Annotated in this window: 54 protein-coding genes (2 of these 54 cut by a window edge); 35 read left to right on the top strand and 19 right to left on the bottom strand. The window is 40.1% G+C overall.

Translation table 11 applies throughout. The annotated features are described in order from the left end of the window. A protein-coding gene (locus tag ACXIUD_RS05565; protein WP_458051633.1) for a molybdopterin cofactor-binding domain-containing protein crosses the window boundary here: on the top strand, window positions 1-861 show its end. The gene continues 1,302 nt to the left of window position 1, outside the view; the window shows 861 of its 2,163 coding nt (coding positions 1,303-2,163); its start codon lies off the left edge, out of view; its stop codon occupies window positions 859-861. A gap of 186 nt (window positions 862-1,047) precedes the next feature. Here ACXIUD_RS05565 and ACXIUD_RS05560 read toward each other — a convergent pair whose 3' ends face one another. Further along, on the bottom strand, window positions 1,048-1,707 hold the full coding sequence (locus tag ACXIUD_RS05560; protein ID WP_458051632.1) for a metal-dependent transcriptional regulator: 660 nt from the start codon (window positions 1,705-1,707) through the stop codon (window positions 1,048-1,050). A gap of 431 nt (window positions 1,708-2,138) precedes the next feature. Here ACXIUD_RS05560 and ACXIUD_RS05555 point away from each other — a divergent pair, with 431 nt between their 5' ends. Then, entirely contained in the window at window positions 2,139-2,621 is a 483-nt protein-coding gene (locus tag ACXIUD_RS05555; RefSeq protein WP_458051631.1) for a hypothetical protein, read from the top strand. Here ACXIUD_RS05555 and ACXIUD_RS05550 read toward each other — a convergent pair. After that, a complete protein-coding gene (locus ACXIUD_RS05550; RefSeq protein WP_458051630.1) occupies window positions 2,614-3,546 on the bottom strand; it encodes a hypothetical protein in 933 nt (310 codons plus the stop codon). The two genes, ACXIUD_RS05555 and ACXIUD_RS05550, sit on opposite strands and share 8 nt — an antisense overlap. A 224-nt stretch (window positions 3,547-3,770) precedes the next feature. Here ACXIUD_RS05550 and ACXIUD_RS05545 point away from each other — a divergent pair, with 224 nt between their 5' ends. Beyond that, complete coding sequence (locus tag ACXIUD_RS05545) at window positions 3,771-4,586, top strand: 2,3,4,5-tetrahydropyridine-2,6-dicarboxylate N-succinyltransferase (protein ID WP_458051629.1); 816 nt, start codon at window positions 3,771-3,773, stop codon at window positions 4,584-4,586. A 10-nt stretch (window positions 4,587-4,596) separates the two neighbouring features. Further along, window positions 4,597-5,205, top strand: coding sequence for a tetratricopeptide repeat protein (locus ACXIUD_RS05540; protein ID WP_458051628.1), 609 nt, complete (start codon window positions 4,597-4,599; stop codon window positions 5,203-5,205). Window positions 5,206-5,224: 19 nt separating this feature from the next. Here ACXIUD_RS05540 and ACXIUD_RS05535 read toward each other — a convergent pair whose 3' ends face one another. From ACXIUD_RS05535 to pxpA, 6 genes are all read right to left on the bottom strand, one after another. Continuing rightward, the gene (locus ACXIUD_RS05535; RefSeq protein ID WP_458051627.1) at window positions 5,225-6,559 is read right to left on the bottom strand and encodes a flavin-containing monooxygenase; all 1,335 of its coding nucleotides are present in this window, start codon (window positions 6,557-6,559) and stop codon (window positions 5,225-5,227) included. Continuing rightward, entirely contained in the window at window positions 6,552-7,250 is a 699-nt protein-coding gene (locus ACXIUD_RS05530; RefSeq protein WP_458051626.1) for an SIR2 family NAD-dependent protein deacylase, read from the bottom strand. Before ACXIUD_RS05530 ends, ACXIUD_RS05535 begins: the two co-directional genes overlap by 8 nt. A 294-nt stretch (window positions 7,251-7,544) precedes the next feature. Beyond that, window positions 7,545-9,065, bottom strand: coding sequence for a DUF4301 family protein (locus tag ACXIUD_RS05525; RefSeq protein ID WP_458051625.1), 1,521 nt, complete (start codon window positions 9,063-9,065; stop codon window positions 7,545-7,547). A 114-nt stretch (window positions 9,066-9,179) separates the two neighbouring features. Continuing rightward, window positions 9,180-10,064: a 5-oxoprolinase subunit C family protein gene (locus tag ACXIUD_RS05520; RefSeq protein WP_458051624.1), complete on the bottom strand. Its 885-nt coding sequence runs from the start codon at window positions 10,062-10,064 to the stop codon at window positions 9,180-9,182. Next, a complete protein-coding gene (locus ACXIUD_RS05515) occupies window positions 10,045-10,797 on the bottom strand; it encodes a 5-oxoprolinase subunit B family protein (protein WP_458051623.1) in 753 nt (250 codons plus the stop codon). Before ACXIUD_RS05515 ends, ACXIUD_RS05520 begins: the two co-directional genes overlap by 20 nt. Further along, a complete protein-coding gene (gene pxpA / locus ACXIUD_RS05510; RefSeq protein WP_458051622.1) occupies window positions 10,733-11,443 on the bottom strand; it encodes a 5-oxoprolinase subunit PxpA in 711 nt (236 codons plus the stop codon). The genes ACXIUD_RS05515 and pxpA overlap by 65 nt, the downstream gene beginning before the upstream one ends. Window positions 11,444-11,494: 51 nt before the next feature. Here pxpA and ACXIUD_RS05505 point away from each other — a divergent pair, with 51 nt between their 5' ends. The 5 genes from ACXIUD_RS05505 to ACXIUD_RS05485 all read left to right on the top strand — a co-directional run bounded on the left by ACXIUD_RS05505 (window position 11,495) and on the right by ACXIUD_RS05485 (window position 15,400). Beyond that, window positions 11,495-12,010: an acyl-CoA thioesterase gene (locus tag ACXIUD_RS05505; RefSeq protein ID WP_458051621.1), complete on the top strand. Its 516-nt coding sequence runs from the start codon at window positions 11,495-11,497 to the stop codon at window positions 12,008-12,010. Window positions 12,011-12,373: 363 nt separating this feature from the next. Continuing rightward, window positions 12,374-12,958, top strand: a complete 585-nt coding sequence (locus ACXIUD_RS05500) for a DUF3244 domain-containing protein (protein ID WP_458051620.1) — start codon at window positions 12,374-12,376, stop codon at window positions 12,956-12,958. A gap of 281 nt (window positions 12,959-13,239) precedes the next feature. Continuing rightward, window positions 13,240-14,070 (top strand): 1-acyl-sn-glycerol-3-phosphate acyltransferase, encoded by an 831-nt coding sequence (locus ACXIUD_RS05495; protein WP_458051619.1) that lies wholly within the window; start codon window positions 13,240-13,242, stop codon window positions 14,068-14,070. A gap of 3 nt (window positions 14,071-14,073) precedes the next feature. Further along, on the top strand, window positions 14,074-15,030 hold the full coding sequence (locus ACXIUD_RS05490; protein ID WP_458051618.1) for a GNAT family N-acetyltransferase: 957 nt from the start codon (window positions 14,074-14,076) through the stop codon (window positions 15,028-15,030). A 4-nt stretch (window positions 15,031-15,034) separates the two neighbouring features. Further along, complete coding sequence (locus ACXIUD_RS05485; RefSeq protein WP_458051617.1) at window positions 15,035-15,400, top strand: CoA-binding protein; 366 nt, start codon at window positions 15,035-15,037, stop codon at window positions 15,398-15,400. Here ACXIUD_RS05485 and ACXIUD_RS05480 read toward each other — a convergent pair. The 3 genes from ACXIUD_RS05480 to ACXIUD_RS05470 form a co-directional block, all read right to left on the bottom strand. Continuing rightward, entirely contained in the window at window positions 15,391-16,266 is an 876-nt protein-coding gene (locus tag ACXIUD_RS05480) for a Brp/Blh family beta-carotene 15,15'-dioxygenase (protein WP_458051616.1), read from the bottom strand. The genes ACXIUD_RS05485 and ACXIUD_RS05480 overlap by 10 nt on opposite strands. Next, entirely contained in the window at window positions 16,253-17,395 is a 1,143-nt protein-coding gene (locus ACXIUD_RS05475) for a lycopene cyclase family protein (protein WP_458051615.1), read from the bottom strand. The genes ACXIUD_RS05480 and ACXIUD_RS05475 overlap by 14 nt, the downstream gene beginning before the upstream one ends. Window positions 17,396-17,510: 115 nt before the next feature. Then, complete coding sequence (locus ACXIUD_RS05470) at window positions 17,511-18,260, bottom strand: bacteriorhodopsin (RefSeq protein ID WP_458051614.1); 750 nt, start codon at window positions 18,258-18,260, stop codon at window positions 17,511-17,513. Window positions 18,261-18,640: 380 nt separating this feature from the next. On the opposite strand from ACXIUD_RS05470, the gene gyrB reads away from it, so the two are divergent. Next, window positions 18,641-20,599 carry a DNA topoisomerase (ATP-hydrolyzing) subunit B gene (gene gyrB, locus ACXIUD_RS05465; RefSeq protein ID WP_458051613.1) on the top strand — a complete coding sequence of 653 codons (1,959 nt, stop codon included), beginning with the start codon at window positions 18,641-18,643 and terminating at the stop codon, window positions 20,597-20,599. 99 nt (window positions 20,600-20,698) lie between these two features. Further along, complete coding sequence (gene ppk1, locus ACXIUD_RS05460) at window positions 20,699-22,843, top strand: polyphosphate kinase 1 (protein ID WP_458051612.1); 2,145 nt, start codon at window positions 20,699-20,701, stop codon at window positions 22,841-22,843. 80 nt (window positions 22,844-22,923) lie between these two features. Here ppk1 and ACXIUD_RS05455 read toward each other — a convergent pair whose 3' ends face one another. The 3 genes from ACXIUD_RS05455 to ACXIUD_RS05445 form a co-directional block, all read right to left on the bottom strand. Further along, window positions 22,924-23,829: a Ppx/GppA phosphatase family protein gene (locus ACXIUD_RS05455; protein ID WP_458051611.1), complete on the bottom strand. Its 906-nt coding sequence runs from the start codon at window positions 23,827-23,829 to the stop codon at window positions 22,924-22,926. An 89-nt stretch (window positions 23,830-23,918) separates the two neighbouring features. Continuing rightward, complete coding sequence (locus ACXIUD_RS05450; RefSeq protein ID WP_458051610.1) at window positions 23,919-24,896, bottom strand: TerC family protein; 978 nt, start codon at window positions 24,894-24,896, stop codon at window positions 23,919-23,921. A 64-nt stretch (window positions 24,897-24,960) separates the two neighbouring features. Then, on the bottom strand, window positions 24,961-25,242 hold the full coding sequence (locus ACXIUD_RS05445; RefSeq protein WP_458051609.1) for a YidH family protein: 282 nt from the start codon (window positions 25,240-25,242) through the stop codon (window positions 24,961-24,963). Between the two features lie 94 nt (window positions 25,243-25,336). Here ACXIUD_RS05445 and ACXIUD_RS05440 point away from each other — a divergent pair, with 94 nt between their 5' ends. Beyond that, the gene (locus ACXIUD_RS05440; protein ID WP_458051608.1) at window positions 25,337-25,819 is read left to right on the top strand and encodes a deoxycytidylate deaminase; all 483 of its coding nucleotides are present in this window, start codon (window positions 25,337-25,339) and stop codon (window positions 25,817-25,819) included. On the opposite strand, the gene murB is transcribed toward ACXIUD_RS05440, so the two are convergent. Then, window positions 25,816-26,832 (bottom strand): UDP-N-acetylmuramate dehydrogenase, encoded by a 1,017-nt coding sequence (gene murB / locus ACXIUD_RS05435; protein WP_458051607.1) that lies wholly within the window; start codon window positions 26,830-26,832, stop codon window positions 25,816-25,818. The genes ACXIUD_RS05440 and murB overlap by 4 nt on opposite strands. 68 nt (window positions 26,833-26,900) lie before the next feature. On the opposite strand from murB, the gene ACXIUD_RS05430 reads away from it, so the two are divergent. Continuing rightward, window positions 26,901-27,842, top strand: a complete 942-nt coding sequence (locus tag ACXIUD_RS05430; protein WP_458051606.1) for a succinylglutamate desuccinylase/aspartoacylase family protein — start codon at window positions 26,901-26,903, stop codon at window positions 27,840-27,842. A 7-nt stretch (window positions 27,843-27,849) separates the two neighbouring features. Here the strand turns inward: ACXIUD_RS05430 and ACXIUD_RS05425 are convergent, their stop codons facing one another. From ACXIUD_RS05425 to tamL, 3 genes are all read right to left on the bottom strand, one after another. Further along, complete coding sequence (locus ACXIUD_RS05425) at window positions 27,850-28,434, bottom strand: hypothetical protein (protein ID WP_458051605.1); 585 nt, start codon at window positions 28,432-28,434, stop codon at window positions 27,850-27,852. A gap of 150 nt (window positions 28,435-28,584) precedes the next feature. Then, window positions 28,585-30,318 carry a phospho-sugar mutase gene (locus ACXIUD_RS05420; protein WP_458051604.1) on the bottom strand — a complete coding sequence of 578 codons (1,734 nt, stop codon included), beginning with the start codon at window positions 30,316-30,318 and terminating at the stop codon, window positions 28,585-28,587. A 97-nt stretch (window positions 30,319-30,415) separates the two neighbouring features. After that, entirely contained in the window at window positions 30,416-32,797 is a 2,382-nt protein-coding gene (gene tamL, locus ACXIUD_RS05415) for a translocation and assembly module lipoprotein TamL (RefSeq protein WP_458051603.1), read from the bottom strand. A gap of 47 nt (window positions 32,798-32,844) precedes the next feature. On the opposite strand from tamL, the gene ACXIUD_RS05410 reads away from it, so the two are divergent. The 6 genes from ACXIUD_RS05410 to ACXIUD_RS05385 all read left to right on the top strand — a co-directional run bounded on the left by ACXIUD_RS05410 (window position 32,845) and on the right by ACXIUD_RS05385 (window position 41,022). After that, on the top strand, window positions 32,845-33,603 hold the full coding sequence (locus ACXIUD_RS05410; RefSeq protein ID WP_458051602.1) for a TrmH family RNA methyltransferase: 759 nt from the start codon (window positions 32,845-32,847) through the stop codon (window positions 33,601-33,603). Between the two features lie 13 nt (window positions 33,604-33,616). Then, window positions 33,617-34,597 carry a bile acid:sodium symporter family protein gene (locus ACXIUD_RS05405; RefSeq protein ID WP_458051601.1) on the top strand — a complete coding sequence of 327 codons (981 nt, stop codon included), beginning with the start codon at window positions 33,617-33,619 and terminating at the stop codon, window positions 34,595-34,597. Between the two features lie 463 nt (window positions 34,598-35,060). Continuing rightward, window positions 35,061-35,495, top strand: coding sequence for a hypothetical protein (locus ACXIUD_RS05400; RefSeq protein WP_458051600.1), 435 nt, complete (start codon window positions 35,061-35,063; stop codon window positions 35,493-35,495). A 392-nt stretch (window positions 35,496-35,887) separates the two neighbouring features. Beyond that, window positions 35,888-38,866 carry a SusC/RagA family TonB-linked outer membrane protein gene (locus tag ACXIUD_RS05395; RefSeq protein WP_458051599.1) on the top strand — a complete coding sequence of 993 codons (2,979 nt, stop codon included), beginning with the start codon at window positions 35,888-35,890 and terminating at the stop codon, window positions 38,864-38,866. Window positions 38,867-38,904: 38 nt separating this feature from the next. Further along, window positions 38,905-40,236 carry a RagB/SusD family nutrient uptake outer membrane protein gene (locus tag ACXIUD_RS05390; protein WP_458051598.1) on the top strand — a complete coding sequence of 444 codons (1,332 nt, stop codon included), beginning with the start codon at window positions 38,905-38,907 and terminating at the stop codon, window positions 40,234-40,236. 81 nt (window positions 40,237-40,317) lie between these two features. Next, window positions 40,318-41,022: a class I SAM-dependent methyltransferase gene (locus tag ACXIUD_RS05385; RefSeq protein ID WP_458051597.1), complete on the top strand. Its 705-nt coding sequence runs from the start codon at window positions 40,318-40,320 to the stop codon at window positions 41,020-41,022. An 80-nt stretch (window positions 41,023-41,102) separates the two neighbouring features. On the opposite strand, the gene ACXIUD_RS05380 is transcribed toward ACXIUD_RS05385, so the two are convergent. Continuing rightward, complete coding sequence (locus tag ACXIUD_RS05380; protein ID WP_458051596.1) at window positions 41,103-42,671, bottom strand: S8 family peptidase; 1,569 nt, start codon at window positions 42,669-42,671, stop codon at window positions 41,103-41,105. A gap of 289 nt (window positions 42,672-42,960) precedes the next feature. Here ACXIUD_RS05380 and ACXIUD_RS05375 point away from each other — a divergent pair, with 289 nt between their 5' ends. The 16 genes from ACXIUD_RS05375 to vgrG all read left to right on the top strand — a co-directional run. Beyond that, the gene (locus ACXIUD_RS05375) at window positions 42,961-43,608 is read left to right on the top strand and encodes an ROK family protein (RefSeq protein ID WP_458051595.1); all 648 of its coding nucleotides are present in this window, start codon (window positions 42,961-42,963) and stop codon (window positions 43,606-43,608) included. Next, window positions 43,599-44,156 (top strand): outer membrane beta-barrel protein, encoded by a 558-nt coding sequence (locus ACXIUD_RS05370; RefSeq protein ID WP_458051594.1) that lies wholly within the window; start codon window positions 43,599-43,601, stop codon window positions 44,154-44,156. Before ACXIUD_RS05375 ends, ACXIUD_RS05370 begins: the two co-directional genes overlap by 10 nt. A gap of 57 nt (window positions 44,157-44,213) precedes the next feature. Beyond that, a complete protein-coding gene (locus ACXIUD_RS05365) occupies window positions 44,214-44,666 on the top strand; it encodes a thioredoxin family protein (RefSeq protein ID WP_458051593.1) in 453 nt (150 codons plus the stop codon). A gap of 24 nt (window positions 44,667-44,690) precedes the next feature. Continuing rightward, window positions 44,691-46,073 carry a tRNA uridine-5-carboxymethylaminomethyl(34) synthesis GTPase MnmE gene (mnmE, locus tag ACXIUD_RS05360; protein ID WP_458051592.1) on the top strand — a complete coding sequence of 461 codons (1,383 nt, stop codon included), beginning with the start codon at window positions 44,691-44,693 and terminating at the stop codon, window positions 46,071-46,073. 947 nt (window positions 46,074-47,020) lie between these two features. After that, window positions 47,021-47,839: a KilA-N domain-containing protein gene (locus ACXIUD_RS05355; RefSeq protein WP_458051591.1), complete on the top strand. Its 819-nt coding sequence runs from the start codon at window positions 47,021-47,023 to the stop codon at window positions 47,837-47,839. Window positions 47,840-48,515: 676 nt separating this feature from the next. After that, entirely contained in the window at window positions 48,516-49,814 is a 1,299-nt protein-coding gene (locus ACXIUD_RS05350; RefSeq protein WP_458051590.1) for a DASH family cryptochrome, read from the top strand. Window positions 49,815-50,093: 279 nt separating this feature from the next. Next, complete coding sequence (locus ACXIUD_RS05345) at window positions 50,094-50,651, top strand: hypothetical protein (RefSeq protein WP_458051589.1); 558 nt, start codon at window positions 50,094-50,096, stop codon at window positions 50,649-50,651. 455 nt (window positions 50,652-51,106) lie between these two features. After that, window positions 51,107-52,351, top strand: a complete 1,245-nt coding sequence (locus ACXIUD_RS05340; RefSeq protein WP_458051588.1) for an ATP-binding protein — start codon at window positions 51,107-51,109, stop codon at window positions 52,349-52,351. A gap of 11 nt (window positions 52,352-52,362) precedes the next feature. Then, window positions 52,363-52,935, top strand: a complete 573-nt coding sequence (locus tag ACXIUD_RS05335) for a DUF4255 domain-containing protein (protein ID WP_458051587.1) — start codon at window positions 52,363-52,365, stop codon at window positions 52,933-52,935. A gap of 3 nt (window positions 52,936-52,938) precedes the next feature. Then, the gene (locus ACXIUD_RS05330) at window positions 52,939-53,766 is read left to right on the top strand and encodes a hypothetical protein (protein WP_458051586.1); all 828 of its coding nucleotides are present in this window, start codon (window positions 52,939-52,941) and stop codon (window positions 53,764-53,766) included. Between the two features lie 12 nt (window positions 53,767-53,778). Then, window positions 53,779-55,752 (top strand): phage tail sheath family protein, encoded by a 1,974-nt coding sequence (locus ACXIUD_RS05325; protein WP_458051585.1) that lies wholly within the window; start codon window positions 53,779-53,781, stop codon window positions 55,750-55,752. 28 nt (window positions 55,753-55,780) lie between these two features. Beyond that, the gene (locus tag ACXIUD_RS05320) at window positions 55,781-56,209 is read left to right on the top strand and encodes a phage tail protein (protein WP_458051584.1); all 429 of its coding nucleotides are present in this window, start codon (window positions 55,781-55,783) and stop codon (window positions 56,207-56,209) included. A 3-nt stretch (window positions 56,210-56,212) separates the two neighbouring features. Beyond that, window positions 56,213-56,656: a phage tail protein gene (locus ACXIUD_RS05315; protein WP_458051583.1), complete on the top strand. Its 444-nt coding sequence runs from the start codon at window positions 56,213-56,215 to the stop codon at window positions 56,654-56,656. A 3-nt stretch (window positions 56,657-56,659) separates the two neighbouring features. After that, on the top strand, window positions 56,660-56,812 hold the full coding sequence (locus tag ACXIUD_RS05310) for a DUF5908 family protein (RefSeq protein ID WP_458051582.1): 153 nt from the start codon (window positions 56,660-56,662) through the stop codon (window positions 56,810-56,812). Further along, a complete protein-coding gene (locus tag ACXIUD_RS05305) occupies window positions 56,809-57,504 on the top strand; it encodes a CIS tube protein (RefSeq protein ID WP_458051581.1) in 696 nt (231 codons plus the stop codon). The genes ACXIUD_RS05310 and ACXIUD_RS05305 overlap by 4 nt, the downstream gene beginning before the upstream one ends. Continuing rightward, window positions 57,501-57,671, top strand: partial view of a type VI secretion system tip protein VgrG gene (vgrG, locus tag ACXIUD_RS05300; RefSeq protein WP_458051580.1) — the beginning only. The gene runs 1,572 nt beyond the window's last position; 171 of the gene's 1,743 nt are visible here — the first part of the coding sequence; its start codon is at window positions 57,501-57,503; the stop codon falls past the right edge of the window. The genes ACXIUD_RS05305 and vgrG overlap by 4 nt, the downstream gene beginning before the upstream one ends.

Raw genomic sequence — 57,671 nt, 5'->3', positions numbered from 1 at the left:
CCGGCTGTTCGCTATCGTTTTTCTGCTGCCTTGGATGAAGCCGGCAATATGATAGGATATAAATTGCGAGGTGCCGGGATGAATGCAGGGAATACTACGCGAGAAAATAACTTCCCCTCGGGTGCAGTGCCTAATCTTCTAATAGAAAATGTCAATCACCGTTCTACAGTAACCACCAATGCTTGGAGAGCGCCGATCACCAATTTCTTGGCTTATGCAGAGCAGTCCTTTTTGGATGAAGTTGCGCTTGCTGCGAAAAAAGATCCTGTTGCTTTCCGACTGGAATTGTTGAAAAAAGCAAAGAATGAACCGGTAGGTCAGTTAGGTTACGATGTTGACCGTATGATCGGTGTAGTAGAAGGCGCGGCTGAAAGAGCTAATTGGGGTAAGAATGCTAACGTAAAACAAGGGTTCAGTGTATATTTCTCCCACCGTTCTTATGTAGCACAAGTGGCAGATATTGAAATGGAAAATGATCAACCAGTATTAAAGCGCATTACTGCTGTAACAGATTGTGGGGTAGTCGTGCATCCAACAGGTGCCGATCATCAGGTGAGAGGTGGTATTGTGGATGGGATGGGCCATGCCATGTTTGGTAACTTAACCTTTGAAAACGGAATGCCTAAACAGCGAAACTTTGACAGTTATCGATTGATCCGTATGAAGGAGGTTCCTGAGGTACATGTGCATTACCTTGCCACACCATTTGAACCAACAGGTTTGGGAGAACCTGCACTTCCGCCAACAGGAGGGGCCATCGCCAATGCAATTTATGCAGCAACAGGTCAGCGCTTACGTGCACAACCATTTATTGAACAGAAGGAATATTCTAGCTTAAATTTACAAATCAAGCGAGCATAAGAAATTAACGAAGCCTAAACCAAACAGCCGCCCCATGTAGAGGTGGCTGTTTTTTTTAATTATTGGCTGTATGGGAGTAGGAGAACTTTTCCAAAGTTTTCCTTCATCTCCATCCGATTTTGGATATACGTATCACCCAAGTAAATCACTTGATCCACTCTAGAACTTTGGAAAAGTTTACCACACTTAAGTCATGATCATAATATTGACCGCCATGTCTTTGGACATGAAAATTGTTTTTTTGTTATCCACCAATATTTCCACCGAACCATCAAACTCCACTTTTTCCAGAATCTTGATGCGTGCCCCGATGTACACACCAATTTTATCCAGGTAACGTAAAAATGCAGGACTGTTATCTTTTACGGCTACAACTTGTCCACTACTATCTATATCCATTTCAGCAATTGCCAATCTTGGCCTTACTTTGACATCTCCAAATTCATCGGGGATAGGATCACCGTGTGGGTCAAATTTTGGAAAACCCAAATATTCATCTAGCCTCCGAACCATCAAAGGGGATTGGATGTGCTCTAACTCGTTGGCAACTTCCACCACTTCATCCCATGAGAAGCGGAGTTTTTCTACCAAGAATACTTCCCACAAGCGCTGCTTACGAATGGTCATCAAGGCAGCTTTTTTTCCATCCTCAGTCAGACTGACTCCATAGTATTTTCTGTATTCAATCATCTGTTTGTCGGATAGCTTTCGGAGCATATCGGTTACAGAGGCAGGCTTGGTTTTGGTGGTTGCTGCAATATCGTTAGTGGCCACACTTCGGTTGCCAGCTTCAGATACTTCATAGATCGCCTTCAGGTATTTTTCTTCTGAGTAGGTAAGTGTCATGCGTAATTTTTTACCAAATATAAGGATTTAGATTAATCTAAAAAATACAAGAGGGTAGACTAAAACGGCTGTGGATAAGTTCTCATTACCTGTGTTTAGGGTTTTAGGGTGGACTAAAAAATGATTTCAAAGAACCTAAAATAATTTGCAATTAATTGAAAAACAGCATTATGAAAATATTGATTGTTGCAAATAAGCTAGGAAATTCAATTTTTACAGGAGTTTCCATGGAGAAAAATTGGGTTTCCAAATAGGCCAAAAAGTGGATAATAATCCACAGCTATGTGGATAAGCTGTCTAGCTGTGAATAAGGTCTACTTAGCCCCAGGTATCACAGTTTCCCTGAGGAATTAGCTGTGGAAACAAATAAATCTGACAGACCGTAGGATTTAATTTTCCAGACATGTATTTTCGAATAAACTAAAACCTCTATGAAAAAAATCTTCATGCTTGTTCTCATCAGCTTTGCATTGCAGGCTCCAACACAGGCTCAATTTGCCAATGATCAAATCAGTTTCGGACAGGGTAATTTCTTTCTTAACGGCACCTATATTAGCTTTAAGGATGCTCGGAATTACATGAGTGTAAATGAAGAAGCAAGTCTGTACATGAAGAAGGCAAGAGCCAACAGAACTTGGTCCAATGTACTGTCTTATCCAGGATACTTTGTATTGGGTTGGGGTATTGGTGGATTATTGGGAGGTGTACCATTCAGTGATACAGCTGCCTATTTAGGCGTAGGGGCTGCATTGATTGGAGGAAGTGTTTTGTGTGATTTAGGCTTTAACAAAAATGCCAACCTGGCAGTGACTATTTGGAATACCTCCATGCCTAGGGGGCATAGGCCCACAGATGTGCAGCTACATGCAGGGTTCACCTCTACAGGTATTGGGTTAAAGTTGGCCTTTAATTGATTTTGGGTGACTCAAAACTGGCAATCAATTCCAAAAATCTAGCCTCTGAATGAGCCCAAAGTGCTTCGGGAATATGGGCTTTTGAATAAAAATCTGTTTGAAATATGCCTCCAATAAGCTGGGGAATGCCTGTATGATCCATAAAATCCAGGCATATGCCCGCTTGATAGGGCTGAATCAATGCTTCCCAAACAGGATTCTTAGGAAGTAACATGGGCTTTTTCAATGCCAAACACTCATAGATTTTACTTGGAATTTTAGGGACTATGCTTGGAATCAGATGATAGGGGAGCAATATCATATCCGCTTCTTCATAGTGTTTCAGTAAACTTGTATAAGGAATGGGCTCTTGACTGATGGTCAATTCAATTGATTCCATTCCATAGATACTATCTATTAACTCTTGTTCAAAATACTTCAGTGGGCAGTGGCCCGAAATGATCAATTGAGCATTTGAATGATGTTTAAGAAATGCTTTGAACCAATTTATTCCGTCTATGGTGCCGTACACTGCAGTCAATGTACCTGTGATAAGAAATCGAATGGGTTTATTTTTTGGAATGTGGATGTGACTTTTCGTTATTTCTTCGCCTGAAAAAGTGTTTGGAAGCACGGTTGCAGGTTTGAAACGGGGGAGTTCTTCCAAGTAACATTCCTCAGCTAGGCTATAGTGATCAATCCATGGTCTGGAAAAGCTTTCAATACTTTGAATCAGCAATTGTTGAACGTATTTTTTTAAAGAACTTCGATTGGGTAGGTTCCAATGGACATTTTTAGCATAGTTTTCCTGTACATCGTATACTAGTTTGTACTTATATAAAATTTTGCCCAATACAGCTGCTGGAAGTAATTCCCAGGTGGTAACGATCAGTATCTGTGCAGGATGCTTTGATAGGGTGGATAAAAACCGGAAGATGGCCCGCAATCGATTCCATAAGTTTATCGGTGAATTTAGGATAGGGCTGAACTTTATATTTTCCTCGGAAGTTTCATTTTTTGAAGAAAAGCCTATGATGTTTATACAGTATTTGCTTTTTTCACGCAGTGAAAGCGCCATCTTGTGATATGAGCGAGCATCCTTAACAGGTTTCAGAACAGAAGCGATGGCAATTTGAATCAAGGAAATAAAATTTGGATACCCACAAAAATATGGAATTACAAAACATAATTGAAAAAGCCTGGGAAAACAGGGAGTTATTAAAGGAAAAAGATGTTGAAATCGCCATCAAGACGGTCATTAGTGATTTGGATGCAGGTAAGTTGAGATGTGCAGAACCATTGGAAGATGGAAGTTGGAAGGTCAACGACTGGGTGAAGAAGGCTGTAATTCTTTATTTCCCTATCCAAAAGATGCATACCATCGAAGTGGGACCTTTTGAGTTTCATGATAAAATGGCCCTTAAAACCAACTATGCTAAGCAAGGTGTCCGCGTAGTTCCTCATGCAGTGGCACGATATGGGGCATATTTGGCCTCTGGTGTGGTCATGATGCCTTCATATGTAAATATCGGGGCATTCGTAGACAGTGGCACGATGGTTGATACTTGGGCTACTGTTGGCTCTTGTGCACAGATCGGTAAAAATGTTCATTTAAGTGGCGGAGTAGGAATTGGAGGAGTTTTAGAACCTGTTCAAGCGGCTCCCGTTATAGTGGAAGATGGAGCCTTTATCGGTTCAAGAGCTATCATCGTTGAAGGGGTGAGAATTGGCAAGGAAGCTGTTATTGGTGCAGGTGTTACCTTGACAGCTAGTTCAAAAATAATTGATGTGACAGGTGCTGAACCTGTGGAGTATAAAGGATACGTTCCTGATCGCTCGGTGGTGATTCCTGGTTCATTGACCAAAAAGTTCCCTGCTGGGGAATTTCAGGTTCCTTGCGCTTTGATTATCGGGCAACGAAAAGCATCTACTGATTTAAAAACCTCTTTAAACGATGCATTGAGAGAAAATAATGTAGCCGTTTAAAATTAAGAAAATGAAAAGAGTTTGGAGTACACATTGGCTAATATTGGGAATCTTGTTGGTATTTGCAGCTTGTTCTTCAGATAGCCAATCTGAAAAAGGAGATATCTTGTTTAAAAGAGGAGATTATGAAGCTGCTACCGTGGCCTATACTTCCTTCTTAGAGACTAAACCAAAAAATGTTAAGGCCCTTTACAACCGTGGTAGAGCCTATGAAGAATTGGGAAATTTTGAGTTAGCGGAAAAAGATTTCTTAGAAGCGTTAAATCTAGACAAACGCAATACACAAGTGATGCTAAGTTTATCCAATCTGTATCAAAAGCAAAAAAATCATACCAATGCTTTATTATATGCAGATTATGCCGTAGAAACCCCTGGAGCACCTGCTATGGCCTATTTCATGAAAGGTAGAGCACTACATCAGCTAGGAAATACGGATGAAGCGTATAAGGATTATTCCACAGCAATAAAAATGGATAAAGATTTTGCGGAAGCTTTCTTTTATCGTGGCATGTTGAAATTAGCTACTGACAAGAAAAAAGCTGGTTGTGATGATCTAGCCTTAGCCGCTAAGCTTAACTTTCCTGAAGCAACGACAGCAATCGAGAAGTTCTGTAAGTAAGCGCTATAGTTATTGAGATTTACCTACCCCTTGGAACAGCCGTTTCAAGGGGTTTCTTTTGCACATAACTGGCAGGCAAGTGTGCCAATAATTCTTTCTTAAATCGATGTGCATCAACTGTGATGGTGTGTCTTGGAGTATTGATTTGTTTGTAATGTGGGTTTTCTACTTCTTTTTGGCACAATTCGGCAGTGTTGACAGGTCTTTTCCATACACCCGCAATTTCTCGAGCCATGATTTTGGACTGGAGCTCTGCGCCTGGCCAAATACAGCCTAAGGGCTGGAACATGCCAACAAAATACAAATTGTCCATGGTAGGATGGAGCATTTTGAGGTACAAGGGAACGGGGCCTGAACTGTAGTCAATTAAACTTCGGTCAAAAAATGGATGTGATAGGTAATAACCCGTGCAGGCAATAATGGTATCGTATGTTTCCTCCCGTCCATCTTCGAAAATCACCTTTTTACCATCCAAACGCTTGATATCTAATCGGGGATGCACTTTTCCATGACGGATTTTGTACAGAAGTTCATCGTTGATCGTTGGATGCGTTTCTCCAAATTTCGTTTCTACAGGTCGTAATCCATAAAGTTTGTTATCTCCAACCAAGGTTTTCAATAGGACATCGAAAAAGAAAGTCCGGATGGGGGTAGGAATCCAATTACTGTTTTGTCCGATGATATCGGAAGGTTTGCCGAAGAAAAATTTTGGAATAATTCGATAGCCTCTCCTCCAGCTGATGGCAGTAAAGGCACTAACACGACTGGTTTCCACAGCTACGTCACACGCAGAATTACCACCACCAATGACCAATACTCGTTTGTCAGCAAATGGAGTAGCTTTTTTGAAGGAGTGGGAGTGTAAGAATTCACCTGTAAACTCTCCCGGATAAGATGGCCAACGGGGATTCCAATGATGTCCGTTACAGACTACCAAATGAGTAAATTCTTCTTGATATTCTTTGCCTCCTTTTTCCACTGTTAAGAGCCAATGACCATTTTCCAAACGTGCACAATTTAAAACCATGGTTTCAAATTGAATATGCGGATACAAGTCAAAATGCCTAGCATAAGCCTGAAAATAGCGTCTCAATTCATCATGAGAAGGATAATCAGAGGTATTTGGGTCAAAATCGTCAAAGGTAAAATCTTCGTATTGAGAAAGAGTTTTGGAACTGATGATATGGGTGGTTTCGAAGACGGAAGAGTGGCTTTCATTTTCAGAATAAATCCAATTTCCCCCTACATCTAAATTACGATCAAAGGCTTGAACATCAATTCCTTGGTCTTTGATGTTTTTGATGGCGGTTATCCCGGAAGGGCCCGCTCCAATCACGGCAACGCGTTTATGCATACAATCGGATGATTTCTTCAGACATGATTTTGGTACCTATACTTGCTTTTTCAGGAATTTTCTTCAAATGCAGGTAATTGCGTGTACTTGGGAGGTTGGGGTCTATCAAGTATTTGGGAATGTTTGTTTTGGCATACTCTATGAGCCCTGCAGCTGGATACACTGCCAGAGAAGTACCGATCACAGCGAAAATATCCGCTTCTTCTACCAATTCAGCTGCCGGCTCTATCATGGGAACCATTTCCCCAAACCATACGATGAAAGGACGAAGTTGGCTTCCTTTTTCACAGGTATCTCCTTTCTTGATTTCCCAGCCATCTATTTCATAGACGAGGGAAGGATCTGCGGTACTTTGAGATTTGAAGAGTTCCCCATGTAAATGCAGGACTTGGGTAGAACTGGCCTTTTCATGCAGATTATCCACGTTTTGGGTGATGATGTGCACATCGAAGAATTCCTCTAATCTAGCCAATTCTATATGTGCATCATTCGGCTGGCAGCTGGCCGCTTGTTTTCTCCGCTGATTGTAGAAGTCTAAGACAAGTTCCTGGTTTTTCCGCCATCCTTCGGGGGAAGCTACTTCCATGACATCATGACCTTCCCAAAGTCCACCAGAATCCCGAAAGGTGCTGATGCCACTTTCTGCAGATATACCTGCCCCCGTTAAAACCACCAATTTCTTTTTTCCCATAATTGTAATTCATCTTAAAAACAGCTAGGTTTTTTATCCCATTTGTATGTAAGCCATTCGGGTTGAAACCTGTCAGGTTTTAGGTAGACTTATTTGCTTTTTTCACCCCTCATTCCCTCGCATACCTGACAGGTTTGTACCCATCCCAAATAATATGTCAAATTATTTTAGCGATATTTCTACCTAATTTCATACCCACCCGATTAGGATCTCAGGGCTAACGCCCCTTTTACTTTGTAGACAAATCCCAATATCAACCAATATCCAAAATATCAATTCAAACTTTAACCAACTCTACAAAATTCCTTGATGCTCAGCTCTCAATAAGTCATTTACAGTCTTCACTGGGTTGAAGGTAATCAGCGGAACTTCTACGAATAATGTATTCCAACCTGCCATGGCACCATTCCATAAACCCGGAAGTTCAAGCGCTTTAAGGTCTCTGCCGCTTTTGGATTTTTCGGTGATGAAGCCAGTACGCATATCACGGAATTGGAGGAGATCAAATTTTTCACCCTTGTAATTTTTGGTAGCACAGACCAAATCCACTGGATTGAAGTGGGTAGATGATTGGAAAATGGCTTTGTGAGCTGGATTGTCCAAATCAATCTGAGCAGTCTCTGCAATCTGTAATGAAAGGGAGCCATCGTCCTCCTGAACCCAGAATGGACCACCGCCTGGCTCGCCTGTATTTTTTACCATCCCACAGACACGGATAGGTCTATTCAATTTTTGATGCAAGTAAAGTGCTTTGCCTTCATCAGATAATTCACTGTAGTGTGCTGGCAATTTACCACCCAAAACTTCTTCCAACACACGTTCTGCCTCGGAAACTACCTCAGATGAAACACCCAAATCCAAACTCTTCAACGCTTTAAATACCGCTTCCTGCACTTCTAACAGAATGCCTCCAATGGCTACTTTGTAATCAGCAGTAGTGGATTTCAATCGATCTGGAACTACATTATCCACGTTTTTGATAAAAATCACATCCGCCTCTATCTCATTCAAGTTTTCCAATAAGGCCCCATGACCTGCTGGTCTGAATAAAATACTGCCATCTTCTTCAACAAAAGGCTCATTATCCATAGTCACCGCAATGGTATCGGTTGACTTCTTTTGTTGAGAATAGCTTACATGGAATTCAACTCCATACTGGGCTTCCAGGCCTGACTTGATAGAAGCAACCTCAGTTTTAAATTTTTCTTCGTGTTCGGGAGAAACGGTAAAATGAATACGAACACTATTGCCTGCACCTTTGGCATACATAACTCCCTCTACAAAATGTTCATAAGTAGGGGTACAATCTCTGTCCTCGTAATGGTGGAATTTTAGAAGCCCTTTTGGTAGTTGCCCATAACCCAAACCATCTTCATCGAGCAGAGCACCCACAATTCGCTGATATTCTTTAGCAGCTAAGGCACTTTCCAAGGACGAACCTTGATTTTTCAGTGCTGCATCTAAATCGGATTTAAAAGCAAATCCATCGATTTGATGAATGAATTTCTGGACAAATGCACTCTTGCTGATATCCCCATCTCCGTCCAAAAAAGAAAAAAGGTCTTTGAACATACGAGAAGCAGCCCCACTTGCAGGTACAAACTTGACGATCACTCTGGAACTGATTTTGGAATCGTAGCTTTTTTGTAGTGAGGCCAAATTTTCTTCAGAAACTTGTAAAACACCGTTGCCGACAGTTGCAGCATCTACTATGGGTAAAAAAGGAAAGCCTTCTTTAAAATTTTTCAATTGCTCTTCCACTTTTGCAAGGTCCATACCTTGCGCTAAAATTTGCTTTTGAAGCGTTGCGTCCATGGTTATTGGTTTTATATAAGTAATGGCTCAATATAGGAAATCCCACATTTCAAATAAAGTGCTGAGTAAAAAAACCTTTTCTTTTTCTTGGAAAGTGAGAATAAGACCGCTTGTTTAAAAATCTATCAAGTGAAATCGGATTTTAGCTCCAGCTCTTAATTGACTGAGTTGATTGATTGACTTTTCTTCAAGATGTAGAACCCTTGGATAACCACCTGTCACTTGGGCTTCCCGCATGAGAGCGATCATTTTACCCGATGGTGTCAACTGAACAGTTCCAGGATAGACAGGTGCAGTTAATAACTGAGCCAAGGAATTTGGTGGCAAACCCAAGATTTCAAACCCCATCCGATCTTGTCTTAAACCTAGTTCGAAAAAATTATTTTGGATAGCTGTTTGTATTTCTGCTGGTAGTAATCTCCAATCTGGACCTCGGTAGGCATACAATAGTAATTCAGAGGTTTCGGTGAGGTATTCTTTGATTCGGGAATGGGTGGGAAAATTGACTCTAGGTTTTTGGGAAAAATAAGGGAGCTGCATTCCTTTTTTTAGTGTAACAGCTTCTGTAATTCCTTTGGACCAACTTCTGCTACCCAATACTTCTAAGCTTAGAAAACCTTCTTTCACACCTAAATAAAGCCAATTTACTCGTTCAATAGATTCCACGCGTAAAATGCTACCTGCTTCAACTTGGAAAGGTTTGTTTCTTTGAATGGATAGTCCATCAAGAAGGAAGAGGCCTTTTGCACCTGTAAGTACAGCAATAGATGGCGCTTGAAAACGAAATACCACAGGCGCAGGACCTATCTCTAAACACGCAGCTTGAGCAGAGTTTTCCAAGAGGTGATTGGCCAAGGAATAGGAAAAAGCGTCCATAGCCCCAGAATAAGGAACTCCCCTTTGGGCATGCCTTCTGCGACCATTATCTTGAATACTGCATTGCAAACCTCCTTTGACTAATTCAAGAAAACCTATTGATTTATTTATGGGTCCATTCATAGTTTCCTTGGTTGATAGCTTGTACTAATGCTTGGTATTCAACAATAGAAATAGAGCGGAAAACTATGTAGTCTCCGATTTGCGGTCTTCCTGTAGCATCTTGCTCAGGGTTAAATAGTACCAAAGGGGTTTTGCCGATAATGTGCCATCCTCCGGGAGAAGGAACAGTGTAAATACCTGTTTGCGCACCTCCAATACCTACCGAACCTGCCGCAATCTCTGGGTCAGGGATCTTTTTTCGGTCAGTATGCAAGCTCGTATCCAATCCCCCTAAATACATAAATCCCGGTAAAAAGCCGTAAAAGTGAAGTAAATAGGTGCTTTTTGAATGGAGTTCAATGAGTTTTTCAATGGCTAAACCCTTTAGTTGGGCCAAATTTTCCAAATCCTTACCCAATTCATAGCACACAGGAATTTCCCATTGATTGCTTGAAAATGCCAAATTTTCAATTGGTATTTGTATCAATTGCTCTTCCCATGTTTGACGCTGAACTCTCGATTGCTCTTGGGTAAATAGCATACTTAGTGTATGATAACCTATTCTGATATTATCAACAGCAGTACTCTTTTCGAGAGATTGATAAAAAGCAAGTTGCATTTTGAGAATATCTGGGTCAATCCGTGCTTCCCAGCGGATTTCTAGGAGTTTGGGGTGAATCCATAAGAACTCAATTTCCGGAAGCATAGGCATGTATGAATTGAAGAATGGATAATGCACCAGGATTATCTCCATGGATGCATAAAGTATCACCTTTCAAGGGAAGAATTTTGCCATCTATTGTTTGCAAACTTCCCTGCATCAATAGCTCAATATGGGGTTTAGCTTCTTTTACATTGGTAAACAATGCCTGTGGATGCGTGCGCGCCAACAAACTATAATCAGACTCGTAATTTCGATCTCCAAAAACTTCAAGCATAATCGGAATACCTGCTTTTTGGGCCATTGAGGCTATAATGCTATGAGGTGGAACATAGAGTGTAATGCCTGGATAATGCGCTTGAACTAAGCTTAGGAATAAGCTAGCTAATGCAGGATTTTTTGCAGATTCATTGTACAAAGCTCCATGGGCTTTGATATGATGAATAGGAGTTTGGCAGGCTTTTGCACAAGTATCAAATAGTGCCAATTGGTTGAGAATGCTTATTTTCAATTCCTCCAAAGGTATGTCTATCACCTTTCTACCAAAATTGGGACGATCAGGATAGGAGGGGTGGGCACCGATTTTTACCCCATGCTTGACTGCCAATAGGATGGTTTCTCGAATGCTTTTTTCATCTCCTGCATGACCACCACAGGCAATATTGCAGGAATGTAAGAAAGGCATAAGCGATGCATCGTTGAGTAGTCCTTCTCCTAAATCGCAGTTGATATCCATCATAAAGTGTATCTTTGGCGATGAAATTAGCCATTTTCACGTAAAATTCACACCATGTTTGAATACAACCCAGAAAAACACTATCCGAAGGAAACAGAAAGCAGGGTGGTGATTCGTTTTCAAGATTGCGATCCCTTGCAGCATTTAAACAATGCCAAGTATTTCGATTATTTTTTCAATGCCCGCGAAGATCAGGTACCGAAGTTATATGGCTTGGAAATGATTGACTTGATCACCAAATACAAAGCTGCCTGGGTAGTGTATAACCATAATATCTCTTACGTTCGCCCGGCAAGAGTGGGGGAATGGGTGCGCATCATGAGCCGCTTGCTTTGGTATAATCATAATACAGTAGTCTTGGAGTACTACATGACGGATGATACCAAAAAGGAACTTAAAACTGTCCTGTGGACCACCATGCGCTATGTAACGATCAAAGAAGGAACATCTACTGACCATGCTGGAGCGGTGTTGGATTTTCTCCAAGCAACATCAGAAAATTTGGATATTAGTATTATGAGTATTGGGGAACGTGTTAAGAGTTTGAAAAACAAACTATTAAATACCTGATTATTTACATTTTTCGGACAATACCTGTACACTTTCGTACAGGTTTTTTTTAATCTTGGCATGGAAAAAATCGGCATAAAAAATTTTTCAAATTAAATTTTCATTATCGAATCTTCGAGATGCAACCTTTGGAAGAGAAGACTTTTATCCCGAAAACTGAATTCTGTCACAAAAGTGAACGATTCGCACAGGATTTTTCCCAAAAGCTGACGGTTTCTAGGAGTTGCGGAGGATGTTTATAAGACGCAGGATTTGCTAGCGTAATAATTTTTTAAAGGAGTGGATACCTGCTTCGATGGTGGTGATTTTTTTAGGTACAGATTTGGCCATATACCAATCATACCAACTTAAACAAAACCACATATGAAAACGATTTTAACATTCGCCTTAGCCGCAGTACTAGGTACTAGCAGCTTCGCAAACAATTCAGAAGAAAGTATCTCTAATTTGACTAATGTTCAAGCAAAAGAGAAAAAGGTACAAGTCACTTTGAAAGAAGGAGCTGGCAAAGTAAAAGTTCATATTTTAGATGCTAATGGCAAGCGATTATATCAGCGCAACATTCGAGTGCAGGGAGATGTTCGTGTACCCTTTGATTTAACAGCTTTGCCTTGCGGAGAATATCAGGTTGCTGTAATCAGCAAAGAAGATCCTAGCAATCAAAGCATTCACAACGTGCAGATTGCTGAATCAGCTATTATTGAATATCCCTTGATGGCTTATGTTAAGCAAATGGATGAGGATTCATTCAAATTGACAGTGATTGGCTTAGAGGAACCTGGAACTAAAGTACAGATTTTGGATGAATATGGAAGAAAGGTCTATGGAGAGTCTGTCAATGAAACGGGCGCATTTTCTCGAGTTTACCATTTGCGCCAAATGAAGCTAGAAAATTTGAGTGTGCAGGTCAGTGATGCCCAAGGACGCATAAAAAATCTTCATTTTTAGTCCAACCAACCATTGTTTAACGAGCATCCCCGGGGGCAAAAGTTCTCGGGGATTTTCGTTTTCGTATGTTCTCGCAGATAAAGGAGATTTAGCAGATTTTAATCACAATTCAAAATTTTTCCATTTCAAAAAAAGCTGCTCTAAAATTAAAATTTTGTAGATTTAAAGCATCAAAATTTCAGAAAAGCCAAAAAAACCAAATCATTAGCAAGGTAAGGTTGAATAATAGGTTTGGTAATCAGTGCTTTAGCTGAATGTTGATCGCTTACACCTATAAATACATGAATTCAGCTGCTCAAAAGCCTTTTATAGAAATTGAAAAGGTTATTAAAAACAAAAACCCAAAGTTGTACAAATGGCTTCCGAGCTTTGTATTGTCTTACATCAAGCGAATTGCGCATGAAAAAGACATTAATCAGGTTATGTTTAATATAGGGCATTTGCAGGGCTTTGATTTTGTAAATTCCTTAGTAGGGGAGTTTGGAGTACAGGTAGAACTTACGGGTGCAGAAAATATTCCTTTGGATGAGCCTGTGATTTTCGCTGCGAATCATCCCTTGGGAGGTATGGACGGAATTGCTTTTATGTACGCCTTGGGAAAGTATAGGACAGATATCCGTTTTCTAGTCAATGATATTTTGACCAACATCAAAAATTTTGAGCCTATCTTTATTCCTGTTAATAAACATGGAACTAATAGCCGAGATGTAAGCAGACTTATAGAGGAGACTTATGCGGGAAATCATGCGGTGTTAGTGTTTCCAGCAGGTTTGGTCTCTAGAAAACAGGCTCATGGAATAGAAGATTTGGACTGGCATAAAAGCTTTGTAAGCAAGGCGAAACGGTATAAAAAGAACATTGTTCCAGTATACATAGAAGGAAAAAACTCCAACTTTTTTTACAACTTGGCAAGGTTTCGAAAACAAATCGGTATACAGGCAAATATTGAAATGTTCTACTTAGCAGATGAGATGTTTTCCCAACGAGGAAAAAAAGTTACCATTCATGTAGGAAAACCAATTTCTTACGAGTATTTTGATAAATCCAAAACAGAGTCAGCCTGGGCAGCCGAGGTAAAAAAGGCTGTGTATCAATTGGCTTCTAAAGTTTAGTATATGCAAGCAATCATTCCCTCAGTAGCTAGGAATTTGATTAAAGAAGAGTTGACAGAAGCGAGGTTTCTGAGATATACCAATAATGGCAATAACCATATTTATTTGGTGGATCATCACAATTCCCCACACACCGTCCAAGAAATCGGGAGGTTACGGGAATTGACGTTTCGTGCAGCAGGTGGGGGGACGGGCTTACCTGTTGATTTGGATGAAAATGATACCAACGAAACCTGTTATCAGCAGTTGATCACTTGGAATCCCGAGGAAGAGGAAATTGTGGCAGGCTATCGCCTGATTTATTGCAAAAATGCAGGTTTTACTAATGATGGAAACTTAGATTTGTCGACAGCACATCTATTTTCTTTTTCTGAAAAGTTTATTCAAGAATACATACCCCATACCATCGAACTTGGTCGATCTTTTGTACAGCCCAAATTTCAACCAAGCTTGGATAATCGTAAAGGTCTTTTTTCCTTGGATAATTTGTGGGATGGTCTAGGCGCAGTTGTCATGCTTCATCCCGAAGTAAAATATCTGTTCGGTAAAGTTACCATGTATCCACATTTTAACAGAGAAGCTAGGGATTTATTGCTTTATTTTATGAATCACTACTTCCCTGATGCCAATAAACTTGTGCAGCCGCATGCCAACCTTCTCCTTGGTTATGAGACAGATACTGCATCATTTGAAGGGATTTTTGATGGATTGGATTATAAAGAGGGCTATAAATTGCTCAATACACGTGTGAGAGCTTTGGGAGAAAATATTCCTCCTCTCATCAATACCTACATGAACCTTTCCCCATCTATGAAAACATTTGGTACAGCCTTGAATGATGAGTTTGGTGCGGTGGAAGAAACGGGTATTTTGATCACCATCGATGACATCTACGAAAGCAAGAAACAGCGCCACATGGAAACTTTTGAGCGTGATCGACACTTTGGTAGTAGAGGTTAATGTTATGAAAAAAACTGTTATCATCGGAGCCACACCTAATCCGTCACGCTACGCATATGTTGTTGCAGAAATGCTTCATGAACGTAAAATTCCATTTGTTTCTGTGGGTATTAAAACGGGGATAGTCTTTGGGGAAGAAATACTCAATCTTCGTGAAAAGCCTTCCATTCCTGAGGTACATACAGTGACGCTTTATGTTGGGCCAGCTAATCAAAGAGAATGGTACGATTATATTCTTTCACTGAAGCCACAGCGAATCGTCTTCAATCCAGGAACAGAAAACCCGGAATTGATGGATCTTGCCAAAGAAGCAGGAATAGATGTTTGGCCCGCTTGTAATTTAGTATTGTTGAGTACGGGTCAGTTTTGAGGGTTTCCCATCAAAAATCTATCCATATACCAAATATGCGGTGCGGAAACTAGAGAAATCATTACAAAAAATATAAATATAAGACTGTCTGAACTGACTCTATTGGCAAGGATGAAGATCATGATTCCCATACCCACAAATGCCAAAAGGGTGAAAGGTAGTAATTGAAAAAGGAATTTTTTAATACGGTTTGAGGGCCAATGTTTTTTGAGCACGTTGTATTCCACCAACATACTTGGAAGTGAATGCCAAAAACCAAAGTAAATAGCAAACCCCATCAATAAAGGTAATTGAGAAAGCAAAAGTGCCAAGACTAGGATTTCTGGTAATGATTTTAAAAAATGTCTACCAAAATTAAATAGTCCACTGATAATACTCAAAAGCCCAGAAAGTATCACGCTAAATAACAAATAATCCTGATAACCATCAATTGTAAGTACCGTGGCAACAATTGCACTCGTTTGTTCGAAATCTGCCCAAAGGATCAACAACAAGAAGAATAAGCCTGTCAAAAAGTAGCTGATTTTAAATTTTTTATCTTGGAGCTGATTTAAGTAATGTGATTGTCCAAAATGATAGGCAGACATTACTATAAATGATAGTAGGCCTATGAGTGGAAATAATAGCCATACAAGTAAATAAGCGCCCATAATCCCTAGATACTTCCCAATAAATAATAGTAACTCCTTGCCTCGAATATTTGGGTTGACCAATAAATGATCAATTGCTCCATGGGAAATACCTACTGTTGCCATGACAATGGTAAAAAATACATAAGTGATCCATTCTTTTTCTTGAAAAAAAAAGAGATAAAGCAATCCCAGAGCTATCGCAAAAAGCTTGGAGGTAACTTCAATTTTTTTCATAACGAAGAAGGGATTTGATAAAAATGCCAAACTTAAATCTGCCCAAGATCTGCAAGTCTTCCCAAATACTTGTTTCTTCATGCAAAAATCGAAGTACTTGTTGGCCTTGATTTTTCTGAAACATTTGTGCGAAGATGGAGGGAAGATTTTCCGGCCATTTCTTGGCAATATTCAATAAAATATTGTCGTAGAATTCGAAACGGGATTTTCTTATCCAACCCTTAAAAAAGCGTTCTTCTTTTACGAGTTGCTGAACCAATACTTCGCTATGTTTTTGAATATCGTAAAAGGTGTATCCTGTGGAAGGTTTAATACAGCCCGCAATAGATCCTATATCTATAATGTTTTGGTTGGAAGTTTTTCCATGTATTTTGGTTGTCATGGGTATTGCTCCCTGTTCCTGAAAAAGTACTTCATACGAACAGGTTAAAGTACTTGATAAATAAGAAGTTAGCTTAGATTTCAGGTCCTCAATTGAAGTGTCTTGCGTGGTGTAAAGAGTATATTCTACCAATGCAGTAGTTTCATTAAAAGGAAGAATGTAAAAGAATTCATTGGCAGTAAACTGACCATCTGGAAAATGCATTAGCGTAGGAACTGAAGGATCAAAGCTCCGCTGAGCCGTTTTGATTTTCCAACCTAAAAATACTTGTTTTAATGTATTAGCTTCCAATTGTTGGTTTAGAGGAATGCTATTAAATGTTTTAGTCCCAAAAACGACTTGTCCATTGTCTAAATATACTGCGGTGGAATGGTCATCTTGGTTTTTTATAGATTTAACTTTGGCTTGAATAAAAGTTACATTTTCATGCTGATCAGCTAATGCTATAATTTCTTGATAGAAGTCAGAAGAACGGATGTGAAAGTACCGTAGTCCGTCTAATGTTTTGACAATTTTATGATCTCCTACTTGAACTTGAACTGCGTCCCAAGAAACTAATTCAGAAATTTTGGGATGGGTTGCTACAGGTTCTTTTGCCCAATAGCACCAAGTTCGATCATTTGTGACTTTCGTGGATTCATCTATGAGTGCAATACGGGCATTTTTCAAAGGACTTTGTAAGAGCTGGTAGAGTAAACTCATACCTGCACAGCCAAAACCGCAAATGATATAATCGTACTTAGTCATAGTTGGGTGTTGTTAATGTGAAAAGGCTGACAAAAACCAATGGAGAGAGATGTATCTAAGAGATTGCCTTCCGACACTTCATCCATCCACCCGGCAATTGTCAGCCTTTAAGGAATTAAGCTACAGCTTTTTTGTTTTTAGCAGTTTCTGCTACTGCTACGGAATAGATCACCAATCCAAATCCGATTTTGTTGATAGCATCTGCTAAGTTGTAGAATAAGTCGATGCTGCTTACATCAAATACTCCAGATAATAGGTTTCCTGGAAGTACCATGTAACCGATTGGATAGATTGACCATCCTAGCGTGATGAAAATTTTCAACAAGAACATAGCTCTACCTAATGCAGGGCTGTTAGATTCTTTTGTAAGTTTAGCTACATCACCAGCAAATACTTCATATACGATGTACAGATAGAAAATTGTTGAAACAACTCCCCAGAAGATATTGCTATCAATGCCCGAGGTTTCACCAATGTAACCTGTCACTAACATACCGATAGATGCAATGATTAGTTTGGTAAGTGTAATACCTTTCGCACCAAATGGCTTAGTCAATAAGTAGAACTCCACACACATCAATGGTACTGTTAAAGTCCAGTCCACATATCTAAATGCTGTAGGACTTGTGCCTGTCTCCAGGTAAAAGTCACGCATGTAGTAGTAGTGAACTGCTGCGATACCGGTAATCAAACCGGAAACAAGCAAGGAAAGCTTCCACTTTCCATCTACCGAGTTTCTTTCAGCAAAGAAGAAAACTGCGGAAGCAAACATAGCCATGTACCCTATGAAGAAGGTAATGGCTACTGGGTCTGAATTGATGATCTTTTCCAGACCAACCAAATCTGCGGTCAAAATGCTGTTCATAATGTGTTAATTTTGTTTAATTGGTTAATTGTTAAGATTTAATTTGGTGATTCTATGGCATTAAAAGCTTTCAGAATATTTTTTGTTTAAGTAAAAAGATGGATAATTAAACAAACGTATACAAACAGTTAAAAAACAGGTGTATAGTGCAAAAAAAAGGTATCTGTTAAAAATTCTTAACCAATTAAAAATTGGGACAAATACCAAATAATATTCTTTTGGAGTTAAACTTCTCAAAACTACATTTACAAATGCTCCGGATCCTTAGGAATCAATTAAAATAACCCTGTGCCATATGGTTTTTTTTGTGTATTATTACGGGTTAATTGAAGCAATTGAAAAACCTCTTTTTACACGTTTAAAGAGCATTTTAAAATCATATGAGCGAACAAAACGAAGGCAACCTGAAAGACTACGGAGCCAGTAATATCCAAGTTTTAGAAGGTTTAGAAGCAGTAAGAAAAAGACCGGCCATGTACATTGGCGATGTTGGAATCAAAGGATTACATCATTTAATTTGGGAAGTTGTTGATAACTCTATAGATGAGGCACTTGCAGGTCATTGCGATACCATCTATGTAACAGTAAATGAGGATAATTCCATCACCGTGGAAGATAACGGTAGAGGTATTCCTACAGATATGCACCCCAAAGAGAAAAAGTCTGCTTTGGAAGTAGTAATGACTGTGCTACATGCTGGGGGTAAATTTGACAAAGACACTTATAAAGTATCAGGCGGACTGCATGGTGTTGGGGTTTCTTGCGTAAATGCGTTATCAACACATTTAAAGGCTACTGTTCATCGTAATGGAAAAGTCTTTGAACAAGAGTATTCCATTGGCGTTCCTCAATATCCTGTAAGAGAAATTGGTACTACAGATAAGCGTGGGACCATTATTCAGTTTAAACCTGATTTAAGTATTTTCACTACCGGTGAATATAAATATGAGACTATTGCTACCCGATTGAGAGAACTTGCGTTCTTGAATGCTGGTATACATATTCATCTAAAGGATTTGCGCGAAAAGGAAGACGATGGTTCTTTCCGTTCGGATGACTTTTTCTCAGAAGGCGGTTTGCAGGAATTTGTTCAATACTTAGATTCTACTCGCGAAAAAATTATTGAACTTCCTATCTACATTGATACCGAAAAGAATGGAGTCCCTGTTCAAGTGGCTTTGAGTTACAACAATTCCTATTCAGAAAATGTGGTTTCTTACGTGAATAACATCAATACGCACGAAGGAGGAACACACGTTTCTGGTTTCAGGATGGCCCTCACCAGGACTTTGAAGTCCTATGCTGATAAATCCGGTATGTTGGATAAGTTAAAAATCGACATTGCTGGGGATGATTTTAGAGAAGGTTTGACGGCTGTCATATCTGTGAAGGTAGCAGAACCACAGTTTGAAGGACAGACGAAAACTAAGCTTGGAAACTCAGATGTGCAGACTGCAGTAAATGCAGCAGTATCTGAAACTTTGCAGATTTGGTTGGAAGAACATCCAAAAGAATCCAAAATTATTGTTGGAAAAGTAGTACTCGCTGCCCAAGCAAGACATGCGGCAAGGAAAGCGCGTGAAATGGTTCAGCGTAAAAATGTACTAGGCGGGGGAGGTCTTCCTGGAAAATTGGCTGACTGTGCGAATTCTGATCCTACTGTTTGTGAATTGTACCTAGTAGAGGGGGACTCGGCAGGTGGTTCTGCAAAACAGGGTAGGGACCGTGATTTTCAAGCAATTCTTCCATTGAAAGGTAAGATCCTGAATGTAGAAAAAGCGCATGAACATAAGATTTACGATAACGACGAGATCAAAAATATACTCACTGCTCTTGGAGTGAAGTTTGGTACAGTGAATGATGAAAAAGAATTAGATTTATCCAATCTGCGCTATCATAAAATTATCATCATGACGGATGCAGATATCGATGGTTCGCATATCCGTACCCTTATTTTGACATTATTCTTCCGATATATGAAAACACTTATAGAGAAAGGTTATGTGTACATTGCGCAACCTCCTTTGTATTTGTTGAAAAAAGGGAAAGATGAACGTTACTGCTGGACAGAAGAAGAGCGAAAGCAGTTAATGACTGAAATGGCTGGAGAAGGGAAAGAGGAATCAGTAGGGATTCAGCGCTATAAAGGTTTGGGCGAAATGAATCCCGAACAGCTTTGGAGTACAACTATGGATCCAAACACCCGTACCTTGAAACAGGTGACGATAGATTCAGCTGCTGAAGCTGATCACCTTTTCAGCATGTTGATGGGTGATGAGGTAGCCCCACGTAGAGACTTCATCGAGCGGAACGCAAAGTACGCCAAAATCGATACATAAGATTTACGAAAAAGGGGCTGCTGCCCCTTTTTTTATTACTTTTTAATTGCTTAAACTTATAGAAATTTTCCTCGTGATAAGGATTAGATTTAAAATGTCATGGAAACCAAAACAATAACCCCTAGAGATAAATTTACTACCATTATTCAAAACTCCGATTTAGTCAGCAGAGATTTGAGTTGGTTGAAGTTCAATGAGCGCGTTTTGGATCAGTCTAAAAAAGATTCTCGATCCATTTTTGAGAAGCTCAAGTTTTTGGCTATCACGGCTTCTAACTTGGATGAGTTTTTCATGATTCGTGTAGGCTCACTCTATAACTATTTAGACTATGATAAGGAGCGGGTGGATTATTCAGGTCTGCGGGAAGAACCATTCAAAATGAAGTTGATGTTGGAATGTCAAAAATTCCACAAAGCACAACAAGAGCATTTTCAAAAGAACTTACTACCAAGTCTCCCAGAGTTTGGTTTCATGTTAAGCAATGTGCGGAATTTGCAGCCATCTGAGCAGGAGCATATTCGCCATTACTTCATGAAGGCTGTGTACCCTATGTTGACACCTATGGTGTTTGATGGCTACAGAACCTTCCCAATCCTGATGAATAAGCTCTTGGTGTTTGGAGTCGTAACATTAGCGCCTGGAGATAAAAAAGAAAACCGTAAACTTTCATTTGTACAGATTCCGGCAAATATTCCAAGATTCTTTGAAGTAGAGCGGGAGGACATGATGATCTATATTCCGATTGAAGAGGTCATTCGCGAAAACATTGTATCCCTTTTCCGCAATGTGAACATAGAATCCATTAACCTTTTCAGAATTACCCGCAATGGAGATTTTACCTTGGAGGAGTCTGAAGATATGGATGCAAACTTCTTGGAAGAAGTTAAAAGAAAACTGAATGAACGAAAGACTGGGAGGGTAGTTCGAATAGAAATTGAAGAAGGGTATTCCAAGTGGATGATTAATCTCTTGAAGGAACGTTGGAATATTTTGGATGACAGTATTTTCAAGGTGGAAAGAGCTAGTATGATGGATTTCACTGGCTTATGGCAAATGATCGGTAACAGACGTTTTAAAGACAAATTACCACAAATGCCAGCTCCTGTTCCTCCTATTTCTTATCCTGAAGATGGTACAGACGATATTTTCCATGTATTAAAAAGCAGGGACATACTCTTGCACCATCCCTACAATAATATCGATCCTATATTGGAGTTGATTGAAATGGCCGCTGATGATCCTAATGTCATGGCCATTAAAATGACCATTTACCGCCTGGCTAAAGATTCCAGAATTACCAAGGCATTGCTGAGAGCTGCTGAAAGCGGTAAACATGTTTCCGTGCTTTTTGAAGTCAAAGCAAGATTTGATGAAGAAAATAATATCAGGGAAGCGAAAAAACTTCAAAAAGCAGGTTGTTTTGTGATTTATGGAATATCTAATCTGAAAACACATACCAAACTCTTATTGATTGTCAAGAAAGATGAAAATTATGTCAAGAGATATGTGCATCTGGGTTCAGGAAATTATAATGAAGATACAGCCCGATTGTACACAGATATTGGATTATTGACAACCAATGAAACCTTGGCGAATGATGTGTCCGAATTCTTCAATGTAATTACCGGGCATTCCATGCCTACTACCTATCAAAACCTGATTACTGCTCCTCGAGATATGCGCAATCAACTGATTGAATTTATTGAGACAGAAGCAGAAAACGCTCGTAATGGTCTTCCTTCGGGGATCTTTATCAAGGTCAATTCCTTGGAGGATTCAGAGATTATCTACGCCCTGTATCGTGCTTCCCAATCAGGTGTTCCTGTAAAATTAATCATCCGAGGAATTTGCTGTTTGAGGCCCGGAAGAAAAGGTTTGAGTGAAAATATAGAAGTGCTATCGATCGTTGGAGATTTCTTGGAACATTCAAGAATTTACCATTTCCACAACAATGGAACTACCAGAACCTATGCTGGAAGTGCTGATATGATGGTAAGGAGCTTTGATAAGCGATTGGAGTCACTCTTTAGAATAGAAGATCCATTGTTGGAAAAGCAGCTGATGAATATTTTAGCATACAATCTTCGGGACAACGTCAACACCTATATTATGCAAGAAGATGGTACGTATATAGCCAAACAACCTAAAGAGGGAGAAGCCATTTTTAATATCCATCATGAGTTTTTCCAAATCAAACTTGAGGATGTAAAAAATGTCAAACTAGTTGATACTACTGTAGCTTAAAACTCTTAAAAAAACTTATGATAGGCTCCTGATAGGCTGTTTAATTCTCTTCAAAGAACTCAACAGCTTATCAGTTTTTTTTATTTGATTACAGGTTTTTGAGTATTCAATTTCTTTTGATTCTTTTCGTAAAGCACTTGCATCAAACCATCTTTTAGCCCTACATCCGGAACCAGCATTTTTGAGGAAGCAGCAGCTTTCATGGCACTCAAATAAATAGTGGAAGCGGGAATGATGACGTCTGCCCGATCATGATTTAAGTTTAGTTTGTTGACCCGTTCCTCGAAAGAAAAAGATGCCAAATACTGTTGAATCTCTTCTATTTTTTTGACGGTTAAAAACTCTTTGTTTTTGCGAGGATTAGAAAGTTCAAAGATTTTTGCGATGTTTCCTCCTGTTCCAATAGAAACCACCTTGTCCTTAGCTTGTATATGCTCATGAATAAAATCTTTCATGTGTTTCCAGGTTGAAGGATGAACGATATCTTCCATGGCCCGAACAGAACCTATTTTAAAGGATTTGGCAGCTACTTTTTGCTTGTTTTTGTAAATATTTAATTCTGTACTTCCACCTCCAACATCTATGTGTAAATAAGCCTGTTCATCCAGGTAACTTTTTAAAGCCAAATTGATCATTTCTGCTTCTTGATTTCCATCAATGATCTGAATTTTGAGCCCAATATCTTCCTTTACCTCGTGAGCAATGTCTCTACCGTTTTCTGATTCCCGCATAGCAGATGTAGCACAAACCATATAATCATCTACCTCGTACAGGTCAATCAACAACTTGAAGGCTTTCATCAATTTGACGAATTTTCTTCGGTTGATATCACTGATTCTTTTAGTATGAAATACGTCAATTCCTAATCGTAAGGGGAAACGGAGATACTCAAGCTTTTTAAAGTTGATTTGTCCTTCAAAGTGGGTCACGTTGGTGATTTGAAGTCGGATGGCATTGGACCCAATATCTACAGCAGCAAGTCTCAAATAGGTTTTTGGTTGGTGAATGAAATATTAATCTACTAATTTACTAGAATAAATGAAAATCATTCGACTTAAATCCGCTCATTTACTATCTATGCATTTTCCGCTTTGAACTTTCTCAAGGATAAAACAATGCTTAAAAAGAGCACAGTCCCTACAATGGTCAAAGAAATCGGTGAGGGCACATGATAAATAGCAGAGAGAATCATTTTTAATCCAATAAAACTTAAAATAAAAGCTAATCCATACTTCAGGTAATGGAACATTTCAAAACTATTGGCCAGCAGAAAATACAAAGCCCTTAAGCCTAAAATGGCAAAAATATTCGAAGTATATAGAATTACAGGGTCATCAGAAATAGCAAAAATTGCAGGTATGGAGTCAACTGCAAATAGTAAATCCGTAAACTCAACCACTGCAACTACCACCAATAATTGAGTAGCCATGCGTTTACCATTGATTCTTACAAAGAAATTTCCATCATGATACTTAGGATCTACTCGAAATAAGCGATGAATCAAACGAGTACCCAAAGAATTAGAAAAATCCTTTTGTTCATCTTCTTCATCGACTTTAAAAGACTTGATTCCTGCGATCAACAAGAAAATCCCAAAGAGCATCATCACGACATTGAGATTTACTTCCAACGAACCAAGAGAAAATGTAGGCAAATAAGTTAGACTAATAATTTTTACACCTGCAAAAATGAAAATAGCCCGCATGACAATAGCTCCCAAAATCCCATAAAAAAGCACTTTATGAGGGTATTTATCCGGAACTTTGAAATATCGGAATATCAGAATAAAGACAAAAAGATTATCTACAGATAAAGCTTTTTCAATCAAAAAAGCGGAGTAATATTGGGTGGCTTTTTCTCCTCCAAAATCCAGGTAAACATAGACTCCAAATAATAGCCCTAAACTGATCCATACCACAGACCAATTAAAAGCCTCCTTGGTAGAAACTTTGTGGTCTTCTTTATTAAACACGTAAAGGTCCAGTCCTAGTAAGGCAATAATAACCAAACCAAAACCAATCAGCACATAACCTTCTTCCTGTAGGTAATTCAAGTGGGTGTTAGTTAGGATGAAAACTGCTGCAAATTTGGGCTATTTTATTGAGAATTCACCATGCTTACATTTTTTGATAGTAATGTTTTTTCAGTTTTTGTTTGACGCGGTAATAAGTGAAAAAACCTAGGATAAACATCCCAATACTCAAGCCGAAGGAAATATAACCTAATTCTCTTACATGATCTAGTGCTTGTACTTCAAAAAGGGCAGTTCCAGAAACCAAAAAGTACAGAGCAGTGCGGATATAGGATAATAAGGTCCGGTCATTGGCAAGGTAGGTTCGCTGACGGGCTAAGTAATCCCTCACAATCAATTCTTCTTCGGTAAAGTTTTCTTTTGACATAATTCTAGTTGTTTTGTTGCAAACTTACGTATTTTTGAAGGCAACAAAGGTGATTTTGATTACCTTTTAAGAATTTAATGCAAGAGATTTACGCATGGATAGACCACATTTTGACGATATTTTTATGGAATTAGCAGTGAACTTGGCCAAGCGCTCACACTGCATCAAAAAACATGTAGGGGCAGTTTTGACAAAGGAAACACGGATAATTTCCATTGGATATAATGGTCCTCCGGCAGGTACCCATAACTGTGATGTGGAGTTTCCTGACACAGGTTGTGCGCGAGATAGTAAGGGGAGTTGTACTTTAGCTATTCATGCTGAGCAGAATGCTATTTTATATGCAGTCAAAAATAATGCCTCTGTAGATGGCTCAACCTTGTACGTGACGCTCGCACCTTGCTTGGCTTGTGCCCGAATTATTTACAGTATGGGTATTGTCAAGGTGGTTTACTTGTATTCTTATGCTGAATACAAAGGGTTGCCTACGGATGAGGGAATTGATTTCTTAAGCAAATTTGGCGTAGAAGTGGTCAAATATTCAAAAACGATTGCCTTTGAAGATCCGCTTATTTAGATAAAATTTACTTCTGGGTGTAAGGCAATACCAAATTTCTCCTGCACTGATGCCTGGATATCTTTGCTGAGCTGTACTATCGCTTTGCCCTCTCCGCCACCAAAATTAACCAATACCAAGGGCTGATCCTTGTGAACACCAATTGCACCGAATACTTTCCCTTTCCAACCGCATTGCTGAATCAGCCAAGCTGCTGGAATTTTTACCCCATGTTTGGTTGGAAAAGAAGGGATTTCAGGATACGAATCTTTTAATTGTTGAAATTGGTAGGTATCGATGGTGGGGTTTTTAAAGAAGCTCCCTGCATTACCAATCACTTTCGGATCGGGAAGTTTCGATGATCGAATTTCAATTACTGCATTGCTAATATCTTGTATAGTAGGATACTTAATGCCATTAGACTCAAGTGTTGCTTGAATAGCGCCGTAATCAGTATGGAGTGGATGATTGCGTTTTGTTAACTTAAATTGAACAGATAAAATGATGTATTTGTCTCTATGTGAATTTTTAAAAATGCTTTCTCTATATCCAAACTGACAAGCTTCCGAATCAAAGACTTCTACTGCTAATGATTCACGATTGAGGGCTTGTAACGATACAAAGCTGTCTTTGATTTCCACACCATAAGCACCGATATTCTGCATAGGAGAGGCGCCCACAGTTCCCGGGATTAAGGATAAATTCTCCAATCCCCCCCAATTATTTTCCAAGCAATACAAGACAAAGGCATGCCAATTTTCCCCTGCACCAGCTTCTACCCAAACATGGTCTTCATCTTCATGTACCAACTCTACACCCTTTAGCTGATTATATATGACCAATCCATTCCAATCTTCAGTCAATAAAATATTACTACCACCACCTAGCACTAAAACTTTTAACTCATGTGTTTTTGCATAGTGAAGTCCATCTCTCAAATCTTCCAATGTATTTATCACATAAAAAAATCGGGCTTTTTTATCGATCCCGAAGGTATTGTAGGGTTTTAGAGAAATGTTTTCTTGTATATTCATGTTGGGAAATTTACTCATGCGAATTAAGCAAGAATTTGACCAAAATCCGAAATCTAACCAAAAGCTGTATGAAAGAAATGGTAATCAATGGGGTAAAAATTAGACCCGGCCAAAGCATTCAAATAGATATTGCCATTGCACGACTTCCGACCCATACCTTAATTGATTTACCGATTTTTATTCACAGAGCAAAAGAGGATGGTCCTACAGTACTTATTTCCGGTGGAGTCCACGGGGATGAAATCAATGGAATCGTTGCAGTAAAAAAGTTTTTGGAGGAACCTGATTTGGAACTCATTAAAGGAACTGTAATTTTCATTCCTTTGGTGAATGTGTACGGATTTCTGAGTAGTTCCCGAACTTTCCCAGATGGAAGGGATTTGAATAGAAGTTTCCCAGGAAGTAAAAAGGGGAGTTTGGCTTCTCAAATTGCCTACATTTTGACTAATGAAATTATACCCTTGATTGATTATGGGATAGATTTTCATACGGGTGGGAGAATGTTGTCCAATTATCCTCAAATCAGGGTTGATTATAAAGATAAAATGGGCTTTGAATTGGCTAAAGCTTTTGGAACGCACTTTATCCTCAATTCTGCTCATATCGATAAGTCTTTTCGTAAAGAAGCATATAAACGAAGAAAATCTATCTTAGTGTATGAAGGAGGAGAATCGATGCGATTAGACGCTTATGCAGTAGAAGAGGCGGTAAACGGAAGTAAGCGCCTATTGGCCCACTTGGGAATGATAGAAAAAAATGACATCGAAAGAAAAAACACTATTGTACTATCAGATAGTTCTTGGACAAGAGCCAAAGTATCAGGGATTTTTACTTCCTCAGTTGAATTGGGAAATGAAGTAAAAAAGGGTCAGATGTTGGCTAAAATATCCGACCCTTTCGGGAAAGTTCGAGTGCCAATTAAGGCAACATTCAATGGGTACATTGTAGGCTTAAACAATAACCCAGTCGTGAATGCAGGTGATGCATTAGTTCACATTGGCAGAAGTTAGTCTACTATTATATATTCTCAACGAAGTTAGGTAAGAAAAATCGGCCATTGGTTATTTGGATGGTTCTTCGTTGATTTAATGGTCTATCATCTTCCATATCCACTAATACGCCGTCAAATACTCCTGTTGTTCCTTCAGAAGAAAAGTCCACCAATCGTATAGAGGCATTTTCAGGGGTTCCTGGGTTTAATGAAGCCAAATTCAAGGCGCCCCAAGCTTTTCCATTTTCATCTAGGTAAAAGAACCCTATGGATGGTGAGGTTACATTATTTACTACAATAGGTATCTGCATTTCATAGGTAAATCCTAGTTCTAGTCTGCTGACTGTTCGCAAAGCAATGACAATCGCATTTCTTTCAGTATTATTCCCTGTAACCATGGTCCATGTAGTGAGTCGAATATTGTTTTGACTATCATCAATAAAAACAATATTAGCATCACGGTTAGCACGGAAATTTTTTTCAACTCCATCTACATTAAAACTGTAGAAGTAATCTGGACGATCGTCTTCACGGTCGCAAGCAGTGTTGAATAAAAGGATGATTCCAAGAAATAGGAGGGGTAAATAATTTTTCATAAGCGTACTCTTCATAGTCTAGGTCTTTATTTTTTTGAAGTGACCTTTTGCAAAAATATTCTATTTTTTCGCAAGTAACATACAGAATAACTGAATAAATTGGAGGTGCATAAAAAAATGGCACCTTGGGTAAGGTGCCATTTCTCTACAAGATTGCGTAAGTTATTAGCTAAAAAAGGTTTTCAACTTGTTGATTCTTCCTTCTAAGGATGCTTCTACTGCTTCATAAGCTGCTCTATTTTCCAAAGGAGCATTCACAGAGAAATAATACTTGATTTTTGGTTCGGTACCGGATGGTCGTGCAGAAATTTTGCTTCCATCTTCCAAATAAAACTGAATCACATTTGATTTATCCATTTTCAATTCCGTTTCAGTTCCATTCACAGTATCAAATATTTTACTTTCCTTAACATCTACTACTTTTACCACAGGGATTCCCGCCATCTCCGTTGGTGTATTGGTTCTGAAACCTGCCATCAGAGCTTGGATTTGTTCTGCTCCGTCTTTTCCTTTTTTGGTTACAGAAATCAATGATTCCTTATAGAAACCAAATTTTGTATAAATCTCTGCCAACACATCTCTTACAGTCATGCCTTTGGATTTGTAATAAGCGACAATTTCAGCAACCATTGCGCAAGCAGAAACTCCATCTTTATCACGCACAAAATCACCTATCAAGTATCCATAGCTTTCTTCACCACCACCGATGTAAGTAGCTTTTCCTTCCAAATTACGGATGACTTCTGCGATATTTTTGAAGCCTGTCAAAACCGAGTAACAAGTCACTCCAAAGCCTTTACAGATTTCATCAATGAGTTCGGTAGTGACAATCGTATTGACTAAAAACTGATTTCCATCTAATTTTCCTTGCTCTTTCCATTTGCTCAAAAGGTAATAGGTTAACAAGGAACCTGTTTGGTTACCATTCAATAATTCATAGCCACCTTTTCCATCTGGTACGCAAGCGGCATAGCGATCACCATCTGGGTCACAGGCCAATACCAATTCAGCCCCAACTTCTTTACCAAGTGCCAATGCCATGGTCAAAGCCTCAGCTTCTTCCGGGTTTGGATAAATCACGGTAGGGAATGTTCCATCTGGTTCTGCTTGTTCTTTGACCACATGCACATTTTCAAAACCAAAAGCCTTCAAAGCAGCAGGCACCATTTTACTCGAAGCACCGTGGATAGGAGAGAAGACTATGGGCATAGATTTATTTGCCTGGATAGCATCCGAAGACAGACTTAAGTCTTGAACTAAACTCAAATAAATAGCATCAAAGTCAGATTCAATATACTCTAATAAAGCATCATTCTTATTCCAATTAACATCGTCTACGGAAGTGATTTTCTGTACTTCAGCGATGATATTTTTATCATGAGGCGCTACTACTTGCCCACCATCGTTCCAATAAGCCTTATAACCGTTGTATTCTTTTGGATTATGGGATGCAGTGACCATCACACCACTTTTACAGCCAAAATACCGGATAGCAAAGGAAAGCATAGGAGTAGGACGCATTTCTCGGAAATACTTCACACGAATACCATTGGCAGTGAATACATTGGCGGTAGTTTCCGCAAAAAGCGTATTATTGATGCGACAGTCATGGGTAATCGCTACAGAAATATCCTCTCCTGGAAAGCTTTTAAGTAAATAATTCGCAAGACCCTGTGTAGCCATGGCAACGGTGTACACATTCATACGGTTCGAACCCACACCCATGATTCCTCTTAAACCACCCGTACCAAACTCGAGCTCTGTATAAAAGGAGTCAATCAATTCGGTGGAGTCATCAGATGCAAGCAAAGACTTTATTTGTGCTTTACTTTTTTCGTCAATGTTGCTATTCAGCCAAGATTCGGCTTTTGCGATGATCTTTGGATCTACTGTTGTCATTGTTTAGAAAAAGTTTTTGGTTGAAAGGTCTAAATTATACAATTTGATCAAATATTTCCACGTCAGGGAGAGAATATGCTGTTTCTTACCAAAGAATTTAAAATGGATACCCGATTCCTATATTGAATACAGCATTGCTTCTTCCTAATCGGGAAGTAAAAAACTCATTAAGGACAAATCGTTGCCCAACTTCCCTAGCAGGATCTACCGCCTTGATTCCCAAATCCAAACGGAGCACTAAAAAGTCAAAATCCATTCGTAATCCGAGACCTGTGCCAACTGCTAATTCACGATAAAATCTATTAAATTCAAAATTTGCACCCGGTCGGGTTGGGTCTTCCAAAAAGGTCCAAGAGTTACCTATATCCACAAAAAAAGCTCCATCAAAGTATCCATATATTTTTGAGCGCAATTCAAACATGCCTTCAAACAAAATATCTCCGGGTTGCTCAAATCGATAATCAAATAGTCCGTTTTCGAGTGTAGGAGGGGTAAAGCTACCTGGCCCCAGTCGCCTAGGCTGCCAAGCACGAATACCTGTACTACCTCCAGCGAAGAAATATTTCTCATAAGGCAAAATCCCATTGCTGACACCATAAGGTCTCGCCATACCTAAATTCAGACGATAAGCGAATGTTTGCTCCCGTGTTAATGGAATATATCTTCTAAAATCTGCCTGAAACTTTAAAAATTGAAAATAGGCCAAGTTTCGTTCTTCAACAAAGCTATTGTTGACGAAATTCAAAGTTGACCCCCCGCTTTCAGCAAAAAGGCGCAATAAAGAGGCTTTATTCCGCTGAAACGCTCCATACTGATTGAAATTAATTATCACTTGTCCTGAAATACTACTCACATAGGAGGGAAGGAAGGAATTGATCAAGTTGTTACCCTGATTTTGTAAATCTTCCAATATCTCCCTAAAATCATTGCTCAGATTTGAGCGAATAAAGTTGGCATCCAATACATTGAGTGTATACTGTTGACGGAGATTTCTTGTATTCCAATTATAACTCAATACACCATTTACACTTTCCCGAATATATTCAGGTCGGTCCACGTAATTATAACCAATCAAAGTGCGTGTTCTAGGGTTATATCTACCATATTTCTCCAATGAATTACTTGAAAATGGAAATAGAAATTGAGGGAAAATAATGGATGCAGAGGTATTCAATTCCCGGCTTCGGAATACACCACCTTCTCCCGTAGCAGAAACTACTCCTTCCAAACCAGCGCGGAAGAAAAACTCAAATATTTCAGCACCTCGGAAAAGGTTTCTATTTCTTAGAGAGTGGGAAAAAAATGGTCCCGGCACCTGTTCGGTGATGCTTGCTCCTAATTGATTGGTGATTTGATATTTTTGGTTGGGTTGAGTGAAAATTCTTGGCCTTAAAACATCTCCCAAGGTATCGAAGGCAATATTTACAAAACGAAATAAGTCCAAATTGGCCAACTGTCGTTGTGTTTCTATGACGTTGGTTTTATTGTATAAATCGCCTTTGTTCAAAAATATCCGGGAAGAAATTATTTTTTCGGAGTACTTGTCATCATACAATTCAAAATTTACATCACGATGACGGGTACGCTGATTATTTCGGAATACTACATCTTCTGGCGCATCTAAGGTAAAGTAAATAGAGTCTAGCACAAAAACCTGATGACTATCAGCATAGATGGGCTTACGGATGATTTGTTCAATATTCACAATGTGCGACACAGTATCTTTGTACACATTGTACTCTATGTATGAGCGGGTAAAGGTGTAAAACCCATTATCCTTCAACAAGTCTTCTACTCGCTGACGTTCTTTAGTAAGATTACTTTGTGCATAAGCATTTCCCGATTTGACAAATGAATTTTGGTTACGTGCAGTTAATAACTTGTAAATGTCTTCATTTTCAGACCTGGTGTAAAACGAATCAATTTTATAAACGGCATTTTCCGAAATCAAATAGTCTACAACTGCTTTTTTTCCTTGTTTGCGAACAATAAAATCCGTTTGGGCATCAAAAAAACCATTATTCTGAAGGTAATAGAGCATTTGTTTGCTGGATTCAGCCGTGATAATAGAATCGTAAACTACTCTGGGATTGCCCGTTCGCATAAAGAAATTACCATAGCTAAGCTTTTTTTCTAGAGAGCTTAGATTGTTATTGATTTTGATAAACCGGCGCTGTTCTTTTCTATCCCAAACAACGGTATCTCGTTTGGCCAAAAGAGCCCTGCGTTCTTGCTGAAAATTATCCCGCCGATTTTCATGTTTAGCACTGTCAAAGATTGATAAGCCAAAATTATAAATAGAAACACCTACAGAAGTTCCGATCAAAGGGACAGTAGTATTGGGTTGTTGTCTTATGAGATTATTGAGCGCTCCTTTATCTGCTTCATTAATGCCTTTAATGGTGGTATTGGTTAATAAATATTCTCCTTCCTTGAGTCCACGTGTAAGCGAACATGAAGAAAATAAAAGTACAAGCAAGAGAAAGTTTATATATTTGGCTTTGATCACAACGAGGCAATTACCGAATGCTAAGCAAAAATACGCTTAAGTTTATTAAATCCTTACACCAAAAAAAATTCCGCAAGCAGGAGCAGTCTTTTTTTGTGGAAGGTAGCAAAAATGTTACAGAATTATTGCTTTCTGATTACGAAATCAGCCATATCCTGGTCACGGACAAATTTGAAAACGAATATGGAAGGTTGCTGAAACAATCCAAGGCGCAGGTGATTTCTGTAAAGGAGCAGGAATTGGTTGCAGCAGGAACTTTTCAAAGCAACGATGCAGCCCTAGCCGTTGCCAAAATTAAAGACAATCAATCCATCGGAATAGACTCCAATGAGTGGGCAATTGCTTTGGACGATGTGCGTGACCCAGGGAATCTGGGTACGATTATCCGAATTGCTGATTGGTATGGCATTAAAAAAATCCTCTTATCTGATGAGTCCGCAGACTTCTATAATCCCAAAGTGCTGAATGCAAGTATGGGTTCATTTACGCGGGTACAGATTCATTATTGTGAATTAACAAACTATTTAGCGTCAATAAAACTACCTGTTTATGGCGCTTTCTTGGATGGTAGCTCAATTTATGAAGCTAGTTTTCCTCAAGGGGGCATTCTATTGATGGGTAACGAATCTCAGGGGATTTCGAAAGCGGTAGAAAAGTTTGTAACGCATAAGGTTAAAATCCCAGCATTTGGTAAAGCCGAATCGTTGAATGTTGCTATTGCAACTGCCGTATGTTGTGATAATATCCGAAGACAACAAGTTCCCAATCTACGCTAATTGAAGGAAAGGAATGTCCAAAATCAGAAATACACTTACCAAAGTAGGCATCAATAATTTTTTCTTTTTGCTGGTAGGAATGATTGTAGTGGCTAAATTTTTTCCACAATGGGGGACGAGCGATGGGCCATTACCTTTGAAGGAAATTACTGCCGTTGGAATCTCGGTGATTTTCTTTTTTTATGGGGTCAAGCTCAGCCCTCAAAAGCTTAAGGAAGGACTTAAAAACTGGCGTTTGCACATCCTGATTCAAGCAACCACCTTCCTGATCTTCCCTTTATTTATTCTGTTTTTGTACCAGATTTTCGGAGATGAAAGTAATTATTTTTGGTTGGGAACATTTTATTTAGCCGCATTACCTTCAACTGTTTCTTCATCAGTTGTGATGGTGTCTATAGCAGGAGGGAATCTCCCTGCGGCTATTTTCAATGCCAGCATTTCAAGTATGGTAGGAATTTTCATTACGCCTCTTTGGATGGATGTGATGCTTCCAGAGACAGCAGTGGCTTTTGACTTAACAGATACTTTCATCAAATTGAGCTTACAGGTTTTGCTCCCTGTGATTATTGGCCTTTTGATGCATCAGTACCTGATTGGTTTTGTTAATAAGTTTTCAAAAGCCTTGAAAAACTTTGATCAGGGAATTATTTTATTGATTATTTTCTCGGCTTTTGCTGAATCCTTCGCAGAGAAAATGTTTGATGATCACAGTGCCGCTACTATCATGGGACTTGGTGGATTGATGTTGCTATTGTTTGTCTTAATGGCTTTGGCTATGTGGGGATTGTCCTATGCATTGAAATTTTCGAGGGAAGACACCATCACAGTGATTTTTTGCGGAAGCAAAAAATCTTTGGTGCAAGGGGCTGTCATGGGTAGAGTTATGTTTCCCGACCCCGTTATGTTTGGACTTATCTTGCTTCCGCTGATGATTTATCATGCCCTCCAATTAATGGCTGGTTCTGCCTTGGCGCAGAAGTTGAAGTTGGAATAGAATTTTTTTGTACCAAGTACCAAGTACCAAGTACCAAGTACCAAGAACCAAGTACGAAGTACCAAGTAGGGATTTGAGTAATGGAAATAAGAAACAAGAAACAAGAATCAAGAATCAAGAAACAAGAGTTAAGACTTAAGAGACGAGAAGCGAGCTTGTCTACTGTTGGTAAGGAGTTTAAAAACTAGGAACAAGAGACAAATCTTGTCCCGGAAATCAAGAAGGTTCAACCTTTGATCAATCTTCATTTCTAATTTTTCTTTCCTAACCGTTTGCTTCGACTGCGCTCAGCACAGGCACTGTTCACTATTCCACTGCTCACTGTTCACTGTTCGCCCAACCGTTGACAGTGGGGGTTAGCAGTGGACACCACTACACTAGTTACCGTTAACTTCTTCGGTAATTTCCCTTGTTTGTTCAACCTTTCCCTCTTAATTTCGTCCCTTATTCAAACGGTAAACATATGTACATAGGATTAAAGCATGCGCATTCTGGCCTGGCTTATTTGGCCTTGGCAGCCTTATTGATAGTGATGATTTATGCATTGGTAGGTGCATTGAGCAATCGGGAGTTTACGGAAAAAGACCGAAAATTTGCCATGATTGCTTTTATTCTATCCCACATCCAACTATTAGTAGGATTGATTTTATACTTTGTTAGCCCGGTAGGTTTCTCCCTTTTGACTGGAGGTGGCGCCATGGGAGACAAAATTGCACGTCTTACCGCGTTGGAGCATCCAGTAATCAATATCATAGCAATTGTATTGATTTCTGTTGGTTATATCCGCGCTAAGAAATTAACAGAGAGCAAAGCCAAATTCAGATCTATCTACATGATGTATGGGATTGGTTTAGTATTAATTCTATCTAGAATTCCTTGGCATAGCTGGTTGGGATAGTCAATCTCACAGACCTATCGGATAGGATAGATTACACACAGAAGACTAGGGAAAGCATCAAACCTCATTGGTTTGATGCTTTTTTTTGATGCTTTTTTTTGCAATAAATTGCAAGATTTTGAGCGTTTTTACTTTTCTATTTTCTAAAATCATTTTTAAAGGGTGCTTGCAATTGTTTCAAAATAATATTTCGAGGGATTTCAATCTTCAAAAGATTAGTCTTTTTTTGCTTGCATTATTAAAAAAAATTATAAAAGTTGTTTATTGTTGAGTAATTATTTATTAGAATTGTAGAGAAAGGTTTTTTCATTACATGAATTTTCATCAATGAAACAGCCTGAAAATTTATAAGTAAAGCTTCATAAGTTATTCACCTAACTCAAAAAAAACCTATGTTACAAAACTACAAAATTGTGCAAAGCATTCGGAAGTTGCTGTTTTTTACGCTTCTTGCCGTTTTTGGAATTGCCCAGGTGGGGATTGCCCAACAAGCATACACCTTAAAAGGTAAAATTACAGATAGCCGGACTGGTGAAGAGGTATTTGGTGCCACTGTTGCAATAACAGGAACGAGCATTGGGGCCGTCTCTGATTTGGATGGGAATTACATGTTGAGTTTAAATCAGGGTCCTGGATCAATCCGTTTGGTTGTAAGGGCGATTGGCTATGCCTCTCGAAACCTTGAACTGACACTTGGCAATCAGACTGAAATTACCAACAATTTTGCATTGAATCCTGATTTAATGAATTTGGATGAGGTGATCATTACAGGAACTTCTGCGGGTACCTCTAGAAGACAACTGGGAAACGCAATTGCCACCGTAGGACAACGTGAGTTGGAAGAAACAGGAGCAATTGCCGTAGATCAAGCATTATCAGGTAAAATTGCAGGGGCATTGGTACAGCAAAACTCTGGAGATCCAGCTGGGGGTATTTCGGTTCGACTAAGAGGATCAAGTACCATTACCGGTAGCTCGGATCCCTTGTATATCATCGATGGTGTTTTAGTCAACAACAACAGTAATCAATTGGTAGACATCGGAGGTACCGCTCAAAATAGATTAGTGGACATTAATCCGGCTGATATTGAGCGGATTGAAGTATTGAAAGGGGCAGCAGCGGCGGCCATCTATGGTTCACGGGCAAGTAATGGAGTCGTTCAGATCTTTACCAAGCGAGGTAAATCAGGAAAACCACAATTCAGCCTTTCCACAGCTTTCCGATCCAATGAATTGAGAAGAAAAATTCCTTTCAACCAAGTTCCGTTGGATTGGACAGTACCAGGGAATAGAAATAACTTTGAGACTTTTCCAGTGGAGCGATTTGACTATCAGGACCTGATTTTCCGCACAGCTTATGGGACAGAAAATAATCTTTCCGTCAGTGGAGGTTCCGACAAAACGAAATACTTTGGATCCATAGGTTATTTGAACAATGGTGGTATCATTCAAAATACCAATTTCCAACGTTTTGGAGCCCGTTTGAATGTGGATCAGACTGTAAGCGATTGGTTGAAATTCAGTTTTGGTGTCAATTATAGCCGTAGTCAAAGTGCAGATATGCCAAACGGCGGTATCAACGCAGTAGATGGTGCGTTGACCGGTTTTGTATTTTCAAACAACCGGGTAAATCCAAGACCTGATGCATCAGGTGTCTATCCTGCGACATCCTTATTGGTGCCTCGTTCCAATCCTTTGGAGGCAGTCAATCGATTTGACTATGGTCAGACGACCAATCGTGCGATCACTAACCTAACCATTAATGCCAATCCAACAGAGAAACTCAACATCACCTACATTCTTGGATTTGACTACTACAATCAGTCGGCTTTTGGTTTTATTCCTGTGGGCAATACTTCTTCCAATGCTTTGGGTTGGGCTACCCGGGGTGATGCGAATGTGTATCAGTTTAATAATGACCTGAACATCAGCTATGAGACAGATCTTTCTTCCAGTATTAGATCTACCACAGTAGTAGGAGGTACTTGGCAACAAGATGGTTTTACCCGCATTGGATTGACCTCCGACAGATTGGCACCAACAGTTAGGACAGCCACCGGTGGTACCATTATAGGTGCTATTGACAGCAGAAGTGATGTGTCTTATTGGGGTGGATTTGTGCAACAAACCTTTGGCATCAAAGAAAAACTTTTTCTGACTGGAGCCTTACGTTTGGATGGAGCTTCTGTTTTTGGACCTGAGGAACGTACACAGTTATATGGAAAAGCAAGTGGTTCTTATGTGATTTCTCAAGAAGAATTTTTCAAAAGAACTTTTGGGAATAACATCAGTAACTTGAAATTAAGGACCTCTTGGGGGCAAGCAGGTAATTTGACCGCCATCGGGGCATTTGACCGTTTCTTGAATTATAATCCTTTTGCATTAGGAGGTGTGAGTGGGGTGGTTTCTTCTACCTTGCTGGGGAATGAAAACTTGGCTCCTGAGATCATGGAGGAATTTGAATATGGGTTTGATGCAAGTTTTTGGAACGATCGTGTAGGTTTGGAATTTACTGTGTTCAATCAGCAGATATCAGATCTTTTATTGCAAAGAGAAGTTGCTTCTTCTACCGGTTTTACCACCAGGTTTGAAAACGTCGGACGAATGCAGAATAAAGGGATAGAGTTATTGCTTCGCATTAATCCCGTGAGAACCAAAGATTTTAATTGGGATATTACGACGACCTATACCCGAATTAGAAATGAAGTCTTGGAGGTAGTGGGAGAGCAGGTAGTTTTACCGGGAAGCTTCGGTACTTCAGTGGTGAGAGCGGGTGAACCCATTGGTGTGTTTTTCCAAGGGTTTTATGCGCGTGATGCCAATGGAAACATTGCATTGGATGCCAATGGTTTTCCGTTTAGAGGTGTGACAGAAGAGGGAAGAAATGTGAAAGTGATTGGTGACCCTAACCCAGATTGGTTTGGATCTGTAATCAATGAATTCAGTTATAAAAATTTCTCATTTAGAATGCAATGGGATGCTGTGATGGGTTTTGATGTATTCAATTGGAATAGAAGGCTACTCGATAATGCCTTATTTGGCGGAGGTGTAAATGCCGGACGAGAACTATTAGGCGAGATTCCAAAAGGAACTGGAGGAGTTCAGGCTGGTATTTTTGAAGAGTTTGTAGAAGATGGTTCATTTGTCAAATTAAGAGAGTTGGCAATCGGTTACAATTACAAGCCTAACAAAGGAGGTATCCAAAATGTACGCTTTAGCCTGATCGGTAGAAATATCCTTTCCATTGATAACTACACAGGTTGGGATCCGGAAATCAATACTCCGGGGCAAAGCAATGGAGTCAGAGGATTTGACTTTGGTGGGGTTCCGATTCCGAGAACCATTCAGTTGGGCGTAAACCTGACCTTTTAATGTTAGTTAAGAAATTCAATGATCAAAAATTTCAACCTATGAAACGATCTCAAAATACAATTACAGCTTTATTGCTAAGTCTAGTCTTGGTGATAGGTGTAAGTTGCGAAACCGAATTTACCAATCCTAATGCACCTACCGACGCGCAGGTGCTCAATTCACGTGAGGGATTATTTGCACTTGGGGTGGGAATCAAACAATTGTATTCCACATCAGGAATTCGATTTATGGTAGAAAATAACGCAGTAACTGCGCGCGAAGCAGCCATCACAACCACATTTATCAACATGATAGAGCTAGAGGAGGGAGGCGATGCCTTGCAGGACTTTAATACCAATGTGGAAGGCCTCTGGGCTACGATGTTGCGGGTGATGTCCATGAGTGAGGATTTGATTCAGGCGGCAGAGCGGGTTGAATTAGCGCCTACTACAAGGGCCAATTTGATTGCCTATGGTTCTTGGTTCAAAGCAATGGCTATTGGTGCTTTAACTCAAAACTATAGCCAAGTGGTGATTCAGACCAATAGAAATAATCAGGCTCAGTTTGTTACGAGAGAACAGGCATATCAGGAGGCAATCCGTTTGCTGGAGGTGGCGAGAACCAACCTTTCAGGAGATATCAGTTCTGAGTTTAGCAATGCGCTTCTCAGAGGAAATATTGATATCCGCAATTCTGTGAATGCATATTTAGCCCGCTTCAATTTGTTTGCCGGGAATTATGATGCAGCTATTACAGCAGCCAATGCTGTTGACAGATCTTCAACTTCCGTTTTTGCTTATGATCAATTGAACCAAAATCCTGTTTGGGCACGCGTCTTCTTAAATAATGCTCCTAATTTCAGACCAAGAGATAATTTTGGTTTACCTGCAAGCTTTACCCTGGACCCAGCAGATGGAAGGTTTGATTTTTACTTAGTACCTTCAGATGCGATCAATATCAATGGTTTTCCTTTAGAAACATTAGCTGGATTTTTCACGACGGATACGGGACCGATTCCTGTCTATTTGCCGGGAGAAATGTCCCTGATTATAGCTGAAGCAAACCTGAGAAAGTCATCTCCGGATTTGCAGGCAGCTGTCAGTGCCATCAACGATGTACGCACCAAGACCAATGATCCATTTGGAATCAATGCTGATCTTAGCCCATACAGTGGCCCCATGACTATTGATGCTTTATTAAATGAGGTGTATGTCAATAGAAGACTCGAGTTGTTCTTTACTGGGGTGAGTTTGGTTGATAGCAGAAGATTCAATCGGCCTGCTCCAACAGGGTCTCGTCAGTTTCAGGAAGAAAGAAATAGAAATTTCTATCCTTTCCCTTTACGAGAGCGGAATAATAACCCTAACACACCTGCCAATCCACCGATCTAATCCTATATACCAAGAAGCTACTTTGCAAAGAGTAGCTTCTTTTTTTGTCTAAATTTTAGTAAATCATTGAAAAATAGTTTTATGAGTCAGACCATAGAAACCTGGAAAACAAATGTAGGAGAGTGGGTTCATGTAATTCAAACCAACAGTATTCCCTCGAGGGCTATCACTAATCCAGCAATTGTGGAAGCGGTGGTACAAAACTGTCAAGGAAGTATTCTGGACCTAGGCTGTGGGGAAGGGTGGCTTTGTCGTGCCTTACAGAAGGTGGGCTTTCAAACCTTCGGCATTGATGGTACAGAAGGCTTGATCGAAGAAGCCAAAAAACAGGGGTCTTCAGATGGATTTGATTGCTTAAGTTTTGAACAGATCATTGCCTGGTCTCAAAAGAAAGGTACATTCCCATTATTGGATCAGTTGGCTAAACAGCCGTTTAGCGGGCTGGTGTTTAATTTTTGTCTGTATGGGGATGTTGATACCGAAGCTTTGTTGAAAGCAGTAAAACCCTTGTTAAAGCAAGATGGAAAAGTATATATACAAACGCTCCATCCGTTGGCGCTTATCTCCATGGGTTTGCGCTATGAAAGCCAGTGGATAGCAGATGCTTGGAAAGGATTACCGGGGAATTTTACGAATGGACATCCTTGGTATGCTAGAACATTACAAGATTGGATTTTGCTTTTTTCACAGGCAGGTTTTCAAATGGAGCAGTTATTGGAGCCACAAGGAACGGAGCTTACTATTCCCTCTAGTATAATTTTTATACTCTCTGGTAGTTCAGAATAAGGAGTTTTTCCTTTTTTCACACCATAAAAAAGCCAGCCTTGAATTCAGGGCTGGCTTTTAAAAATAGGTGATTAATTTTTTTAGAAACTAATTGTTACTGCGCTTGAGCAAGTGCTGCTACCAGCTTCACACACAGTGTAAGTTAAAGTTCCTCCACCTCTGAAGTTGGTCTGATCTACATAGGAACCAGAGTTGTTCACAGTAGCGATTTTTGTACCATTTCTAAAGATATCTACCTGAGCAGAAGTAGCACCCGACCAGTTCAAGCTTGCTCTCCATCTACCCTGAACTTTTGTTCCAGATCCGCTTAGCTGTATACCATCAGCAGGCTCTTCAGGCTCTGGCTCTGGATCAGGAGTTGGGTCTGGGTCAGGAGTTTGATCCGGATCTGGAGTGGTGCTTCCGCTTCCCAAAGAGAACAACAGATGATTATTGACAGAGTTGGAATTTGTAACAATATTTTTTGTTGAGGTCTCAGTTAAGAAATCGTATACTGCTTGAGAACTTGCAGAAGGGCTTCCTTGCAAGAATAATGCTGCTACACCTGCCACGTGAGGAGATGCCATGGAAGTACCGGAGATGGTATTGATAGCCGTAGAGCTTGTATGCCAAGCCGCTGTGATGGAAGATCCAGGGGCAAAGATATCCACGCAATTTCCGAAGTTAGAGAAGGATGAACGGCTGTCATTGTTTACAGTAGATCCCACGGTATAGGCTCTAGGAGCACCAGCAGGAGAAGCATTACATGCATTTGCATTGCTATTTCCAGCAGCTACGATCACTGGAACACCAGCATTATACATACGGGCTACCGCGTCATTGACAGCAGTACTGCTACCACCACCCAAAGACATATTCGCAACGGAAGGTCCGCTAGCTTCGGCAGCTACCCAGTCCATACCTGCGATTACACCACTGAAAGAACCAGATCCTCTGCAATCCAAGACACGAACACCTACCAATGTTACATTTTTTGCAACACCGTAAGTAGTTCCACCTACAGTACCGGCGACGTGCGTTCCGTGACCATTACAGTCTTCTGAATTGCCTCCGAAAGCATCATAACCTCTTAGCGCTCTACCACCAAATTCCACATGATCTGTACGGATTCCCGTATCGATGATGTATGCAGTCACACCTTGACCTGTGGCAGTGTATGTATAGGTTCCATTTAAAGGAAGGCTTCGCTGATCGATTCTATCCAAACCCCAAGTAGCATTGGTTTGAGTCGTGGAATATGCATGCACATAGCCATCCTGCTCAATATAATTGACAGCTGGGTCATTTTTTAATAACGCTACTTGATTGTCAGTTAAGGAAACTGCAAAACCAGGCATCAAATTACCAAAAACCACGTCAACGGCTTCGTCAGCCACTTCATAGCGAGATAATATACCTCTAGCTACTTCACGCATGCCAGCCTGTACAAGATCATAATTGTCTGTTTTTCTAAAATTCAAAGTTTCCTCGTGTAAGACCACTATGTATTTACCTGGAATGGGTCCTTCCAGTTTGTCAATAGACGCCATGTCGGCATCAAGCATAGATAAATCTTCTTGTCTTTCCTGACAGGAGGCTGCGAGAAAGACCAACCCAAGGAGGAATGCACCCCATTTGGTTGACCAGTTTTGGTAATTTTTCTTAAACATAAGTTGATGATTGTTAAATTAAAGATGTGCTAGTATAGAAATTAAATCTCAAAAAAAGAATAAAAAAAGAAATTTAATTGGGTTTTCGAGTCACAAAGCAATATTTATGTGTTGAATAGCAGAAAAAAGAAAATGAAATGAATGGTGAGATATTTTTATTTGGCTTCATTTGAAGATCTTGGTATGTTGGATCAATGAGTAATATTTTTTCAACTCAATTGAAGCTTTTGACAAAGTAAAAAGTAGGACATGAACCCCGCTTTTTTTAACTTGCAAAAAAAAATCATCAGTGAAGAAGCTTACACTTGACATCGGAGGCACCAACATTAAAGCTAAAATTGAAGGCCCCGAAGAACGTAGAAAATTTCCCTCAGGACCACATATCACTCCTGCTTTAATGGTAGAAGGTGTTATGGAAATGGTTAAAGATTGGGAATTTGACGTGATTTCCATCGGTTTTCCAGGAATCATCAAAGCAGGAAAAATTATCAACGAACCCGCAAACCTTGGTAGTGGCTGGGTTGGGTTTGATTTTGAACAAGCTTTTGGTAAACCCACCAAGCTAATGAATGACGCCGCTATGCAGGCTTTGGGTTCTTATCAAGGTTCAGGAGTTTTATTATTTTTAGGATTAGGAACTGGCTTGGGCTCTGCGGTAGTAGTAGATGGAACCGTGCTTCCCATGGAGTTGGCCCATTTGAGTTATAGAAGTGGTACTTTTGAGGATTATGTGGGTTTCCGCGGAATGGAAAAGTATGGAAAGGAAGAGTGGCAGCAGCATGTGTTTGCAGTAGTAGAGCGATTCAAAGCCGCATTTTTACCGGATGACATCGTCTTGGGTGGAGGGAAATCGAAGTATTTGACTGAAGTTCCGACCGGTTGTAGATTAGGAAACAATAAACTTGCTTACGAGGGCGGCTTTAAATTATGGCCTTAAGGTTTTTTTCTATCATCGTTTTCTTTTGCTGTGTAAGTGTTGCAGCGGCACAAGAAGTAAAGTTTGGGGTGGGTGTCGGACAATCCCTAGTCAAAGGAGAACAGTCTAAAGAGCGTGTAGCCGGTATCCGATACAATGCTATGTATGAGTTCCAGCCTTATCGATCACCGATTGCTTTTGGTTTTATGGGCTCCTTGATCCAATCCGATGCACTCTATACTCGTCCCAATGGGGAATTCAATGAACAAATGCGGGTAATCCCTGTTGCATTTGTTCCAAAATTGATGTTCAGCGAATACGATTCCAAAGCTTTTGCCAAAGCAATGATTGGAGCCCAGCAAACACGATCCACGGTTACAGGAGATAATTTCAACCGCCAACTTCAGGAATACGGTTTTTATGGAGGAGTAGGAGCGGGGATTGAATTGGGAATTACAAGTTTCTTGTTCCTAATCATGGAATATGAACTCAGTGTGGTAGGTTCCCGTCTGCTCAATAACCCTTTGATTCATTCCGGTCAGGTTGCCATCGGTATCAAATTCAATTAATCCGTGAACTGTAACTCACCTGCTGTTGTTTTTACTCATAATTGTCTAGACATGCGCATGATCAAAACATCTTTAGTGACCCTAATTTTTATCTTTGCTGCCTCAGCAGAGCTTTTAGCTCAAAGTGAAATCACCTGGTTGACTTTTGAGGAAGCGGCTGAGAAAACTATACAAGACCCAAAAATGGTTTTTGTGGACGTCTATACGGACTGGTGTGGATGGTGTAAAAAAATGGACAAAGAAACATTTATGGATCCTGCGGTCGTCAGCTATATCAATGCAAATTTCTATGCTGTCAAATTGAATGCAGAGAAAACAGATCGTGAGATCACCTTTAGGGGCCAAACATATACTGAAGCCAGTATGGCTCGTGCCATGCGTGTGACTTCTTATCCCAATTTTATCATCATGGATGCTTCCATGGAAAACATCACCCAATACCCCGGATATAGAAAGCCTGAGCCTTTTTTGGAAGGACTTACAGCAATCTTAGAACGCTTTATGAAGTAATCCTTCCTTAATCTTTACGTACCTATGAGTTTTTCACTGCATCAAAAAGAAGATACCATTATAGCCTTGGCTACCCCCCAAGGAGTGGGAGCCATTGCAGTCATTCGACTCAGCGGAAAGGATGCAATCAAGCTCACCAATGAAGTTTTCAAAGGCAAGGATCTGGAAAAGCAAGCCTCGCATACCATCCATTTCGGTACTATCCGTGATGGGGAAAAAATCATCGATGAGGTCTTAGTATCCTTGTTTATAGCTCCCAAATCCTTCACCAAAGAAAATGTGGTAGAAATCTCTACCCATGGATCTTCCTATATCGTGAATCAAGTGCTCAAACTTTTGATCCGCAAAGGTGCTCGCCCTGCCAAGCCAGGGGAGTTTACCCAGCGGGCATTTTTGAATGGACAGTTTGACTTAGCGCAGGCTGAGGCGGTGGCGGATTTGATTCATTCGGATTCCGAAGCTTCCCATCAGGCAGCTTTGAATCAGATGCGGGGAGGTTTTTCGAATGAAATTAGTCGCTTGCGCGCGGAGTTGATTCATTTTGCTTCCATGATTGAGTTGGAGTTGGACTTTACAGAAGAGGATGTTGAGTTTGCTTCTCGAGATGATTTAAGAGCTTTGGTAGGGAAGTTGCTGAAAGTGGTGGAATTGCTGATCGGCTCTTTTGATTTAGGGAATGTGATCAAAAATGGTGTTCCGACAGTGATTGCTGGAAAGCCCAATGCAGGAAAGTCCACCTTGCTGAATGCTTTGTTGAACGAGGAGAAAGCCATTGTTTCCGATATTGCGGGTACTACCCGAGATTTTATCGAGGATGAAATCAATATTGGAGGGGTGATATTCCGATTCATCGATACCGCGGGTTTGCGGGAGACCACGGATGTGATTGAGGCGATCGGTGTGAGTCGAACGCAGGAAAAAATGAAGACGGCTTCGCTTATCCTGTATTTATTTGACTTGACCGACACTTCTATGGTGGAGATTCATCGGGATATCAATAAACTGGAAAATTTGGGTGTTCCTTTCCTGAAAGTTGCCAACAAAATTGATAAGGCAGCCCCTTCAATTGTGGAAGAACTTCGAAACACGTACAAGGACACGATTTTCATTTCTGCCGGTAAGAAGGAAAATTTGGATGATCTGAAAAGAAGGATCTTGGAGTTGGTCAACTTAGACAAGTTCAAGACCGGCAACACCATTGTGACCAATATCCGCCACTACGATTCACTGAATAAAACCCGAGAGTCCTTGATTGATGTTTTGACAGGTTTGGACAATGAAGTAACGAATGATTTCTTGGCCATGGATATCAGAAGATCGCTACATTATCTAGGCGAGATCACAGGCGAGATCACAACCGACGATTTGCTAGCGAATATCTTCTCCAAATTCTGTATCGGCAAATAAGCTCGCGGAAGGCGCAGAAGCCACAGAAAGAAAATGAAATGAAACCTTTGAGGTCTTCGGGACCTCGAAGGTTTTTTTAAACACAGATTTTAAATTCGATATTCACGGATTCCCACAGATTTTTTGCTGACGCAAATTGAGGTTGCACGCAGAAGGCGCAGAAATCACATAAATAAAATAAAAGCTGTAAGTGCCAAACGGGCATGGCTTTGTGATTTTGCTAACTTGGAATGGACTATGAAGCAAAAGAAGTTTGGACTATGATTCCTGTAAAAGTTTAATCATAAGTTGACCTTACGACCACGAAGTGGTCAAACCTTTCAATAGCCGCGGGTGCAACCCGTGGTTAGAAGATAAGCCATTCACAAACTCCGGACCCTGAAAGGGTCGAACTCAATCTTGCGCAAATTAGGGCTCGCGGAATGCGCAGAAGCCACGGAAAAAAAAGTAGGATTATCCTCGCAGTTTAATACACAGACTTTAAAATCATCCTTGGTGAAGTCCCTTCCGAGCCGGTTGCGGAAACAGTCCAGGCATAGCCCCTAGGATCCTACACCGTAGGTATTCTAAAGTTCATCTTTTACGGAAAAGTAATTCCTCTTTCCATACGAATATCAATTCAACAATCCTCACAATGGTATTTTGCAGGCATAGGTCGGTGGATGGGTTTGTCTCATAGAAATACGTATTTTCTGGATTCAATAAAAAACCTAAAAATACCGTGATCAGGGTATTTCTTGTTTGAGGGGGAATGGTTAGGTTTGAGCTAAACCAGACTTAGGTCTTAAAAATGGTTTAAGAATTCTTGTTTTTCTAGATTTATAAAGAAGTTGGCGGTCATTTGTAAGGGACAGAACAGCTAAGGTGATGAGGAATCAATGCCAACAAGGATATCTTTTTTTCAACCATAATTTCTTTTTGTAAATTTGATGCTAGCGAAATAAAACATGGCAAAAAGCAGAAAACTAAACGTAAATGAATTTCCGATAACGGTAATCAATCAAAATGAAACTGACTACATAAGCTTAACCGATATGACAGCTTCTTTTCGTGAAGGAAGTGGACTAATCGGCAAATGGGTTACGAACAAAAATACATTGGAATACATTGGGGTTTGGGAAAAAATCAACAACCCAAATTTTAATTACCCCGAATTCGGGGTAATTACCCAAGAGGCAGGAGTGAATAGATTCATAATGTCAGTTGGACAATGGATTGAAAGAACAAATGCAGTTGGCATGCTTGTCAAAGCAGGGCGCTACGGTGGGACTTATGCACACAAAGACATTGCATTTCACTTCGCAATGTGGTTAAGTCCTGAGTTTCAAATATACTTGGTCAACGAATTTCAACGACTGAAAGATGATGAAAACAATCGACTGAAATTAGAATGGAACCTACAAAGGACATTAGCCAAGGTAAATTACCATATTCACACAGACGCTATCAAAGAAAACCTGATACCTCAAGAAGTCACGAAACAACAAGCAAGTTTTGTTTATGCCAATGAAGCCGACCTATTGAATGTAGCACTTTTTGGAATTACGGCAAAAGAGTGGAGGGACAGTAATCCCGATCTAAATGGAAACATAAGAGACTATGCAACATTGGAACAATTAGTTGTATTGAGCAATATGGAAAGTATTAATGCCTTACTTATCCGACAAGAATTAATGCAAAAAGAACGCCTTATCGAACTAAATAAAGTAGCAATAACCCAAATGAAATCCTTACTTGAAAGTAACACAATAAAGAAACTGAAATAAATGCATGAAAACATATAAGGGTTAAACCGAAGTGGAGTACAGCGGCACTTCGACATGGTTCGACAAGCTCACCAACTGTGCTCAGTGACCAAATTTCGGAATTAGCCCCTGTTGATCCTGATAGCAACCTTACGACCACGAAGTGGTCAAACCTTTCAATAGCCGCGGGTGCAACCCGTGGTTAGCAAATAAGCCATTCACAAACTCCGGACCCTGAAAGGGTCGAACTCATTCTTACGCAAATTAGGGCTCGCAGAATGCGCAGAAACCACTGAAAAAAAAGTAGGATTATCCTCGCAGTTTAATACACAGATTTTAAAATAATCCTTGGTGAAGTCCCTTCCGAGCCGCTTGCGGAAACATTCCAGAAATAGCTATCGGGTTCCTACACCGTAGATTTTCTAAAGTTGGTCCTTTATGGAACAATAATTCCTTATTGCAAGCAGAAAACAGGCTAAAATCGTTTACAAAATGATTTTTAACGTCAATTCTTCCCAAAAATCTTAGCCTGATAGGCTTGCTTTGCTGAGTCTTGACCTCTGAAAAGGATTAAATATTTTTTGCTTTTTTGACTTTTAAATAAAAGCCTTGTAAACAATGCCAATTATCAAAAGTTTACATGTTAACAGCCAGTAAGGAACGGCCATTTGAACAAAACTTCCTACCAATACACATAATGAATAATTTAGTCTGGTTTCGAAACGACCTCAGAACACAGGATAATCAATCGCTCTATCGTGCCACAAAAAATACCGGGAAAACGGTTGGGGTATATTGCCTAGACCCTCGACAGTTTGAAACGAATAAGCATGGGTTCAAAAAGACTGAAAAATTCAGGGCAAAATTCCTGCTTGAGACCATTCGGAATCTGAAGAATAACTTGGCAGCCTTGAATATACCTTTGTACGTCTTTCATGATACCCCTGAAAACGTAATTCCCAAACTGGTGGAAGAACACCAAATCAGTGCTATTTTTCTTCAGAAAGAATGGACGCCAGACGAAATGGAAGTAAACGAGAACCTTCAAAACCTGGAAAATATCCGTGGCTTGAAATGGGTAGAAACCTACGATCAATTTTTGTTTCACCCGGATGATATTCCCTACGCTAATTTTGACCAAATCCCGGAAGTGTTTACCGTGTTTAGGAAGAAGTGTGAACAGGCAAGCAAAGTGCGTCCATGTGTAAACGTCAAGCCGCTGCCAGAATCAAACTTTGTCAAAACATCCAATGAACTGCCAACTTTGGAAGATTTGGGATTGGAATCCTTCAGACTAAATAAAAACTCCGCTTTCCCTTTTCGCGGGGGTGAGACGGCAGCACTCAAACGAGTCGAGGAGTACTTCTTCGAAACAGAAAACCTGTCCACCTACAAAAAGACGCGCAATGGACTCATAGGTGAAAGCTACAGCTCCAAGCTTTCAGCCTGGCTTGCCAACGGCAGTATTTCAGCCCGAACCATTTATTGGGAAGTTAGAAATTACGAGCGTGAAGTATGCAAGAATGAAGATACGTATTGGTTGATTTTCGAACTGATTTGGCGTGATTACTTCAAGTATGTGTCATTAAAGCACGGAAAGAAAATCTTCAAATTGGACGGTATTCTTGGCATTGAATACGAGTGGAAAAGCAATGACAAAGCCTTTCGTGAGTGGGTCAATGGCAACACGCGTGAGCCTTTTGTCAATGCTAATATGATCGAACTGCAGCGTACAGGTTTCATGAGTAATCGCGGCAGACAGAATGTGGCCAGTTTTTGGGCAAAAGAATGGAAGCAAGATTGGCGTATCGCAGCCAAATATTTTGAAAGTATGCTCATTGACTACGATGTACACTCCAACTACGGGAATTGGATGTACAATGCAGGTGTTGGCAATGACCCAAGAGATCGGGTATTCAACATCAAACGTCAAGCAGAGATGTATGATCCGCAAGGAAAGTATCAGAAGCTTTGGCTTAATCCTGATTTATTTTAGATATAGGAAGCTATTGGAAAAAATTCAAAATAGCCTAAAATCATACGTAGAGGTCGATTTCTCAAAAATCGACTTCTATTTTTTTGAACACAGTTTGCCCTCTACATTTAAAAAAATCCCAAAACCTAGCATCAAACCAAATGAAAATCCATTAAAAACCCATGCCAATTCCCTGACCTTTGGGATTAAACTTCAAGGAAAAAATCAATTCCTTACCTACCTCTTGTATAATTGCCAACAATACCCTTAATTTTGACGAAGAAAGTTATGGAATTACCTATGAAAAACTTGATTGCAGTTGCTTGCTTATTTGTGTCGTTGAATGCTATGGCCAATGATTTGGTCAATGGATTTGTGGTTTTTTCCAATCAGGATACTGTACAAACACAGATCAAAATCTCAGGTAGAGCACCTATTACTAATTCTGAAGAGTTGGTAGTGGTGCAAAATGGAGAAGAGAAAGTTTACAAAGCTACAAGAAAGGAAGTACTGGCTTATGGTTTCGAATTTGCTCAAGTTTCTTATACTTATCGTTTTTTTGATATCAAGAAAAGTTATGGGAGTGGCTTTTTCCGACTGATTGAGGGAGGAGAGAATTTTGAACTTTATGAAATGAAAGTAAAAGGTATCGAACGTGAATTGGAAGTAGCTAACTCTCACTATGTACTGCGCAAAACTTCCGGTGACTATGTAAATTTCACGACCTCATTGTTTGGAAACTGGAAAAAGAGGTTAAAAGATTTTATAGGTGATAAGCCCGAGGCCTTGAAAGAATTAAATGGATTAAAAAGAAATGATGTGGCTGTATTTGTCCGCTTTCTGAATACGTTGGAGTAACCCTTCCCAAACTAAATCTTCGTCAAATCTTTCTTATCTGCTTTATTTGCAAGAGCACCTTAGTTCAAGAATAAATTTTGTTAAATGCTTGTAATAGTGGGTTTTATTTTTTAGATTCGAACTAATAATTAAGAATATTTTAAAATAGTCTTCACCAAACACTTTATTTACGGCCTATTTTGAAATAAAATGCAGCGTAATTCTTTTTGGAAATCATTTTAATTCCGCTCCCTGGGCGAGATTTTCAGTTTACACTGTTTTGATTTTGCAGGCAGCTTTTGCTGTTCGGTCCTCGGACATTCGAGGTTTTTCTTAGTCTATTTTGTTTGGAAATTTATTTTTGGCTTTCCCAAAACCTGATTTTCAAATTGTCCTGTATCTGATTCAATTTTATTGCTTGAAGGATGATTGTGGCTAGTGTTGAAAAGTTTTTATTGGATTGTTTTCAATTTCGAGTGGACCATCGAAAAGGTTTGTTCCAACAACCTTTTTCCAGTTCCGGAAATGGGACCATGGATAAATTTATCCGTGAACATCAACTTCAAATTCCTGAGATAACGGTCATCTTATTGGGTTTGATACCTTACCTTAATCCAAACTTTTTGTATCAAACGATCCGGGAGGTTTTTGACCCAATTAAGGAACTCCCGATTATCGGAGGTTACAAGGGCAAAAATCATCGGGGAATTCTTCCCAATGGGGAAATGACCCTATACCTGCTCGCAGGTGAGGATTTACAGGCTAGAGTGCAATACCTCAACATATTTTCTCCAGATCATTTCCTGTTTAAGAAAAACATCCTCACCCTTGCGCATCCAGCTGAGGGGGAACCGCACTTATCACAACCATTTTTGATCAGTCAGGAGTATTTAGACCTTTTGGTCTTGGGTAAAAAGTACAGTCCTGAATTGAATCCCAAATTTCCTGCTCAATTGCTGCAAACGCCTTTGGATTGGTCTGACTTGATCTTGAGTAACCATACGGCTCTTCAAATTGAAGAAATCAAAATATGGCTGGAGTTCAATGAGCAGCTATTGCAAGATCCTGTGTTGGGTAAAAAGATCCGATCAGGATATGTTGCTCTTTTTTATGGGCCTTCCGGTACAGGCAAAACACTGACAGCAACGCTTTTGGGTAAGCATACGCATAAAGACGTGTACAGAATTGATCTTTCTCAAGTAGTATCAAAATACATTGGGGAAACAGAGAAAAATTTAGCCCTACTCTTTGAAGAGGCCCGTGACCGGGATTGGATTCTTTTCTTTGACGAAGCAGATGCCATTTTTGGTAAGCGAACGAATGTCAAAGATGCCCATGATAAATACGCCAATCAGGAAGTTTCTTATTTACTTCAATTGGTAGAAAACCATCAAGGCTTGGTGATTTTGGCTTCTAATTTTAAAGGAAATATTGATACCGCATTTACCCGAAGATTTCAATCCATCATAGAGTTTGAAATGCCCAAAGCCCAGGAAAGGCTACAGATTTGGCAAAAATCAATACCGACAAGTTTGCCCTTGGAAGAGAAGGAAGAACTGTCCGAGATAGCCAAGCGCTACGAGCTCAATGGAGCAAACATTGTCAATATCGTCCACTACGCAAGTTTGCAGTCCCTGCATCAAAAGTCTAAGCAATTATCCATGCAAAGTCTCCTCAAAGGGATTAAGCGGGAATTTAAGAAAGAAGGTAAACTGCTTTAACATCGCACATCATGATCTACGAAACCCTCCATATACTCGCTGCTGACCTTGGGAATGCCTTTGCAGAACTCATGGAACAACCGGGTATTGTTGAAATCAATCATGTAAGTAAGTTGGAAGAAGATGAAAGCGCTGAAAAGGTTATCGTATCCTTGATTCATACCATGCAGGAGGCAACTTTAAAAAATGTACCTAACCACATGCATGCCAATAATCAGGTACAGCGACTGAACAAAAAAGTACCTCTAAACCTCTATGTTATGTTTGCCAGTAATTTTGCAGGGTATGATAATGCACTCAAAAACCTATCCTTTTTAATTGAATACTTTCAAGCCAAGCGAATATTTACTGATAAAAACACCCACTTCAATCGGGATAGCGAGGAATTGAGAACTATAGCTGATTTTAGATTTACGATGGAGCTGTATAATCCTTCCTTTGATGAATTGAATCAAATATGGGGAACGATTGGATGCAAACAGGTGCCTGCGGCCATTTATAAGGTCAGCGGAATTGATTTGGAATTGAGAATACCACAATCCCAAGTTGGTCAGATTACCACCGTTCAACTGAAAACGAAGTAAGCTATGCAGGAGGTAATTACATATAGACCCATTTTAGAACTCAGAATTTTGCATGACTATTTTTTGGATAGAGGATTATCCCGCTTTGAAGATGTAGATGAAGAAATTCAGGCACAACGGATCAGAAAATATCATTGGAATGATTTTCTAAGCATTGTACCAAGTAAGGCTACTACCGAATTATTAACCAATCATAGACTTTTGTCTAGAAGTACTGAAGATCGTTGGCAATTGATTGGTCAATTGAGTGATGATCGCAGACCGTTGATTTCTTTGAGTTCGGAAGATGTGCTTCAATTTTTTCTGGTCCTAAATGATCCTGATTTCTTACAATACACGGCTTTGGAGCTCCATGCCGACCAATTGCTATTCCTAGCAAACCATCCACCCGTGGATTATATGCCCACTTTACCGGCAATTAACCAAGGAATACTCAATAGTTCCTTTGTAGTTTCCAAGGAACAACTGATCAGAAATTTCCAAGAAGAAATGCTGCTGCCCACAAGCTGTATAGGGTTACTTTCCATTGCAGTCTCTCCATTTGATTCCACTTATGAGGGGATCTTGGCAGCTGATGGGACATATCTTCCAGCTCCTAGTTGGACCATTCGCTTTCCCAATAGACAGTCCTTTTGGCGGTACATTTTCCGTTCGGGGGAGGTGTTGACCACATCTCAGCGCTTACCCATGACGAAAAATGGATTTATTCCCATCACTGATGAATACATCGATGATGTGGAATCTTTTGAGATACAGTTTCCCAATCCTGCATCTCCAAGAATAACACTAGAAAACTCCAATGCTATTTCAGAAATATTTCTAACCATCTAAAACAACCAAATTATGGCAAGTACATACAAAACCCCCGGTGTCTATGTGCGGGAGGTCTCCAAATTTCCTCCCTCGGTTGCACAAGTAGAAACCGCAATCCCTGCGTTTATTGGCTATACCCAAAAAGCTAAAAAGATCAACAACGACGATTTGCTGAATAAGCCCACGCGAATAACCTCGGTACTTGATTTTGTAACACTCTTCGGAGGTGCTCCTGATGTGACCATCAATTCTATTAATCTAGGACCCAATAATGAAGTATTGGGTGTAGATGTCTCAGAGCGTTACTATTTGTATGAGGCTGTTCGGATGTTTTATGCCAATGGTGGGGGGCCTTGCTACATTGTTTCGGTAGGCAAATATGGAGATACGGTTCAAAATGGAGATGGCATCAGTCCGGGATTGCTGAGAGGTTTGGATGCCATTCGTAAGCAAGATGAGCCTACGATTCTACTATCTCCAGATGCTTCCATTATGTCTCAAGGAGATATGAATACCTTGCATGGTGCCATGTTGAGACAATGCAATGATTTGCAGGATCGTTTTTGTGTGTTTGATTTGAAAGAAAATGCGGGTAAAGACTATGCAGAAATTGTGGATGATTTCCGGGATGGTATCGGGATGAATTTCCTGAAATACGGAGCTGCTTACACGCCCTGGATCAAAGCCAATCTACCGAGGGATATTTCCTATAAAAACCTCAAAGGCCGTATTTCCTCCGGAGGATCAACAATTGACTTGGCCGATTTGATAGATGATGCTGCAGCTAAGTCTACAGCCAACAGTTTGGATAATTTGGTAGATGACTTTCAAGAAATCCAGTCTGTTTTCAATAGTATCCGAACACCTGCTTTTACTTCGATAGAGGCAAGAGCGGAGCGGTTAATTGCTAACCTTCGTCTGAATAGAAATAGGGACTCTCTTATTCAGTTGTTGACATTTTATGTACAGGTCATCGACACCGTGAGGGATGCCATCGATGTGGGCTCATTGACCAATATTACTATTCGACACCGAGGAAGTGCAGGATTTCTTTTTGAGACCCTTCAGGGTAAGTTAGGTGGTTCGGAATCCTCTGGGGCTATTTTTGAAATAGTAGAGGAAATCAGAAAAATGATGGCAGACTCCAGCGCCCTTTCTTCCGCCTTTTCCATAGTATCTGCATCTGGTCTGGATATGGCAGCTGCAAGTTCTTCCTCCACAGATTATTTTGGCACTGGTACGTCTAATTCAGATCGGATTTCTCCGCATGTACAGGCACTTGCAGGATTCTGGCCTGTATTGCGATCTTCACTAGATGTAATCATCGAGAGTACAGATGACTTGATCAAGAGCACACAAGAAGCCGCCAAAGATGCCATCCCTGCACTGAAAAATATCTTTCAATCCATCAGAAAGGAGTATTTGACCCTTCCTCCGAGTTCTACCATCGCGGGAGTTTATGCTTCGGTAGATAGCGAGCGGGGAGTATGGAAAGCACCTGCCAACGTTTCCCTCAATCAGGTAGCTGATGTGACCACCTTAATCGACCGACAGATACAGGATAATTTGAATATCCATCCTGCTACAGGTAAATCTATCAATGCTATCAGGCCATTTACCGGGAAAGGTATCATGGTTTGGGGAGCCCGAACATTGGCCGGTAATGACAATGAGTGGCGCTATGTGCCTGTTCGTCGATTCTTCAACATGGCAGAGGAGTCAATCAAAAAGGCAACCGAACAGTTTGTCTTCGAACCCAACGATGCCAATACTTGGGTGAAAGTTCGGGCTATGATAGAAAATTTTCTCATCCTTCAGTGGAGAGCTGGTGCACTAGCCGGTGCTACACCTGACGATGCCTTTTATGTGCGGATTGGTTTGGGGCAGACGATGACAGCGCAGGACATTCTTAATGGCTACATGATTGTGGAAATCGGAATGGCAGTCGTCAGACCTGCGGAATTCATTGTCCTGAATTTCTCTCACAAAATGCAAGAATCTTAATCATTGATCAACAAAATAAGAACATACTATGAGCTATCCTTTATCCAAGTTTCATTTCACAGTTGAGTGGGGTGGGGCTAAAATAGGTTTTACAGAGGTCTCCGGATTGGATCTGGAAACAGAGGTCATTGAATACAGACATGGTGCCAGTCCTGAATATGGAAAAATTAAGATGCCAGGCCTTAAAAAGAGTGCCAACATCACCTTAAAACGTGGCACCTTCGCCAGTGACAATGATTATTTTGATTGGTACAAGACCATTTCCATGAATAAGGTGGAACGAAGAGACCTGACAATTGCCCTACTCAACGAGGAGCATGAACCAGTAGTAGTCTGGCAAGTGAAAAATGCTTGGCCTACCAAGATTCAATCCACAGACCTCAAAGCAGATGGGAATGAAGTGGCCATTGAAAGTATGGAGTTGGTTCATGAAGGCTTAACCATTCTACATTCCTAACCCATGACGTACTATCCACCCGTAGGCTTTCACTTCATTGTTGAGTTTTTTGGTATAGATTCTCAGCAGTTGGACGTGCAGTTTCAATCCGTATCAGGGCTGGTATCGGAATTGGAGATTGAGGAGGTCTCGGAAGGTGGTGAAAACAGGTTTAAACATGCACTTCCCATTAAAAGCAAATTTAATCAGCTGATGTTGAAAAGAGGCTTGGTGGTGGAATCCAAATTGATCCAATGGTGTCAAAAAGCCATCGAAGATTTTGAGTTTTCGCCCATTGACTTAATGGTCAAATTGCTCAATGAAAAGCATGAGCCATTGATGTGTTGGTCTGTGGTCGGGGCTATACCTGTCAAATGGGAATCAGCAGAGATGAATTCTCAAGAAAGCAAAGTCCTCATGGAGACCCTTGAACTTCGGTACAACTATTTCAAAATGATTAAAATCTAAGGTATGCCTATAGAAATCAGAGAATTGCATATTAAAGTGCAGGTGACACCCGAACGGGAACCTGCTCCAAGAGCTACTTCAGGTTCCTCCAAGGATATGGTACAGGAAGTGGTGGATGCAGTGCTTGAAACAATTGAACGCAAAAAGGAACGATGATGAGTAACTCCGGAGCATTGAAAAAATTATTTATCAAAGCATTTAGCGATGAAGAATTCAAAAATGAGATACCTGATGGTACCTATACGGCATTGCTAAACCCGGATACTTACACTTTCAGCTATACCACTGTTCAAAACGAAGACCAAGCACCTGGAACAAGCAGTACAGCGCCTAAATTCAATAAAATATTACCTCAGGAGCTGACCTTTGAATTTCTATTTGACCGTACGGGAGCGATTAAAGATAGCCCGGCAAGTTCTGAAGGCATTATCGATGATATAGAGCAGTTTAAGAAAGTCACCTTTGACTACCAAGGAGAGCAACACCGGCCCAATTACCTGAAAATCGCCTGGGGCTCGCTCTTGTTCAAAGGCGTGTTGACCAGTTTGGATATCACCTTCAAGTTGTTTAGACCCGATGGTACACCTCTGAGGGCGGTGGCTAGTTTGAAGGTGATTGGTTTTGTAGAGGACAATCTACGGGTGGCTATGGAGAACAATCAGTCCCCCGATTTGACCCATTTCCGAGAGGTCAAGCAAGGGGATACGCTTCCTTTGATGGCCAATAGAATCTATGGAGACTCTAAGTATTATTTGGAAGTGGCACGTGCCAATCGAATTTATGATTTCAGGAATTTGAAGGTAGGTACCTACATCTATTTCCCACCACTAGATAAGACGAGTTCATGAGCAATTCAGAGTCCTTTCAGACAGGAAGAAATCCAGATTTGGTCACTGTTACGGTAACCATCAATGGGGAAGAGGTATCCAATAGATTCCAATTACTCAGTATGACGGTACACAAAGAAGTGAACCGGATACCTATGGCTAAATTGATCTTTGCTGATGGTGACCCT

This window comes from Mongoliitalea sp. (assembly GCF_054166905.1).
Note: the sequence above shows the minus strand (reverse complement) of the source record. Positions and strands in the feature narration are given on the sequence as shown.

Excerpts from the sequence above, each read along its gene's own strand:
- ACXIUD_RS05560 (WP_458051632.1), bottom strand. The coding sequence starts at position 1,707 with ATGACACTTACCTACTCAGAAGAAAAATACCTGAAGGCGATCTATGAA.
- ACXIUD_RS05555 (WP_458051631.1), top strand. The coding sequence starts at position 2,139 with ATGAAAAAAATCTTCATGCTTGTTCTCATCAGCTTTGCATTGCAGGCT.
- ACXIUD_RS05545 (WP_458051629.1), top strand. The coding sequence starts at position 3,771 with ATGGAATTACAAAACATAATTGAAAAAGCCTGGGAAAACAGGGAGTTA.
- ACXIUD_RS05540 (WP_458051628.1), top strand. The coding sequence starts at position 4,597 with ATGAAAAGAGTTTGGAGTACACATTGGCTAATATTGGGAATCTTGTTG.
- ACXIUD_RS05535 (WP_458051627.1), bottom strand. The coding sequence starts at position 6,559 with ATGCATAAACGCGTTGCCGTGATTGGAGCGGGCCCTTCCGGGATAACC.
- ACXIUD_RS05530 (WP_458051626.1), bottom strand. The coding sequence starts at position 7,250 with ATGGGAAAAAAGAAATTGGTGGTTTTAACGGGGGCAGGTATATCTGCA.
- ACXIUD_RS05525 (WP_458051625.1), bottom strand. The coding sequence starts at position 9,065 with ATGGACGCAACGCTTCAAAAGCAAATTTTAGCGCAAGGTATGGACCTT.
- ACXIUD_RS05520 (WP_458051624.1), bottom strand. The coding sequence starts at position 10,064 with ATGAATGGACCCATAAATAAATCAATAGGTTTTCTTGAATTAGTCAAA.
- ACXIUD_RS05515 (WP_458051623.1), bottom strand. The coding sequence starts at position 10,797 with ATGGAGATAATCCTGGTGCATTATCCATTCTTCAATTCATACATGCCT.
- pxpA (WP_458051622.1), bottom strand. The coding sequence starts at position 11,443 with ATGATGGATATCAACTGCGATTTAGGAGAAGGACTACTCAACGATGCA.
- ACXIUD_RS05505 (WP_458051621.1), top strand. The coding sequence starts at position 11,495 with ATGTTTGAATACAACCCAGAAAAACACTATCCGAAGGAAACAGAAAGC.
- ACXIUD_RS05500 (WP_458051620.1), top strand. The coding sequence starts at position 12,374 with ATGAAAACGATTTTAACATTCGCCTTAGCCGCAGTACTAGGTACTAGC.
- ACXIUD_RS05495 (WP_458051619.1), top strand. The coding sequence starts at position 13,240 with ATGAATTCAGCTGCTCAAAAGCCTTTTATAGAAATTGAAAAGGTTATT.
- ACXIUD_RS05490 (WP_458051618.1), top strand. The coding sequence starts at position 14,074 with ATGCAAGCAATCATTCCCTCAGTAGCTAGGAATTTGATTAAAGAAGAG.
- ACXIUD_RS05485 (WP_458051617.1), top strand. The coding sequence starts at position 15,035 with ATGAAAAAAACTGTTATCATCGGAGCCACACCTAATCCGTCACGCTAC.
- ACXIUD_RS05480 (WP_458051616.1), bottom strand. The coding sequence starts at position 16,266 with ATGAAAAAAATTGAAGTTACCTCCAAGCTTTTTGCGATAGCTCTGGGA.
- ACXIUD_RS05475 (WP_458051615.1), bottom strand. The coding sequence starts at position 17,395 with ATGACTAAGTACGATTATATCATTTGCGGTTTTGGCTGTGCAGGTATG.
- ACXIUD_RS05470 (WP_458051614.1), bottom strand. The coding sequence starts at position 18,260 with ATGAACAGCATTTTGACCGCAGATTTGGTTGGTCTGGAAAAGATCATC.
- gyrB (WP_458051613.1), top strand. The coding sequence starts at position 18,641 with ATGAGCGAACAAAACGAAGGCAACCTGAAAGACTACGGAGCCAGTAAT.
- ppk1 (WP_458051612.1), top strand. The coding sequence starts at position 20,699 with ATGGAAACCAAAACAATAACCCCTAGAGATAAATTTACTACCATTATT.
- ACXIUD_RS05445 (WP_458051609.1), bottom strand. The coding sequence starts at position 25,242 with ATGTCAAAAGAAAACTTTACCGAAGAAGAATTGATTGTGAGGGATTAC.
- ACXIUD_RS05440 (WP_458051608.1), top strand. The coding sequence starts at position 25,337 with ATGGATAGACCACATTTTGACGATATTTTTATGGAATTAGCAGTGAAC.
- murB (WP_458051607.1), bottom strand. The coding sequence starts at position 26,832 with ATGAATATACAAGAAAACATTTCTCTAAAACCCTACAATACCTTCGGG.
- ACXIUD_RS05430 (WP_458051606.1), top strand. The coding sequence starts at position 26,901 with ATGAAAGAAATGGTAATCAATGGGGTAAAAATTAGACCCGGCCAAAGC.
- ACXIUD_RS05425 (WP_458051605.1), bottom strand. The coding sequence starts at position 28,434 with ATGAAGAGTACGCTTATGAAAAATTATTTACCCCTCCTATTTCTTGGA.
- ACXIUD_RS05420 (WP_458051604.1), bottom strand. The coding sequence starts at position 30,318 with ATGACAACAGTAGATCCAAAGATCATCGCAAAAGCCGAATCTTGGCTG.
- ACXIUD_RS05410 (WP_458051602.1), top strand. The coding sequence starts at position 32,845 with ATGCTAAGCAAAAATACGCTTAAGTTTATTAAATCCTTACACCAAAAA.
- ACXIUD_RS05405 (WP_458051601.1), top strand. The coding sequence starts at position 33,617 with ATGTCCAAAATCAGAAATACACTTACCAAAGTAGGCATCAATAATTTT.
- ACXIUD_RS05400 (WP_458051600.1), top strand. The coding sequence starts at position 35,061 with ATGTACATAGGATTAAAGCATGCGCATTCTGGCCTGGCTTATTTGGCC.
- ACXIUD_RS05395 (WP_458051599.1), top strand. The coding sequence starts at position 35,888 with ATGTTACAAAACTACAAAATTGTGCAAAGCATTCGGAAGTTGCTGTTT.
- ACXIUD_RS05390 (WP_458051598.1), top strand. The coding sequence starts at position 38,905 with ATGAAACGATCTCAAAATACAATTACAGCTTTATTGCTAAGTCTAGTC.
- ACXIUD_RS05385 (WP_458051597.1), top strand. The coding sequence starts at position 40,318 with ATGAGTCAGACCATAGAAACCTGGAAAACAAATGTAGGAGAGTGGGTT.
- ACXIUD_RS05380 (WP_458051596.1), bottom strand. The coding sequence starts at position 42,671 with ATGTTTAAGAAAAATTACCAAAACTGGTCAACCAAATGGGGTGCATTC.
- ACXIUD_RS05370 (WP_458051594.1), top strand. The coding sequence starts at position 43,599 with ATGGCCTTAAGGTTTTTTTCTATCATCGTTTTCTTTTGCTGTGTAAGT.
- ACXIUD_RS05365 (WP_458051593.1), top strand. The coding sequence starts at position 44,214 with ATGATCAAAACATCTTTAGTGACCCTAATTTTTATCTTTGCTGCCTCA.
- mnmE (WP_458051592.1), top strand. The coding sequence starts at position 44,691 with ATGAGTTTTTCACTGCATCAAAAAGAAGATACCATTATAGCCTTGGCT.
- ACXIUD_RS05355 (WP_458051591.1), top strand. The coding sequence starts at position 47,021 with ATGGCAAAAAGCAGAAAACTAAACGTAAATGAATTTCCGATAACGGTA.
- ACXIUD_RS05350 (WP_458051590.1), top strand. The coding sequence starts at position 48,516 with ATGAATAATTTAGTCTGGTTTCGAAACGACCTCAGAACACAGGATAAT.
- ACXIUD_RS05345 (WP_458051589.1), top strand. The coding sequence starts at position 50,094 with ATGAAAAACTTGATTGCAGTTGCTTGCTTATTTGTGTCGTTGAATGCT.
- ACXIUD_RS05335 (WP_458051587.1), top strand. The coding sequence starts at position 52,363 with ATGATCTACGAAACCCTCCATATACTCGCTGCTGACCTTGGGAATGCC.
- ACXIUD_RS05330 (WP_458051586.1), top strand. The coding sequence starts at position 52,939 with ATGCAGGAGGTAATTACATATAGACCCATTTTAGAACTCAGAATTTTG.
- ACXIUD_RS05325 (WP_458051585.1), top strand. The coding sequence starts at position 53,779 with ATGGCAAGTACATACAAAACCCCCGGTGTCTATGTGCGGGAGGTCTCC.
- ACXIUD_RS05320 (WP_458051584.1), top strand. The coding sequence starts at position 55,781 with ATGAGCTATCCTTTATCCAAGTTTCATTTCACAGTTGAGTGGGGTGGG.
- ACXIUD_RS05315 (WP_458051583.1), top strand. The coding sequence starts at position 56,213 with ATGACGTACTATCCACCCGTAGGCTTTCACTTCATTGTTGAGTTTTTT.
- ACXIUD_RS05310 (WP_458051582.1), top strand. The coding sequence starts at position 56,660 with ATGCCTATAGAAATCAGAGAATTGCATATTAAAGTGCAGGTGACACCC.
- ACXIUD_RS05305 (WP_458051581.1), top strand. The coding sequence starts at position 56,809 with ATGATGAGTAACTCCGGAGCATTGAAAAAATTATTTATCAAAGCATTT.